The sequence below is a fragment of the Micromonospora sp. NPDC047465 genome (assembly GCF_040643125.1).
GTDB lineage: Bacteria > Actinomycetota > Actinomycetes > Mycobacteriales > Micromonosporaceae > Micromonospora.
In genome coordinates, this window is the sequence record NZ_JBEYTP010000041.1 from 1 (window position 1) to 57,671 (window position 57,671).

The 57,671-nt window shown below is 73.3% G+C and carries 41 protein-coding genes and 2 pseudogenes (1 of these 43 running past the window's edge); 17 read left to right on the plus strand and 26 right to left on the minus strand.

Annotated elements, in window-relative coordinates; all coding sequences use genetic code 11:
• Nucleotides 1–109: 109 nt before the first annotated feature.
• From ABZ793_RS27820 to ABZ793_RS27855, 8 genes are all read right to left on the minus strand, one after another.
• Nucleotides 110–1,747 carry a BCCT family transporter gene (locus ABZ793_RS27820; RefSeq protein ID WP_357462161.1) on the minus strand — a complete coding sequence of 546 codons (1,638 nt, stop codon included), beginning with the start codon at nucleotides 1,745–1,747 and terminating at the stop codon, nucleotides 110–112.
• Nucleotides 1,748–2,085: 338 nt separating this feature from the next.
• Complete coding sequence (locus ABZ793_RS27825) at nucleotides 2,086–3,696, minus strand: L-lactate permease (RefSeq protein ID WP_357462162.1); 1,611 nt, start codon at nucleotides 3,694–3,696, stop codon at nucleotides 2,086–2,088.
• A 173-nt stretch (nucleotides 3,697–3,869) separates the two neighbouring features.
• Complete coding sequence (locus tag ABZ793_RS27830; protein WP_357462163.1) at nucleotides 3,870–4,490, minus strand: L-threonylcarbamoyladenylate synthase; 621 nt, start codon at nucleotides 4,488–4,490, stop codon at nucleotides 3,870–3,872.
• Between the two features lie 214 nt (nucleotides 4,491–4,704).
• On the minus strand, nucleotides 4,705–5,181 hold the full coding sequence (locus ABZ793_RS27835) for a hypothetical protein (protein ID WP_357462164.1): 477 nt from the start codon (nucleotides 5,179–5,181) through the stop codon (nucleotides 4,705–4,707).
• A gap of 244 nt (nucleotides 5,182–5,425) precedes the next feature.
• On the minus strand, nucleotides 5,426–6,385 hold the full coding sequence (locus ABZ793_RS27840; RefSeq protein WP_357462165.1) for a hypothetical protein: 960 nt from the start codon (nucleotides 6,383–6,385) through the stop codon (nucleotides 5,426–5,428).
• Nucleotides 6,386–6,430: 45 nt separating this feature from the next.
• The gene (locus ABZ793_RS27845; RefSeq protein WP_357462166.1) at nucleotides 6,431–7,075 is read right to left on the minus strand and encodes a response regulator transcription factor; all 645 of its coding nucleotides are present in this window, start codon (nucleotides 7,073–7,075) and stop codon (nucleotides 6,431–6,433) included.
• Nucleotides 7,076–7,077: 2 nt separating this feature from the next.
• A complete protein-coding gene (locus ABZ793_RS27850; RefSeq protein WP_357462167.1) occupies nucleotides 7,078–8,355 on the minus strand; it encodes a sensor domain-containing protein in 1,278 nt (425 codons plus the stop codon).
• Nucleotides 8,352–8,909: a hypothetical protein gene (locus ABZ793_RS27855; RefSeq protein ID WP_357462168.1), complete on the minus strand. Its 558-nt coding sequence runs from the start codon at nucleotides 8,907–8,909 to the stop codon at nucleotides 8,352–8,354. The genes ABZ793_RS27850 and ABZ793_RS27855 overlap by 4 nt, the downstream gene beginning before the upstream one ends.
• A 749-nt stretch (nucleotides 8,910–9,658) precedes the next feature.
• On the opposite strand from ABZ793_RS27855, the gene ABZ793_RS27860 reads away from it, so the two are divergent.
• The 8 genes from ABZ793_RS27860 (at nucleotide 9,659) to ABZ793_RS27895 (ending at nucleotide 32,161) form a co-directional block, all read left to right on the plus strand.
• A complete protein-coding gene (locus ABZ793_RS27860) occupies nucleotides 9,659–14,026 on the plus strand; it encodes a peptidoglycan-binding protein (RefSeq protein ID WP_357462169.1) in 4,368 nt (1,455 codons plus the stop codon).
• Nucleotides 14,027–14,081: 55 nt separating this feature from the next.
• The gene (locus ABZ793_RS27865) at nucleotides 14,082–17,669 is read left to right on the plus strand and encodes a DUF6603 domain-containing protein (protein ID WP_357462170.1); all 3,588 of its coding nucleotides are present in this window, start codon (nucleotides 14,082–14,084) and stop codon (nucleotides 17,667–17,669) included.
• 1 nt (nucleotide 17,670) lies between these two features.
• A complete protein-coding gene (locus ABZ793_RS27870) occupies nucleotides 17,671–22,518 on the plus strand; it encodes a hypothetical protein (protein WP_357462171.1) in 4,848 nt (1,615 codons plus the stop codon).
• A complete protein-coding gene (locus tag ABZ793_RS27875) occupies nucleotides 22,515–27,032 on the plus strand; it encodes a hypothetical protein (protein ID WP_357462172.1) in 4,518 nt (1,505 codons plus the stop codon). The genes ABZ793_RS27870 and ABZ793_RS27875 overlap by 4 nt, the downstream gene beginning before the upstream one ends.
• Complete coding sequence (locus ABZ793_RS27880) at nucleotides 27,029–28,873, plus strand: hypothetical protein (RefSeq protein WP_357462173.1); 1,845 nt, start codon at nucleotides 27,029–27,031, stop codon at nucleotides 28,871–28,873. The genes ABZ793_RS27875 and ABZ793_RS27880 overlap by 4 nt, the downstream gene beginning before the upstream one ends.
• A 46-nt stretch (nucleotides 28,874–28,919) precedes the next feature.
• A complete protein-coding gene (locus tag ABZ793_RS27885; protein WP_357462174.1) occupies nucleotides 28,920–30,740 on the plus strand; it encodes a hypothetical protein in 1,821 nt (606 codons plus the stop codon).
• Nucleotides 30,741–30,918: 178 nt separating this feature from the next.
• The gene (locus ABZ793_RS27890; RefSeq protein WP_357462201.1) at nucleotides 30,919–31,080 is read left to right on the plus strand and encodes a helix-turn-helix domain-containing protein; all 162 of its coding nucleotides are present in this window, start codon (nucleotides 30,919–30,921) and stop codon (nucleotides 31,078–31,080) included.
• Entirely contained in the window at nucleotides 31,061–32,161 is a 1,101-nt protein-coding gene (locus ABZ793_RS27895; protein WP_357462175.1) for a transposase, read from the plus strand. The genes ABZ793_RS27890 and ABZ793_RS27895 overlap by 20 nt, the downstream gene beginning before the upstream one ends.
• 78 nt (nucleotides 32,162–32,239) lie before the next feature.
• Here ABZ793_RS27895 and ABZ793_RS27900 read toward each other — a convergent pair.
• The 3 genes and pseudogenes from ABZ793_RS27900 to ABZ793_RS27910 form a co-directional block, all read right to left on the minus strand.
• Nucleotides 32,240–32,461, minus strand: a pseudogene (locus ABZ793_RS27900) (hypothetical protein); the annotation flags it as partial.
• Nucleotides 32,386–32,703: pseudogene (locus tag ABZ793_RS27905) on the minus strand (DUF664 domain-containing protein); the annotation flags it as partial. The pseudogenes ABZ793_RS27905 and ABZ793_RS27900, both read right to left, overlap by 76 nt.
• Before the next feature lie 110 nt (nucleotides 32,704–32,813).
• A complete protein-coding gene (locus ABZ793_RS27910; RefSeq protein WP_357462176.1) occupies nucleotides 32,814–33,338 on the minus strand; it encodes an SMI1/KNR4 family protein in 525 nt (174 codons plus the stop codon).
• Between the two features lie 364 nt (nucleotides 33,339–33,702).
• Here ABZ793_RS27910 and ABZ793_RS27915 point away from each other — a divergent pair, with 364 nt between their 5' ends.
• The 6 genes from ABZ793_RS27915 to ABZ793_RS27940 all read left to right on the plus strand — a co-directional run bounded on the left by ABZ793_RS27915 (nucleotide 33,703) and on the right by ABZ793_RS27940 (nucleotide 38,922).
• Nucleotides 33,703–34,407 carry a tryptophan 2,3-dioxygenase family protein gene (locus ABZ793_RS27915; RefSeq protein WP_357462177.1) on the plus strand — a complete coding sequence of 235 codons (705 nt, stop codon included), beginning with the start codon at nucleotides 33,703–33,705 and terminating at the stop codon, nucleotides 34,405–34,407.
• A 72-nt stretch (nucleotides 34,408–34,479) separates the two neighbouring features.
• Nucleotides 34,480–35,742, plus strand: coding sequence for a tryptophan 2,3-dioxygenase family protein (locus ABZ793_RS27920; RefSeq protein WP_357462178.1), 1,263 nt, complete (start codon nucleotides 34,480–34,482; stop codon nucleotides 35,740–35,742).
• On the plus strand, nucleotides 35,739–36,917 hold the full coding sequence (locus tag ABZ793_RS27925) for an aminotransferase class V-fold PLP-dependent enzyme (RefSeq protein WP_357462179.1): 1,179 nt from the start codon (nucleotides 35,739–35,741) through the stop codon (nucleotides 36,915–36,917). The genes ABZ793_RS27920 and ABZ793_RS27925 overlap by 4 nt, the downstream gene beginning before the upstream one ends.
• On the plus strand, nucleotides 36,914–37,942 hold the full coding sequence (locus tag ABZ793_RS27930) for a methyltransferase (protein WP_357462180.1): 1,029 nt from the start codon (nucleotides 36,914–36,916) through the stop codon (nucleotides 37,940–37,942). Before ABZ793_RS27925 ends, ABZ793_RS27930 begins: the two co-directional genes overlap by 4 nt.
• Before the next feature lie 185 nt (nucleotides 37,943–38,127).
• The gene (rpsD, locus tag ABZ793_RS27935) at nucleotides 38,128–38,724 is read left to right on the plus strand and encodes a 30S ribosomal protein S4 (protein ID WP_357462181.1); all 597 of its coding nucleotides are present in this window, start codon (nucleotides 38,128–38,130) and stop codon (nucleotides 38,722–38,724) included.
• Between the two features lie 48 nt (nucleotides 38,725–38,772).
• Nucleotides 38,773–38,922 carry a hypothetical protein gene (locus ABZ793_RS27940; RefSeq protein ID WP_357462182.1) on the plus strand — a complete coding sequence of 50 codons (150 nt, stop codon included), beginning with the start codon at nucleotides 38,773–38,775 and terminating at the stop codon, nucleotides 38,920–38,922.
• Between the two features lie 8 nt (nucleotides 38,923–38,930).
• Here ABZ793_RS27940 and ABZ793_RS27945 read toward each other — a convergent pair whose 3' ends face one another.
• From ABZ793_RS27945 to ABZ793_RS27960, 4 genes are all read right to left on the minus strand, one after another.
• Nucleotides 38,931–39,326, minus strand: coding sequence for a hypothetical protein (locus ABZ793_RS27945; RefSeq protein ID WP_357462183.1), 396 nt, complete (start codon nucleotides 39,324–39,326; stop codon nucleotides 38,931–38,933).
• A gap of 76 nt (nucleotides 39,327–39,402) precedes the next feature.
• On the minus strand, nucleotides 39,403–39,792 hold the full coding sequence (locus tag ABZ793_RS27950) for a hypothetical protein (RefSeq protein ID WP_357462184.1): 390 nt from the start codon (nucleotides 39,790–39,792) through the stop codon (nucleotides 39,403–39,405).
• Between the two features lie 137 nt (nucleotides 39,793–39,929).
• A complete protein-coding gene (locus tag ABZ793_RS27955) occupies nucleotides 39,930–41,519 on the minus strand; it encodes a hypothetical protein (protein WP_357462185.1) in 1,590 nt (529 codons plus the stop codon).
• A 232-nt stretch (nucleotides 41,520–41,751) separates the two neighbouring features.
• Nucleotides 41,752–43,158 carry a PLP-dependent aminotransferase family protein gene (locus ABZ793_RS27960; protein WP_357462186.1) on the minus strand — a complete coding sequence of 469 codons (1,407 nt, stop codon included), beginning with the start codon at nucleotides 43,156–43,158 and terminating at the stop codon, nucleotides 41,752–41,754.
• A gap of 25 nt (nucleotides 43,159–43,183) precedes the next feature.
• Between ABZ793_RS27960 and ABZ793_RS27965 the strand changes: the two genes are divergently transcribed.
• The 3 genes from ABZ793_RS27965 to ABZ793_RS27975 all read left to right on the plus strand — a co-directional run bounded on the left by ABZ793_RS27965 (nucleotide 43,184) and on the right by ABZ793_RS27975 (nucleotide 46,376).
• Nucleotides 43,184–44,164: a DMT family transporter gene (locus tag ABZ793_RS27965; protein WP_357462187.1), complete on the plus strand. Its 981-nt coding sequence runs from the start codon at nucleotides 43,184–43,186 to the stop codon at nucleotides 44,162–44,164.
• A 192-nt stretch (nucleotides 44,165–44,356) separates the two neighbouring features.
• On the plus strand, nucleotides 44,357–45,751 hold the full coding sequence (locus ABZ793_RS27970; protein ID WP_357462188.1) for an N-acetylmuramoyl-L-alanine amidase: 1,395 nt from the start codon (nucleotides 44,357–44,359) through the stop codon (nucleotides 45,749–45,751).
• 94 nt (nucleotides 45,752–45,845) lie between these two features.
• Nucleotides 45,846–46,376: an SRPBCC family protein gene (locus ABZ793_RS27975; RefSeq protein WP_357462189.1), complete on the plus strand. Its 531-nt coding sequence runs from the start codon at nucleotides 45,846–45,848 to the stop codon at nucleotides 46,374–46,376.
• A gap of 113 nt (nucleotides 46,377–46,489) precedes the next feature.
• Here ABZ793_RS27975 and ABZ793_RS27980 read toward each other — a convergent pair whose 3' ends face one another.
• From ABZ793_RS27980 to ABZ793_RS28030, 11 genes are all read right to left on the minus strand, one after another.
• Nucleotides 46,490–47,890 (minus strand): hypothetical protein, encoded by a 1,401-nt coding sequence (locus tag ABZ793_RS27980; RefSeq protein WP_357462190.1) that lies wholly within the window; start codon nucleotides 47,888–47,890, stop codon nucleotides 46,490–46,492.
• A gap of 234 nt (nucleotides 47,891–48,124) precedes the next feature.
• Nucleotides 48,125–48,919, minus strand: a complete 795-nt coding sequence (locus tag ABZ793_RS27985) for an ABC transporter permease (RefSeq protein ID WP_357462191.1) — start codon at nucleotides 48,917–48,919, stop codon at nucleotides 48,125–48,127.
• Nucleotides 48,916–49,905: an ATP-binding cassette domain-containing protein gene (locus tag ABZ793_RS27990; RefSeq protein WP_357462192.1), complete on the minus strand. Its 990-nt coding sequence runs from the start codon at nucleotides 49,903–49,905 to the stop codon at nucleotides 48,916–48,918. Before ABZ793_RS27990 ends, ABZ793_RS27985 begins: the two co-directional genes overlap by 4 nt.
• Nucleotides 49,906–49,989: 84 nt before the next feature.
• Nucleotides 49,990–50,346, minus strand: coding sequence for a hypothetical protein (locus ABZ793_RS27995; RefSeq protein ID WP_350704599.1), 357 nt, complete (start codon nucleotides 50,344–50,346; stop codon nucleotides 49,990–49,992).
• A gap of 10 nt (nucleotides 50,347–50,356) precedes the next feature.
• Nucleotides 50,357–50,926, minus strand: a complete 570-nt coding sequence (locus ABZ793_RS28000; protein WP_357462193.1) for a TetR/AcrR family transcriptional regulator — start codon at nucleotides 50,924–50,926, stop codon at nucleotides 50,357–50,359.
• A gap of 303 nt (nucleotides 50,927–51,229) precedes the next feature.
• Entirely contained in the window at nucleotides 51,230–53,293 is a 2,064-nt protein-coding gene (locus ABZ793_RS28005; RefSeq protein ID WP_357462194.1) for a glycogen debranching N-terminal domain-containing protein, read from the minus strand.
• On the minus strand, nucleotides 53,290–53,667 hold the full coding sequence (locus ABZ793_RS28010) for an SCP2 sterol-binding domain-containing protein (RefSeq protein ID WP_357462195.1): 378 nt from the start codon (nucleotides 53,665–53,667) through the stop codon (nucleotides 53,290–53,292). The genes ABZ793_RS28005 and ABZ793_RS28010 overlap by 4 nt, the downstream gene beginning before the upstream one ends.
• A 169-nt stretch (nucleotides 53,668–53,836) precedes the next feature.
• On the minus strand, nucleotides 53,837–55,414 hold the full coding sequence (locus ABZ793_RS28015) for a hypothetical protein (RefSeq protein ID WP_357462196.1): 1,578 nt from the start codon (nucleotides 55,412–55,414) through the stop codon (nucleotides 53,837–53,839).
• Nucleotides 55,414–55,713, minus strand: a complete 300-nt coding sequence (locus ABZ793_RS28020) for a YciI family protein (protein WP_350704609.1) — start codon at nucleotides 55,711–55,713, stop codon at nucleotides 55,414–55,416. The genes ABZ793_RS28015 and ABZ793_RS28020 overlap by 1 nt, the downstream gene beginning before the upstream one ends.
• Nucleotides 55,710–57,032: a hypothetical protein gene (locus ABZ793_RS28025; protein WP_357462197.1), complete on the minus strand. Its 1,323-nt coding sequence runs from the start codon at nucleotides 57,030–57,032 to the stop codon at nucleotides 55,710–55,712. The genes ABZ793_RS28020 and ABZ793_RS28025 overlap by 4 nt, the downstream gene beginning before the upstream one ends.
• 40 nt (nucleotides 57,033–57,072) lie before the next feature.
• Nucleotides 57,073–57,671, minus strand: partial view of an SDR family oxidoreductase gene (locus ABZ793_RS28030; protein WP_357462198.1) — the 3' portion only. It continues 163 nt past the right edge of the window; 599 of the gene's 762 nt are visible here — the last part of the coding sequence; its start codon lies off the right edge, out of view — the gene reads right to left on this strand; its stop codon occupies nucleotides 57,073–57,075.

Sequence of the window (57,671 nt, forward strand, 5' to 3'; positions counted from 1 at the left end):
GTCGGCGGCTTCCTCGACGGGGCCGGCGACTTCGACCCGTCCCTGTTCGGCATCAGCCCCCGCGAGGCACTGGCGCCGCCCTGGGGACGGCCCGCGGCCGCGTGATGGGTCAGGAACGGTCGGGGTCCGCGTGCTCCGGCCGCGCGGCGGCGGCCACCAGGGCCCGGATCTCCGGGGCCATCGTCGCGCTGAGGGGTTCGCGACGCAGCTCGCGCAGTAGTCCGGCGACCATGCCGACCATCACGAACAGGAACGGCAGCGCGGCGAGGATGGTCAGCGACTGCAGGGCGGACAGGCCACCGGCGAGCAGCAGCACGGCGGCCACCAGGCCGGTCAGGATGCCCCACATGGAGACCAGCCATGCCCTCGGTTCGAGGTTGCCGCGCGAGGAGAGCGTGCCCATCACCACCGAGGCGGCGTCGGCCCCGCTGACGAAGAAGAGGGCCACCAGCACCATCACCAGGATCGCGGTGACGGTGAAGAGCGGGAACTCCCGCAGGACCGCGAAGAGCGCGGCCTCCGGGCTCTCCGCCACGGCGGCCGAGAGGTCGGTGCCGCCGAGTTGCAGGTCGATGGCGGTACCGCCGAACACCGAGAACCAGGCGAAGCTGACGAGGCTCGGGATGGCCACCACACCGAGGACGAACTGGCGGATGGTGCGGCCTCTGGAGATGCGGGCGATGAACGCGCCGACGAACGGGGTCCAGGAGATCCACCACGCCCAGTAGAAGATGGTCCAGCCCGCCATCCACTTCTCGCCCCCGAAGGCGCCGGTGCGGAAGCTCATCGGGATGAGGTCGTAGAGGTATCCGCCGGTCGAGGCGGTGAGGCTGTTGAGGATGAAGACCGTCGGGCCCACCACGAGCAGGAAGAACATCAGCGCCACCGCGAGCACCATGTTGGTGTTCGAGAGGAACTGGATGCCGCGCTTGACGCCGGTCACGGCGGACACCACGAACGCCACGGTGAGCACCGCGATGATCCCGATCGCCAGCGGGGTGGACTTCGGCACGTCCCAGAGGTTCGTCAGGCCGCTGTTGATCTGCAGGGCGCCCAGCCCGAGGGAGACCGCCGATCCGAACAGCGTCGCGAAGATCGCGAAGATGTCGATGGCCTTGCCGGGGCCCCGGTTGGCCCGTTCGCCGATGAGCGGGAAGAAGGCGCTGCTGATCAGGCCGCGCCGACCCTTGCGGAAGGTGAAGTAGGCCAGCGCCAGGCCCACCACCGCGTAGATCGCCCACGGGTGCAGCGCCCAGTGGAAGAACGAGTACTCCATGGCCACCCGGGCGGCCTGCTGGGAGTTCGGTTCGGTGAGACCGCGCGGCGGCGTCCCCAGGTGGGACAGCGGCTCGGCGGCGCCCCAGAACATCAGGCCGATGCCCATGCCGGCGCTGAACATCATCGCCACCCAGGAGACGGTGGAGAACTCCGGCTTCTCGTCGTCCCGGCCGAGCTTGATCCGCCCGTACCGGCTCAACGCCAACCAGACCGACAGCACGACGAAGGCGGCGCTGGCCAGCACGAAGACCCAGCCGAACGCCCTGACCACCCAGTCGAGCGCCGCGCCGGTGACCGACGCCAGGTTGTCGGTGGCCACGATGCCCCACACGACGAAGAGCACGGACACCGCGGCGGCGATCCCCAGCACCGTCCGGTCGACGTCTCCCGGGCGGCGGCCCGGCTGGACCGGCGCTTCTCCTAACGGGGTGTTGCTGTCAGTTGACGTACCTGTGGCGGGCACGGCCATGGTCTGTGGACCTCCGTGGGCTCGCGGGAACGCAGGCCGCGGTTCCGGCGCTGTTTCCCGCCGGTGGGCCCGCAATTCCGATTTGTCCCGACCTGGTCAGCGGTCTGGGAACTCGGGATGGTGTCTCCGGTTCATAGGCGATCTTGCGTGAATGACGAACGTACGTGCGGTTCGCCGGGGCTCGACCGCCACTGACGTCGGCGACGGGCCGCAATCACTCTGGGTGTCAATCTTGGAGGAGACCCTGCGATCTCATGACAGTCCCATGACAAGACCGGTGATCGAACGTCACGGACCGTGGACGAGCGCAGGGGCAGACCCCTCCGGACCGGCTCGCGTCAGGGCACCATCCAGGCCAGCACGGGCGTGGCCTGCAACCCGACCAGCAGGCACATCAGGGCGAGCAGCGCCACACTCCAGCCGAACATGCGCCGGAACAGGTCGCCCTCCCGGCCGCTGAGTCCGACAGCGGCGGCGGCGATCGTCAAGTTCTGCAGGCTGATCATCTTGCCGAGCGTGCCACCGGAGGCGTTGGCCGCGGCGAGCAGGACCGGGTCGAGGCCGGCCCGCTGTGCAGCCGCCACCTGCAGCGCGCCGAACAGCGAGTTGGACGAGGTGTCCGAGCCGGTCAGGGCGACCCCCAGCCAGCCGAGAACGGGTGCCAGGACGGCGAAGAAGCCACCCGCACCGGCCATCCAGACACCCAGGGTGGCGATCTGCCCGGCGGCGTTCATCGTGAACGACAGGGCCAGCAGCCCGACCACCGTCAGGACGGCCCAGCGCAGCTCGAACAGGGTGCGCCCGTACAGTCTCACGGCCTCGCGCGGCGACACCCGCAGCAGCGCCATCGTGACCAGACCGGCCACGACCAGCAACGAGCCGGGCGCGGCGAACCAGGCGAAGCGGAAGGTCGTCAGCGGCGACGGCGCGCCGGACGCCGTGACGACGTGCAGGCCGGGCCAGGAGAACGTCACTGTGCCGGCGTCGAGCAGGTGCTTGACGGCCGGCACCTGGGAGACGGCGAAGACCGCCACGATCGTCAGGTAGGGCGCGTACGCCCGCCACTGCGAGCCCCGCGGCGGCGGCGCCTCGCGCTCCTCGGGCAGGCCCCCGCCGGCCGTCACGGGAATTCGCTGCCGCACCGCCGGTCGGCGGGTGACGAGCAGCAGGACACCCATGCCCGCGAACGCGGCCGTGATGTCGGCGAGCGCGGCCGTCAGGAAGTTCGCGGTGACGAACTGGGCCACCGCGAAGGCGACGCCGCACGCCAGCGCCGGGCGCCACAGCTCCCGTACGCCCCGACGGCCGTCGACGACGACGAGCAGGACCAGCGGCACGACGACCGCGATCACCGGGACCTGCCGGCCGGCCATCATGCCCAGTTCCGGCACGGGCAGCCCGGTCACGCCGGCCAGCGTGGTGATCGGCAGGCCGAGCGGCCCGAATGCTGCCGGTACCGTGTTCGCCGCCAGCGCCACGGCGGCCGCCCGAACCGGGGTGAAACCGAGGGCCAGCAGCATGACCGTGGTGACGGCCACCGGCGTGCCCTGGCCGGCCAACGCCTCGAGCAGCGACCCGAAGCAGAACGCGATCACCATGGCCTGGATGCGGCGGTCGTCGCTGATCCGGGCGAAGCCCTGCCGCAGCGTGTCGAAGTGCCCCGTGTGCACGGTCAGGCGATAGATCCAGATCGCCGTGCCGAACGTCCAGACGAGCGGGAAGAGAGCGAAGGTGGCGCCCTGGCCGGCGGCCAGCAGCGTCTGCGACAACGGCATCCGCCACAGCCACCAGGCCAGGACGACCGCCACGGTCAGCGCACCGAACGCCGCGATCCAGGCCCGCGCACGCACGACGCCGAGCAGGACGAACAGGGTCAGCAGGGGCAGCGCGGCGCAGGCGGCGCTCAGCGCGAGCGACCCGGCGACAGGTTGCAGGGGCTGCTGGTACATCGAGACCGCCTCGGCTGCGGACGCCCCCGGTCCCGGCGGCGTGGCGTACGGCTCATCTCACCGGACGCAGCCAGCGGGACGCGCCTTCCACCTTGCGCAAGCCGTCGTGCCGGCCGCGCACGCCGCAGAGGAAACGGACGGGCAGGTGGACGCCGATCAGGGCGGCGGTGCACTCACGCGAAGCGGGACGGGTCCCCTGCCCCCTCGCGCAGGATCTCCGGCTCGGGTTGCGACAGGTCGACCACGGTCGTCGGCTCCTTTCCGCAGTCGCCGGCGTCGATCACCGCGTCGAGGACGTGGTCCAGCCGTTCCTTGATCTCCCACCCCTGGGTCATCGGCTCGTCCTCGTCGGGCAGGATCAGGGTGCTCGACACCAACGGCTCGCCGAGTTCGGCCAGCAATGCCTGGGCGACCGTGTGCCGGGGGACGCGTACGCCCACCGTGCGTTTCTTGGGATGCAGCAGCCGACGCGGCACCTCACGGGTGGCGGGCAGGATGAAGGTGTAGCTGCCCGGGGTGCATGCCTTCACCAGTCGGAAGACCGAGTTGCTGACCTGCACGAACTGGCCGAGCTGGGCGAAGTCCCGGCACACCAGCGTGAAGTGGTGCCGTTCGTCCAGCCGACGGACCTCCCGGATCCGGTCCAGCCCGGCCCGGTTGCCCAGCTGGCAACCGAACGCGAAGCACGAGTCCGTCGGGTAGGCGACCAGCCCGCCGCCCCGGATCAGGTCGGCGACCTGGCGGAGGACCCGGGGCTGGGGATTGTCCGGGTGCACGTCGTAGTACCTCGCCATACGCCGAGACTAGTACTCCGGCTGTAGCAGGCAAGTTCGACGTCTTCGCTGGTAGTGGGCCACTCTGGCCCCGTACAGGTGACGATGCCGCCATCGCGACCATCGATGCACGTCGTCGCTGGAGGGCCAGGACGAGCAGGCACCGAATCACCCTGCCCGTCCTGGTGGCGCATGTCATGCAGGCGCGCCGCCCACACCGCCTGCCAAACAAACCCTATACCGCGTGAACCTTAATCCACTTTTTCTCCTTCATGGAGAATCCGCGCAGCGTGTCGTGTTTCTGCAAGACACAGTCGAAGGGGTAGCCCTTTCCGCCCAGCTCCTCGAATCGATCAGCGAACCACGGGTAAAGGTAGTCTCTGGTAAATTTGCTTATCTGTTCGAGCAGGCTGGTCTTGCCCCAGTTCACATCGCAGTCTTCAAGGACATAGAAGCTGAAGCCGAAGTGGAGGAACCGGGTGCTGTCCAGATCCTCTCCATCCGCGTTGACGTCGATCATGTCCCAATGCTCGTTCGCTGCCAGCAGGTTCATACCGAACCCGCCTGAGTCACCTTCCACCCGAAAGATCAGGATTTTGGTGTCAGGGTGGTAGGGATAGTCCAGAACCTCGCGCAACTTCGATAGAGTTTTGTCTCGCTTTTTGTCAATATTTTTGATGATCTGCTGTTTGATGTGATCAGGTATCGTCATCGACTTGCTCGCTCTTCTTACGTGGTATCCCTGGCGCGGGGCGGCCGGGAGACACCTGGTGGCGCATCTTCCACGCCGCCTACTCGGAACTTCGTGCCGCTGGCTTCTCGCCGTCCGGGCGTACCCTAGTCGTCGCCCTCAGCAGCGACGTCACGCTGTGGGTACGCGGCTGTGCCGGGAGTCCCGCGCGACTCCTGGCACCCTTGCGGCCGTCATCGACCCGTCGACGAACCGGGCGCGTCCACTAGTCGTCGAGTGGGTCCCAGTTGGTGGCGTACCGGACCAGCGACGAGGACAGGTCGGGCTGGGCGGCGGACCAGAGGTCATCGAAGATGAAGAGCTGCCGGTAGCCGGCCCAGTCGCTCATGTGCAGCGCGGCCTGCGCCAGGTGGTCGGCGGTCTCGATGCGGCTGAGGTCGGGGCGCCGGGCATCGAACGGACCTTCGGTGGCACCCTCGGCGCTCACCGCCGCTGACGCCGTGCGCCACGCCGAGGCGTGGTCGTCGCGTAGACCGCTGGTGTCGAGCGCCTGGTGGTCGTACGACGCCCAGTGGTTGAGCCGTAACAGTGCGCTGGTGAGGCCGTCGTCCTCGCCGACGAGTGCCCGCAGTACGACCAGCTCGGCCGGCCAGGAGCCGTCGACGTCAGCCGCGCGCAGATATCGGCCGAAGTCGGGCACGCGTACGCCGTCGAAGTGAACGAGGTGGTGCTCGGTTTCCCAGTCGCTGTCCATGTCGACGGTGGACAGTACGACCGTGGTGCGGGGTGCGGTGCCGTGATCGGATGCGGCCGTGGGCAGCGGCCACTCGGCGTGGACGTGGTACGCGAGCCGGTCCGACCGGGCGCGGATCACCTCGTCGTCGAGGAAGTGGTAGGCCAAGGACAGCTCGTCGTCGTCCGTGAGCACCCGAACGCTGCCCTCGGCGACCCGCACCTCCCCCTCGACGTACAGGTGCTTCTCGAGCAGGGTGCGCAGCTCGCGCCACGTCGCCGGCTTCGCCAGGTCGTGTTTGGCCGCCCTTTCGAAAATCGAGCAGAGCCCGTAGACGCGGGTGCCCAGCTCACGCTCGACCCACCCCTCGGGATCTTCCCGTGCGTCGTCCCAGCCGCGCCGGAACCAGTCCAGGCCGGACGAGTCAGGCAGCCGACGGATGTGTTTGCTGAGCGGCCCCGCGTACGGGCTCCGGTAGACGAAGACGGTCACCGCGCGATCATGCCGACCGGCACCGACAAGAATCGGTCGGGCTGTTCAACTGCGCAGGTAGCGCAGTACCGCCAGGACCCGGCGGTGGTCGGCCTCGGACGGTGGCAGGGCGAACTTCATGAAGATGTTGGCGACGTGCTTCTCCACCGCCCGCTCGGTGACCGAGAGGGCGGCGGCGATCGCCGTGTTCGTCCGTCCCTGCGCCATCAAACCCAGCACCTCCCGCTCCCTCGGGGTGAGCGCGTCGAGTTGGTCCCGGCGCCGGCTCGCCCCGAACAGCTGCGTCACCACCTCCGGGTCGAGCGCGGTGCCGCCCGCGGCCACCCGGGTCAGCGCGTCGACGAATTCGTCGAGATGCACCACCCGCTCCTTGAGCAGGTACCCGACCCCGTCGGAGCCGCCCGCGAGCAGCTCGGCGGCGAAACTCGTCTCGACGTACTGCGAGAAGATCAGTACGCCGACGCCGGGCGCCTCCCGGCGAAGTCGGATCGCCGCACGCAGCCCCTCGTCGGTGTGGGTGGGCGGCAGCCGGATGTCGACGATCGCGACGTCGGGACGTTCGGTCGTCACGGCGGCGAGCAGAGCCGGCGCATCGACGACGGTGGCGGCCACCTCGTGTCCCCGGATGGTGAGAAGTTGCGCCAACCCTTCGCGCAGGATCGCAGAGTCCTCGGCGATGACGACACGCATGGCTACCGGGTGCTCCGTTCCGAGGCGGCGACGGGTATGTCGACGGTGGCCACGGTAGGACCACCGGGTGGACTGTCCACCGACAGTGTCCCGTCGACGACCTGGATGCGTTCGGCCAGCCCCGCCAGGCCGCCGCCGGGGCGCCGGTACGCGCCGCCCCGGCCGTCGTCGCGTACCCGCAGTCGCAGCACCCCGCCGCTGTCGGCGATCTCCACGACCGCGTACCGTGCACCGCTGTGCCGGTTGACGTTGGTGAGCAGCTCGCAGGCGCAGAAGTAGGCGATGTGCTCGACGGCGGGAGAGGGTCGCGACGGCAGGTCGACCTCTACCGACACCGACACGGTGCTGCCGGACGCCACCGTCGCCAGCGCCGCCGCCAGGCCGTTGTCGAGCACCGGCGGACGGATGCCCCGGACCAGGTCACGCAGCTCGGCCAGCGCGGTTGTCAGGTTCCCCTGCGCGGTGTCGACGGCGGCACGGATCTGCTCGACGGAGGCGCCCACGCCGAGCAGTTCCCGGACCAACGTCAACTGCATGCCGACCCCCACCAGCCGTGCCTGTGCACCGTCGTGCAGGTCCCGTTCGATGCGCCGCAGCGTCGCGTCGGCGTCGCTGACCGCCCGGTCGCGGGTCTCCCGTAGGTGACGCATCCGCTGCGCGGTTCGGCTCGGGCCGAGCAGTCCACGGATCAGCGCCCGATCCACCAGTAGCACGGACCGCACCAGCCACGGGGCGGCGAGCAGCAGTACCGCGCCGAGCGCCCAGCCGGCCACGGTGAGCCGCCACGGCGCGAACCCGTGCCGTTGCAGCGGATAGGTGAGGAACACGACCGCGTACACGTAGGCCCCGCCGCCGACGGCGAGGGACAGCAGCCCGAGCGGCAGTTTGATCAGCAGATAGCCCAGGGCCCGCCAGTTGGCCGGGTCGGTGAACACGGCGCGGCGGCGGGCGAACAGGCCGCGGGCCGGATCGGGGCGGGGCGGGGTGGGAACGTGCTCGTCGAGCAACCACCCGGCGGTGGCGCGGCGGGCCGCGCCCAGTCCGGCGGCGGCCGACAGCACCGACGCCAGCAGCCACGGGCCGAGCGGGGTCACCAGCAGTACGGTGCCGACCAGCCCGCCGGCGAGCAGCAGGATCGCCCCGGCCACGTCCAGCGGTGCCGTGATCAGCAGGTAGGCCAGGGCAGCCCAGGACCGGCGGGTGAGCAGGGCCCTGCCGGTCACCCCGAGCACCCGCAGCACCACGCCACCATTGTGCTGGGTGGTGGCCGGGCTGGTCATCCGCCGAGTACCCGCCGAGTGATCCGGTTCATGGCGGCGAGCAGACCACGCAGCAGCCCGGCGCAGCACACCTGGATCGCCAGCGCGAGCGCGGAGTGCACCAACCATGCACCGACCAGCGTCGGCCCGCCCCACGCGCCGTTCAGGAGCGGGTCGGCGGTGAACGGATGCCCGATCGCCCCGATGGCGTCCGGCCGGAGCGGGTACAGGTGCCCGGACCAGATCAGGACCATCTGGAGGACGACCAGGGCGAACGCCGCGCTGGCCGGTATCAGCACCAGGAAGCTGTGCGCGAGTACGCGTACCGGGCCGACCCGTGGGGCCTTTGGCTGCCGTTCGACGCCGGTGCCGCCGCTGTACCGGTCGGCCAGCCGCAGTTGCACCCGCCCGAGTGCGGTGGCGTTGAACAACGCCGACAGTGCTGCGGCGAGCGCGAGCGGCAGCTCGGTCATGCCACGAACCGTCGGGTCGACGACCCACCGCCGCAGCGGTCCGCTGCCGCCGCGGATCGTCCTGTCACGGGTAGTAGGCGTGGTCAGGTTGGACGTGCTCACCTCGGACATCGTGGCTCCCCCGGTCATGGACAGTGACAGTTCGATGCTCGTCGCGTCGAGCCGGGGCGGCGATCGTGGCACCACGCGGCCGTTGGTGGGGGTAGCACCACCTACCGGCCGGACGCGACTCAACCGCGCCTTTCCTGACCGGTCGGCTCGGAGGGCTCGGACCGGTGGCCATCCCGGATGGTTGGACAACTGTTGTCGTGCGGACGGTTGAAAGATCCGGAACCCGTGTCCCGGCCGCCCGGGACAGCGGACCCTGTCGCTGGTACCCCCCGGGCCGACAGGCTTGCGGGCGAGGTGGCCGGAAGACCCGCCGGAACCGTTGCGCGGCAACGGCTACGCCGGCACAGCCCGCTCGCACCACACGGGATGGACGGGCTGGCCACCACGACATCCGGACTCACGTTCCCGGGCCGACATCGGCCGTCGGAGCGGCGTCCGCACGGGGAGGGGAAAGGCATGCGACCACGTCGGCACCTGGCCCGGCGCTGCCGGTGTTACCGCGCCGCGATGCCCGGCGGCAAGCCGGCGTCGGGTCTCCGTCAGAGGAACGGACTGAGTGGACACCCGGCCCGCCCGGTCGGCTCGCCCCGCCCGTCGTGGATCCGGTGGTTGCCGAACGCCGGGACGGGTCTTCCGCACCGTTGCGCGGTAGGCGCGGCGGATCCCGGCGACTTCAATCGTGGTAGACACCGCGCGACTCCCACCGTCCCGTCGCTCGGCCACTGGCGAAGGGATGCGCGATGACGGCTCCGTCCAGTCTGCCTCTGGTGCTCAGCGGTCCCGTCGTGCGTCGGGTCGACCCGACCGGCGTCACGGTGTTCGTCGCGCTGCGCGCGGAGTGCACGGTGACCCTGAACGTGTTCGCGGTCGGCGCGGCTCCCGGGTTCGCCCGTGGCGCCACGGTCGGCACCGCCAGCCGTACGACGGTGCGGCTCGGGGAGCGGCTGCACGTCGTCGCGGTCACCGCGAGCGGGATCACCCTGCAACCCGGCACCCTCTACGGCTACGACCTGGGGTTCTCCGGCGGCTTGACCGCCGGGAGCCTGTTCGACGCCGGCGTGGTCGCCGCCGATGCGGCGGCGGCGCGGGCGGCCCTGACGTACGTCGGGCACCCGCAGGCGCCGGCCGCCGCGCCCGTGTTCCCGACCTTCGCCACCCCGCCGGGTGACCCGAACGGGCTGCGGATCTTTCACGGGTCGTGCCGCAAGCCGCACGGCGAGGGTTACGACGCGTTCCCCGCCCTGGACCCGATCATCGCGGCCTCGGCGGGCGACCCGGCCCGGCGCCCGCACCAGCTGGTGCTCGGCGGGGACCAGATCTACGCCGACGACGTGGCCGACCCGCTGCTCGCGCTGATCCACGGCCACGACGCGCTGGCGGCGAACGGCAGCGACCCGGCGGTGCCCGCGTACCTGGGGGTGGCCGCCCGGCTGGGCCTGGCCGCCGAGGTGCTGCCGGTCGGGACGACCGATCAGCCGACGGACGCGCGGTACGCGCCGGGCAAGCGCGCCGACGCGATGGCGAAGGACGCGAAGTTCACCTCCGGCGCGGCCGACAGCCACCTGATGTCGCTGCGCGAGTACCTGTGCATGTACCTGCTGGTCTGGTCGGACGTGCTGTGGCCGGAGAGCTGGCCGAGGTTCGAGCACGTGCTGCCGGCGGACACCCGGATCCTGAAGGACCCGCAGGACCGCCGCCCCGGCGAGACGGTGTACGACCTCATGCTGGCCGGGCGGGCGTACACGCCCAGCGCCCAGCAGAAGGAGATCATCGAGCGGTTCGAGCGGTGGCAGCGGCAGGCGCTCGCGCTGCGGATGTTCCGGCAGGGGCTGGGCGCCGTGCGCCGGCAGCTGGCGAACGTGGCGACGTACATGGTGGCCGACGACCACGAGGTCACCGACGACTGGAACATGACCAGCTCGTGGGTCACCGACGCGGTGGTGAACTCTCCGCTGGGACGGCGGGTGGTGCGCAACGCGATCGCCGCGTACGCGGTGTTCCAGGCGTGGGGGAACACCCCGGAGCGGTACGCCGAGGCCGGGGCCGCCGGGGAGCCGGGCCGGGCGGCGCTGGCCGCGCTGCGCGGCTGGGTCGCCGCCCCCAACGACGGCGACGACCTGGCGTTGCGGACCCGTCTCGGGTTGCCCACGGCGGTCACCAGCGAAGGCCGGCTGGCCCGGCCGGCTGGCGCGCTGACCTACCACTGGACCGTCACCTGGCCGCGCTACCAGCTGGTCGCGTTGGACACCCGCACCTGGCGGCAGTACCCGGCCGGCGCGGGCAAGCCGGGCGGCCTGCTCTACGACGACCAGCCGCTCAACGAGATGATCAGCGGCGGCGGTGTGCTCGGCGACGACGCGGTCACCGTCGTCGCCCAGCCGGTCGCCCTGTTCGGCGTGCCCGTCCTGGAGCAGCTCGCGCAGCCCCTCGCGAAGGTGTTCGCCGGCCGGTACGAGGCCGACGCGGAGGACGCGTGGGTGACCAGCGACGCCGCCGTACACAAGATCCTGGCCCGGCTGTTCGCGGCGGCGCCTCCCGGCACCGACGGTGTCCGGCGGCGACGGCTGGTCATGCTCGGCGGCGACATCCACTTCGGCTCCGCCGAGCGGATCCGCTACTCCGCCACCCTGCCGTACGGCTGCGGGCCGAACCCGGCGAAGCCGTTCGAGGGGGTCAACCGCACCGAGGGGGTGCTCGCCGGGTTCGTGTCCAGCGGGTTCCGCAACGAGGACGGCAAGACCCGGATCCTGCACGCGCTGGGGTACGTGCCGCTGCTGGACGGCACCGGCCGCATCGACCTGGTCGGCTGGGCCAACGAGCTGCCCGACAAGGAGGGCCAGCGCATGCAGGCCGGCGTGCAGGTGACGCTGGCCGCCGACGACGTGACCGGCTGGTGGGTGTCCGGGCGGCCCTCGGTCAGCGACATCGACGCGCTGAAGGTGCTGACCCGGCATCCGGAGTGGAACGTGCACGTGCAGTTCGTCCGCCACGACGAGGCCGACCCGGAGGTCCGCCGCGACGGCACGCCGGAGTCGGTGGTGGACCCGGCGGGCCTGCCGCGCGACCAGGCGCTCGGGCAGTACCTGGCGGCGGCCCGCAACCTGGACCACTACAAGGGGTCGTGGGGCAACGGCAAGGAGATCGTCGGCCGCAACAACCTCGGCGAGGTCACCTTCGACTGGCCGGACGGGGAGTGCAAGTCGGCGACGCAGCGGCTGTGGTGGCACCTGCCCGGCGAGAACCGGGCGGCCGCGCTGACCACGTTCACCGTGGACCTGTCCTTCGGCTGCTCGCTGGCCGTCACCCCGCCGTACGGGGGGTGGAACCTGCGCGCCGACGACCGGGACGCCACGGCGACGGCCAAGGCCCGCTACGACGGGCTGGAGCGGCCGGCGGATCTGGTCAAGGACCGCTGGGTGACCCGGTTGCAGCAGGACCTGGCCACGCTGGGCTTCCTGGCACCGGCCGAGGTCGACGGGGTGTACGGCCTGCTCACCTACTGGGCGGTGCTGGAGTTCCAGACGTACGCCCGCCGGGAGCGGGCCGCGGTCGAGCCGGCCGGCGCCACCGCGCCCCGCTACTCCGACCGGTTGCAGCCGGTGGACGTGCCGGAGGCCGAACGGTACCTCGGGCCGGTCAGCGGCATGGCCGACCTGGCGACCCAGGTGGCGATCAAGCACTGGCTGGACAAGCGGTGGCGCTCCCCCGTCGTGGTCGAGGCGTGGCAGGTGGCGGGGGACGTCCCGCAGCGGCTGGACCAGCCGAACGTGTGGAACTTCGACGAGGTGACCGCCGCCGACCGGCGGGTGTACTCGCGGGTGGTCACCGGGCGGCCGGCGGGGGCGGGCCGCGCCCCGGACGGGTACCCGGAGCTGATCCGGCTGGGCGCGTACCGGGCGCACCCCACCGGGGCCGAGTGGAGCGGCCCGGTGCTCGACGCCGAATCGGAGCTGCTGCCCGAGGCGGTGCTGCCGCGCCCGCAGGACCACGGCAGCGGGCCGTCGCTGGCCGCGCTGGTCGCGGCGATCGGCGCCGGCGGGGACGCGGGCACGCGGGCCGCCCGACAGCTGTCCACCTTCAAGGTGCTGCGGGCCGTCGCCGAGAACCGTGTGCCGGACGCCGCCGGCGGCTACCTCGACGCGGTCGCCGCGGACGACCCGGCCGTGATCCGGTTCGGACCGTTCGGTTGGCGAGCGCACGGCCCGCTGGTCACGCCGACGTCGGTGCCGACCTTCCTCGACCTGAACTCCGAGCCGGGCGAGATGTGGGCGTACCTGGCGTTCCTGCGCGCCACCGACCGGGACGCCTACGACGCGCTGGGCGGGCTGGCGGGTGTCACCGCCGTGCCCGGGTGGGGGCGCGACGGCGGCGGGCTGCTCTTCACCGACCTGCGGGTGCTGCGGGCCCGCCCGGCGCGGACCGACGCGACCGGCGCCGCCCGCGAGGGCATCAGCACGACGCTGGAGCTGCTGGGGCTGCGGTCGTGGCACTGGATGCACCGCTACGCGCTCGCGCTGCGCGGCCACGACGGCGTCCGCCGGGGGATCTGGGCGTTCGCCCGGCAGCGGCTGCACGACCTGCTGGCCACCGACTGGGACTCCCCCGACCCGGACGTCTCCCCCACGGTGGCGAACGTGCCCGGGGCGGACGGCAACCCGCGGCGGGCCCGCGTCGGCGACCTGTTCACCTCCGAGCGGGCGGTGGCGCTGCTGGCCTGCTGGCAGCAGCACCGGGCGCACCAGCTCGTCGCCGTCGGGCCGCCGTCGGCGAACGCGGAGAAGCCGGAGTTCCGCAGCCGGGCGCGTGCCGCCACCCCGCTGCACCTGGTGCTCACGAAGGCCAGGGCGCTGGGCGCGGACTTCAGCGGGGCGCCCACCGGCTGGACCGACGCGCACGAGACCGCGCTGATCACCGCCATCGGCCAGGTCGTCGCGGGCGACGCCGAGGTCGCCACCGCGCTGACCCGGCTCGCGGCCTGGCCGTCCTGGCCGACGGGGCGGCACTACACGCTGCCGCTGGACGCGCTGCCCGCCGCCGAGCGGGGTCTGTCGGCCGCCCGCGGGTCGCTGCGGCTGGACCTCGGCGACCTGTCGCGGGTGACCGCGTGAGCAGCACACGACCGGCGACGGACAGCGGCCGGCAGCACAAGGGACGGGGTGGACGATGAGCGACGCCAAGAACGCGCTGGCACTGCTGTGGAACGAGATCCGGCTGCTGGCCGAGCCGGTGCTGGCCGCGTACGACCCGTGGCAGCGGGCCCGGCTGATGCGCGCGTTGGGCTGGGACCTGGAGGCGGTCAGCGGGTTCGACGCCGCCCGCTTCGAGGACTGGGTGAAGACGATCGGCCCGGCCCTCGACGCGCTCGGCGCGGCGGCCGAGGCGGAGCTGGACAGCCTGGAGGCGGTGAAGAAGCTCGGTGCCGCCGCCGGCGACGCGTTCGGCAAGATCGGCGCGCTGCCGCCGACGCTGCAGGGTCAACTGCCCGACGTGGCCGGCCTACCCGAGGAGCTCGCCGACGACCTGCTCGACCTGCTGATCCTGACGTACCTGCTGCGCCGGGCGCCGTGGACGGTGCCCGTGCTGGACCTGCTGGGCCTGGTCACCCCCGCCACGGACGGCCTGCCCAGCGCGCCGATGCCGCCCGGCGACGCCCCGATCCGGCTGCCCCGCCGACGCGACGAGCTGCACCTCGAACGTGTCGTCGACCTCGTCGCCGACCCTGGCGCCTACTTCCGCGGCCTGTACGCCCCGGCCGGCTGGGACACCCCGGAGGGCGTGGCGGAGCTGTCCGCCCGGCTGCTGCCCCGGCTGGCCCGGGCGCTGCGGGCCCTGGGCCTCGACGCCGACCAGGGCGTACGCCCCGGCGTCGGCCCCGACCAGGGCGAGGTGGGGCGGCGGCTGGCGGACAGCCTGCTGCGGCTGCGGTTCACCGGGCTGCGCACCCCCGGCGGGGAACCCCCACCGACCGGCGCCGGGCTCGCGGCGTGGCAGCCCACCTTCGGCGTCGGCGTCACCCTCGGCCTGGCGAGCTGGGACGGCCGGTTCACCGTGATCCTCGCCCCGACCGGCGAGGCGCACCTGGAGGGGTCGATCGGCGCGTGGAACGTCGCCACCGACCTCAGCGGTGCCGGCCCCGCGATCGCCGTCAACAGCGACGGGGTCACGTTCAGCGGCGACGCGGCCGTCGTCAAGTGGGCCGCCGAGATCGCCCGGATCGCGCCGGCCGGCGAGCCCGGCTGGATCATCGGCGCACCGGAGGGCACCCACCTCGCCGTCGGGCAGCTCGTCGTCACCGGCCGGGCCAGCCTCGGCGCCGGCCGCGACGACGTCGAGCTGGGCGTGCAGGCCGGCCGCGCCGAGCTCGTCATCCGCGCCGGCGACGGCGACGGGCTGCTCGCCAAGCTGCTGCCCGCCGACGGGCTGCGCCTCGGCCTCGACCTCGGCGCCGCCTGGTCGATGCGCACCGGCCTGCACCTGGCCGGGGCCGCCGCCCTGGCCGCCGAGTACCCGGTGCACCTGTCCTGGCACGGCATCGGCATCGAGGGGCTGCGCATCGCGTTGCAGGCCTCCACGCAGACCCGCGCGGTCAGCCTGCTGATCACGACCACCGTGAAGGCCGCGCTGGGACCGCTGCACGTCACGGTGGAGAACATCGGCGTCCGCGCCGACCTCACCTTCCCGCCCGCGCTCCCGGCCGGCGGAGGGAACGACGCCCGCGGCGGCAACCTCGGCGTGGCCGACCTGGCGCCCGGGTTCAAGGCACCCGACGGCGTCGCGCTGCGGATGGACAACGGCTTCGTCTCCGGCGGCGGCTACCTGTTCGTCGACGAGCCCCGCGGCATGTACGCCGGCGCCCTGCAGCTCGGCATGACCTCCACCACGCCGCTCGCCCCGATGAAGGGGTTCCGGCTCCAGGCCACCGCGATCGTCAACACCCGCAACCCCGACGGCAGCCGGCTGACCGAGGCCGACGGCGGGCACAGCTTCTCCCTGCTCCTCGCCGGCACGTACGAGTGGTTCCCCGGGCTGATGCTGTTCTGGGGCATCTCCATCACCGGCCTGGGCCTGGTCGTCGGGCACAACCGGCGCAGCAACCCCGAGGAGTTCCGCAACGCCGCCCGCTCCGGCACCCTCGACGCGCTGTTGTTCCCGCAGGACCCCGTCGCCAACGCCCCGGCCGTCATCGCCACCCTCAGCCGGCTGTTCCCGGTCGACACCACCGGCACCGTCCTCGGGGCGATGGTGCGGCTGAACTTCCTCGGTGGGCAGGTCGTCGCCGACCTGGGGGTGCTCGTCGAGTTCCCCGACCCGGTACGCATCCTGCTGCTGGGCAAGCTGGTGATCGACTTCTCCGACGCCGGCAGGTTCCGGCTGGACTCCTTCGGCATGGTCGACTTCGCCCGCCGCGAGATCAGCCTCGATGCCGCACTCATCGACTCGAAGCTGTTCGGCCGGCCGGTCTCCGGGGAGATGGCGCTGCGGGCCCGCTGGGGTGCCGGGCGTACCTTCGCCATGTCGATCGGCGGCTTCCACCCCCGCTACACACCCCCGCCCGGCTTCCCGCCGGTCAAACGCTTCAGCATCGCCCTGCAGAAGTCCGGCAAGGGCATCGACCTGCTGGCCTACCTGGCCGTCACCAGCAACACCGCCCAGTTCGGCGCCGAACTGAAGCTGCACTTCGAGGGCGGCGGCTTCGTCATCGACGGCCGCGCCTGGCTCGACGTGATGTTCCAGTTCAAGCCGTTCTGGTTCACCGCCGACATCGGCGCCACCGTGTCGCTGAAGTACGGCGACAAGGAACTGCTGGCGATCAACCTGCTCATCGGCGTCTCCGGCCCCGGCCCGTGGAAGGCCTGGGGCGAGGCCCGGATCAAGTTCCTGTTCTGGGAGGTGTCGGCGAAGTTCTCGTGGACCGACGGGGACACCGCCGCGGCCGACGAACCCACCCACGTCGACGCCGCCGAGACGCTGCGCGCGGCGCTGTCCGCACCCGAGGCGTGGGAGATCCGTCCCGCCATCGGCGCCGGCGAGCCGGTGACGCTGCGCGACCTGACCGGCTGGACCGGGCCGATGCTGCTGCAACCCGGCGCGCAACTGTCGGTGCGGGAGAACGTGCTGCCGCTCGACACCGACCTGCAACGCGTCGGCACGTCCCGGATCAGCGGACCGAACCGGTTCACGCTGACCGGGGTGAGTGTCGGCACCGGCGACGACGCGCTGTCCGGCACCCTCGGCGACACCGTCGAGGACGACTTCGCGCCGGGGCAGTTCCGCGACCTGTCCCCCGTCGAGCAGCTCACCACCCCCGGGTTCGTGCGGCTGGCCGCCGGGCGGACCGTCGCGCTGCCGGAGGGCACCACCCTGCCGCCGGCCGACCTGACCACGTTCGCCGAGCTGGCCGACGACTCCGCGTACGACCGGATCATCATCGACGACCCGGACGCCGCCGGCCGGCCCCTGCCCGCCCAGCCGGCGACGGCGCGGCTCGCCGCCCGCGGCGGTGACCTGCTGGCCCGGTTCGCGGCCACCGCGCCGGCCGCCTACGCGGGCAGCCGCCACGGCGGCGCCGCCCGCTTCACCGGCCCCACCCTGGACCTGGCCGCCACCGCGCCGGCCGCCAGCGCGCCGCGCGCCGCCGCCGCGACCGTGCCGGCGCAGCGGCGCGCGACCGCCGCCCCGGCGGCGCCGCGCCGCCCCCGCGTCCGGGTTCCCCATCCGAGGATCACGCCCGTCGAGCTGGAGGTCTGCTGACATGGGTGGCCTGCGTTTCCTGCCCTGGGTCCGCGACGGCGTCGCCCGCGTGGTCTCCCACACCGACACCCTCACCGGCGCGCTGCCCCGCCCCCGCGCCGAGGTGACCCTCACCGTCGCCGCGCTCGGCACCGACACCGCCACCGGCGACACCGAGCAGATCACCGGCACCTCGACGGCGCTGCTGCACGGGCCGGGCGACGTCGTCGGCGTCGACCCGCAGGAGATCATCCGCAGCTACCCGGCGCCCGGCGCGGAGAACGTCGAGGTGTCCCTGCTGGCCGCGGTCGAGTTCGACAACCCCGACCTGCCGTGGCGGTACACCCCGGCGCGGCCCGACGACAACGGCGCGCTGCGCCCGTGGCTGGTCCTCGTCGTGGTGCCGGTCGGCGAGGACGGCGCGCAGCTGCGCACGCAGCCGGGCCAGGCCCTGGCCCGGCTCGCCACCACGGTGCGGCACCTGCCGGTGCTGGCCGAGTCGTGGGCGTGGGCACACGCCCAGGTGCTGGTCACCGACGACGAGGACCTGTCCGAGGTGATCGCCTCCGCCCCGGAGCGCACCCTGTCGCGGCTGGTGTGCCCGCGCCGGCTCGCCGCCGGCACCGACTACCTGGCCGCCGTGGTGCCCGCCTTCGCCGCCGGCGTCCGGGCCGGGCTCGGCGAGACCGTCGACGACACCGGCCCGCTCGCCCCCGCCTGGGGTCCCGACTCGGCCCACCCCGGCCCCGACGATCCGGTGCTGCTGCCCGTCTACCACCACTGGACGTTCCGCACCGGGCCCGACGGGGACTTCGAGTCCCTGGCCCGCCGGCTGCGGGCCCGGGTCCTGCCCGACGACGTCGGCCGGCAGCCGGTCGACATCGCCGCGCCCGGCGGCGGCCTGCCCGCCGGCGACGACGAGGGTGTCGAGGGCCGGTCCGTGCTCGGCTTCGAAGGCGCCCTCGCCGCGCCCGGCATGACCCCGACCGGCTGGGCCGACGACGTCCGCCAGGCCTGGCAGGGCGCGCTCACCGACCTGCTGCGCCACGCCGACGACCGGCTGACCCCGCCGCTGTACGGCAACATCCACACCCAGCAGGGGCAGGTCCCCACCGGCGGCGCGGAACCGCGCTGGCTGGCCGGGCTCAACCTGGACCCCCGATACCGGGCCGCCGCCGCCCTCGGCACCCAGGTGGTGCAACGCCACCAGGAGGACCTGGCCGCCGCCGCGTGGGAACGGGCCGCCGAGCTGCGCGAGGCCAACGAGCAGCTCCGCCGCGGCCAGGCCGCCCGGGACGCCGCCACCGCCCTGTTCGCCCGCCGGGTCGACCCGGACTCCCCCGGCACGCCGGTCGGCGACGACCAGCTCGTGGCCATGACCCAGCCGGTGCACGACCTCGTCGACCCGGGCGCCGGCGCCCGCCTCGCCGCCGCCGGCGACCCGCTCGACCGGCAGCTCGACGGCAACCCGGGCGCGCGGGCCGCCACCAGCGCGCCGCTGCGCCGGCTGCTGCGCCCCCGCGGGCCCCTCGCCCGCCGGGTCGACGCCGACGGCGGCCCGGCGGCGCTGGCCCGGCTGGCCGGCGGCGCCAGCGCGGTGCCCGCCGCGAAGGTGCCCGCCGGCGGCAAGGTGCTGGACACGCTGGTCACCGACGGCCGTGGGCTCGGCTCGCTGACCCGCGCCGTCATCGAGCAGGCCGCCCAGAACCCGTGGTGGCACACCACCGGCACGGCCGGCCTCACGGCGGGCGTCCAGGTGCTGGCCGCCGACAGCCCGGTCACCGCGACGGCGGGCGTGGGGGCGCTGGCCGCCGACGACCCGGTCACCACCGTGGCCACCAACGCCGGCGACCTGCTCGGCGCCGACCGGTTCTTCCTCGGCGCCGCCGACGGTCGGCTGTTCGAACGCCGCCGCGTCGGCGAGCAGTGGGTGTGGCGCGACCACGGCCTCCCGCCGGGCACCGCCGTGGCCACCTCCGGCGCCACCGTGGCACCTGACCGGGTGTTCGTCCGCACCCGCGACAGCCGCCTGTTCGAGCGGCGGTGGGACGGCGACAGGTGGGTGTGGCGCGACTGCGGCGCGCCGCCGCTCGGGGTACGCAGCCGCCCGACGGCCGGCGGCAACCTGGTCCACGTGCTCGGCGGGGACGGCAACCTGTACCGCTACGACCCGGCGGCCGGGTCGTGGGCGTCGCTGGGTAAGCCGGCGATGTGGTCCACCGAACGGCTCTGGGGCACCCCCCGCCCGATCGGGACGACGGTCCTGGTCGCCACCAGCCACAACCGGCTGTTCGTCCACAGCGGGCAGTGGAGCCAGGTCGGCAACGACGCCATCCCGCCGGTGTGGGGTTCACCGGCCAGCCAGCACCCGTCCGCGTACGGGTCCCGCTTCTCCTACCTCACCACGGACGGCTGGCTGGTCTCCCAGCTCTCCGACGGCTCCCTCTACCGGCACGACGCGGCCCCCGAGGGGCGGCGGCTGGTCTCGCTCGGGCAGCAGGCGGCCCAGATCGGCGAGGACGACGGCATGTCGATCATCGCCCTCGGCGCGCCCGACGCCAACCCGGCCGACGTGCGCCTGATGCGCCGCTACCGCTACTACCACGACGGGCACGAACGGGAGTACTGGGGCTGGGAAGTGATCGGGTCCGCGCCGGCCGGCGGTCTCGGCCGGCACCGCCCCGGACCCGTGCTCGGCGAGTTCCGCAGCGGCGAGATCTTCGCCGTGACCGGCGACGGCCGGCTCACCTCGTGGCGCTGGGGCTACGCCCCGACCGGCTGGATCGACCACGGCACCCCCGCCGACCCGCGCGGCGCCGGCCCGGACACCGCGCCCGCCCCGGCGCACCTGCGGTTCGCCCCCCGGGTGGGGCTGCTCGCGTCGCTGCTGTTCACCCACACCGTCCCGGTGGGCACGGGCAGCCGAGCCCGGATGCAGATCGGGCACAACGTTGGCGACGACGGCGCGGTGCGGGAGAACGTCCTCACCGCCGCCGTGGACGGACCGACCATCCCCGTGACCGCCCGCGCCACCGCCACCACGATCGGCCCCCTCGCGCCGAACGGCCGCCCGGCCCTGGTCACCGCCGCCCTGCTGCCCGGCCCGGACGGCACCTGCCGGATCAGCTACTGGATCGGCCGGGACGCCACCGCCACCGGCACGGCCGCCGCCGGGTGGACCGGCCCGTACGAGCTGCCCGACCCGGTCAGCGCCCACGCCGCCGGCCTCGACGTCGCCCTCGCCGACCTCGACGGCGACGAGCAGCCCGAACTCGTCGTCGCGTACGGGGTGAGCCGCCCCGGCGGCACCGAGAACCGGGTGTACTACCGCGTCGGGTGGGGCCTGGACGCGGCCGGCACGGTGACCCGCGGGTGGGGTGACTCGCAGCCCACCCCGCAGCAGCTCGACACCATCACCGCCGTCGGCGTCGACGTGGTCGACATGACCGGCGACCAGGTCCCCGACCTGCTGGTCTTCGCCGCCGGCGCGGTCGGCGCCACCCCGGTGGCCCGCTACTCCACCGGGCTCGGGCTCAACCGGCGCGGCCGGATCGTCAACGGCTGGACGGCCGCCCGCGCGGTGCCCGACGAGGCGGCCGTCGCCGGCGCCGCCGGGGCGGGCATCGCCGTGGCCGACGTGACCGGCACCCGCCGCCCCGACCTCGTCGTCGCCCGCCGCAGCGGCACCACCATCACCTACCGCACCGCCTTCGACCTCGACCCCGCCGGCGTACCCGTCAGCTGGAGCCCCGCGGTCACCGTCACCGGGGCCGCCGACGCCGGCACCGCCCGCGGCTGCGCGGTCGCGATCGCCGACCTGCGGGCCGACCTCGTCGCCGACCGGGCCCGGATGGGCGACGACTTCATGACCGCGGCCGCGGCCCACCAGGGCCGGCTCGCCCCGGCGCAGTCGCTGGCCCGCAACCACCGGCCCGCACCGGTCGACCTCGCCACCGCCGCGGCGGCCGTCCGCGAGACGGTCCGCCCCGAGACCGCCGTGGCCGGGGAGGTGCTCGCCGGACTCAGCCTCGGCGACGGCGACCTGGTCGACGCCCTGCCCGACAGCGGCGACCCGCTGCGCCGGCTGCTCGCCGGGGTCAGCTTCACCGTCCCCGCCTACGAACTGCTGCGCGGCCTGTCCCAGGAGCACGTCGTGCCGAACCTGCCCGCGGTGGCGCCGGAGACGATGACCGCGCTGGCCGCCAACCCCCGATTCATCGAGGCGTTCCTCGTCGGGCTCAACCACGAGATGAGCCGGGAGATGCTGTGGCGGGAGTTCCCCGCCGACCCGCGGCAGACCTGGTTCCGGCAGTTCTGGGACGTCCGCGGCGCCGTCTCGGCCGGCGCGCCGCTCACCGACATCCCGCCGCTGACCGACGACGCCTGGCGCAACGGGCCGCTGGGCAGCCACCTCACCGCCGTCGGCGCCCCCGGCGAGCAGTCCCTCGTGCTGGTCATCCGCGGTGAGCTGCTGCGCCGCTACCCCTCCACCATCGTCACCATGCGCCAGGCCACGTGGACCGGCCCCGAGCAGCGGGAACCGACCGGGCCGGACATCCTGCCCATCTTCCACGCGTGGCTGTCGCCCGACCTGCTGCTGTTCGGGTTCCCGTTCACCGCCGACGTCGCCCGCGGCGCCACCCGACAGGCCGACGGCCCCGCCGGCTACTTCTTCCTGCTGCGCGAGCAGCCGGCCGCGCCCCGCTTCGGCGTCGACCTCACCGGCGACCCGCTGCCGCCGGACGCGGTCGTCTTCGCCGCCCGGCACGGCCGCAACGCCGCCGACACCGCCCTCGCCGTGCTGCAACGCCCCGTCCTGCTCGCCCGCCACGCCAGCGACCTGCTACCGACGCCGGAGAACCAGTCATGACCACCTCGTCGTACGCCGCGAACCGGCCGCCGCTGGCCACCGTGCTCACGCAGACCCCGTGGACGTCGTCCGCGCTCGCCCCCGCGGTCATGCTGCCGGTGCGCCTGGAGACCCGGTTCGCCGGCGCGACCCTGAAGATCCGCGTCTACCCCGACCAGATCCACGTCGACGACCACGAGCCGGACCTCACCGCCGAGGAGATCGCCGCCGGCCGGGCGTACTGGGGCGAGGGCCGGCCCGGCGGCGTCACCGGCACACCCGACGAGGCGGCCTGGAACGACCTGGCCCGCCGCTTCGGCGCGCCCCGCGCCGCCTGGATCGCCCGGGTGATGGAACCCGTCGCCGGCGACTTCCCCGAGCCGCAGCCCCGCCCCGGCCCCTGGTGCGAACCGGCCCGGGCCCGGCTGCTGCCCACCCGCTGGTACGCCGTCGGCCGCACCGCCAGCGGCCGGCTGTTCACCGGCACCTCCGGCACCGTCACACCGGACCTGCCCGTCGGGCCCACCCCTGTACCGGCCGGCGGCACCGGCACCATCGACCAGGTGCCGGCCGAGGCGCCGCCCGTGGACGCCGGGATGCGCTGGACCGTCGACTTCGCCACCGCCGAGGCCGCCGGCATGGCGCTGACCGTCACCGTCCCCACCGGCACCGACGGGAAACCCGAGACGGTGGAACGGCTGCTGGTGTTCGGGCTCGACACCGCCGCCGCGCCCGACGCCTCCGCGAAGGCCCTCGGGCGCCTGCTGGAGGCGCACGCCGCGACCGACGGGCTGGCGTTCCTCGCCCCCGACACCCCCACCAACAACACCGCCACCGCCGCGCCGGCGGCGGCCCCCACCACCGCCGCGCCGAGCGCCGCCGACACCGCCACCGAGGCCGGGGCGCCCGACGCCGCCGCCGCGCTGGTCGCCGCGGCCCTGGGCGTGTCGCTGACCGCCGAACCCGACGACGCGCTGACCGCCGTCCGCGGCACGCCGACCCGCGCGGGCGCGCCGACCGCACTCGCCCGCGGCACCGGCGCCGCCGTCGCCGACCGACCCACCGGCCGGCTGGTGCGGCGGCTGCTCTGGCCGGCCAGCTTCGGCGCCCTGCTGCGGGACCTGCTGCCCGTCGCCACCCCCGCCGAGCAGGCCGCGCTGTGCGCGCACTTCGTCGCCCACGTGCACGCCGACGGGCCGCTGCCCACGCTGCGCGTCGGCCGCCAGCCGTACGGGCTGCTGCCGGTGGCCAGCCTGCGGGACTGGCGCCCGGCCGGCGGCGGCGAGGCCCGAGCCGTCGGGCTGCTCACCAAGCTGTGGCAGCAGGTGTGGCTGCCCTCCCCCGTGTCCCGGATCGTCCCCGGCCTCGCCGACCCCGAGCGCACCCTGCTGGACATCCTGGCCACCGACGCGCGGGTGCTGGAGGTACGCGCCCGCAGCATGCTCGGCAACGAGTACGTCAGCTGGCTGTGGCGCTTCGCCCGCCTCGGCCTCGGCCCGGACTGGCGCGAGCAGGTGGTCGAACCGGCCCGGGACCTGCTCGCCGCCCTCGGGCTGGGCAGCCCCACCGACCCGCGGCTGTCCCTGGCCGTGTTCGCCAAGGAGGCGTACGCCCTCGGCACGCCCCTGCTCGACGGGCCCGGACAGCCGCGCGCCGACCGGATCCGCGCGTACCTCGACGCGCTCGCCGCCGTCGGCCTGGAAGGCCACGAGGTGCCGGCGAGCCCCGGCGACGGGCCGGTGCCGCTGTTCCACCGGCTGCTGCGCGCCGCCCTGATCGCCGAGCACTCCGCCGCCGCGCACGCGTTCGCCGCCGAGGCGTCCCTGCCCGACGCGGCGGAGATCCCGGAGCCGGAACTGGTCGACATCCGTCCGCACGACCGCACGCGCGTGCTGCGCCGCCGCCTCGCCGTGCCCGTGCCCGGCGCCCCCGGTGAGACCGTCGGCAGCTACCTCGCCGGCCCCGCCCTCGACCCCCGCCACATCCGGGCCACCGCCGACCTGCGAGCCTTCCGCACGGCCCTGAGCGACCTGGGCGACGCGCTCGACGACGGGCTGTCCCCCGCCGACCTGCACCGGCACGTCGCCGGCACCCTCGGCCTGGCCACGCACCGCCTGGACGCCTGGATCACCTCCCTGGCCACCCGCCGGCTGGCCCAGCTCACCGCCGGGCCGCCGACCGGCGTCCACGTCGGCGGGTACGGCTGGCTGGTCGACCTGCGGCCGGCCGGGCCACCCCGGATGGTGCCCCGCCCCGCCGGCGTGCCCGACACCGTGGCGCCACCCACACTGCCCGTCGCCCGCGACGGCGCGGGTCACGTGCACGCCCCCTCGCCGGCGCAGGCCGTCACCACCGCCGTCCTGCGCAGCGCGTGGCGCTCGCACGACGGCGGCGACCATCCGATGGCCGTCGACCTGTCCTCCCGCCGGGTCCGCCTCGCCGAGCAACTGCTCGACGGCGTCCGCGCCGGACAGAGCCTCGGCGCGCTGCTCGGCTACCGCTTCGAACGCGGCCTGCACGACCACCCCGACGGCCCGCTGGACCAGTTCCTGCCGTTGTTCCGCCGGCTCGCGCCGGTGCGCGCCCACCGCGTCGACGCCGACGACGACACCACCACGGTCACCGCGACCGTCGAGTCGGCGGCAACCGTCGACGGACTGGAACTGCACCGGCTGCACCAGGCCAAGGCCATCGAGTCACAGCTCGCCGCGCTGCCCGGTGCGGCCCGCACCGCCGTGCGGCAGGTTCTCGCCGACCTCGCCGACGCCACCGACGCCGTGGCCGACACGCTGCTCGCCGAGAGCGTCCACCAGCTCGCCCTGGGCGACATGAACCGGGCCGCGGCCGCCGTCGACGCCGCCTCCGGCGCCGCCGCCAGCCCACCCCAGCTACACGTCACCCGTACGCCGGCCACCGGCGCGACCCTCACCCACCGGGTGCTGCTGCTGATCAACGTCGACGACCGGATGGACCCGCTGCGGCAGGACTGGCCGGCCGCCCGCGCCCAGCACCCGCGCATCATCGGCAGCCCCGCCGACGCGCTCACCTCCGTGCTGCTGCCGCCCTCGCCGCGGGTTTTCTGGCGCTACCGCTGGCACGCCCCTGACGGGGTCACCGCCACGCTGTGGCGCGACGCGAGTCTGGACCGGCTGCAGACCCCGGCGATCGACCTGCTCGCCGCCCCGCCACACCCCGGCCGCCCCGACGACGCCGAACTGGACCGCCGCATCGCCCTCGTCACCTGGGCGAAGCTGCAGCCCGCCGAGGTACGACCGGACTGGACGCTGGAGCTGGACTACGACCGCGACCCGGCCTGGGCCACCGACAAGATCGGCCTCGCCGAGTTCCTGCACGCCGTGAACGTGCTGCGGGACCTGTTCGGCCGCTCCCGGCCGGTCCTCGCCGCCGACCTCGGCCTGGACCCCGACGCGCCCCCGCAGGTCGATCCGGTGATGAAGGCGCAGACCGACGAGCTGTGGCAGTCGGCGCGGAGCGCCGCCGCCGCGCTGCGGGCCACCCCGGCCGCCGACGCGCCCGGCTGGGACGAGACGGCGGTCCGCCTGCTGCTGGACACCGCCGCCGGGTTCGGCGTCACCGGCGCGGTGCCCCCGCCACCGGCCGCCGGCACCGCCGCCGCGGTCGCCGACGCCGCCCTCGTCGCCGGCCACGAGCTGGACCGCCGGCTGGCCGCCCACTGCCGGGTCGTCGCCGACCTGCACGACCGGGCGCCCTGCCCACCGTCGGCCTGCACCTGCGACCCGGCCACCGACTTCGACCGGCCGACCGCACCCCCCGCGCGGCGGCGGGACGCCCAGATCGCCCGCGTCCGGGCGCTGCTCGGCCCCGACATGCCCGTCCTGACCGCCGCCGGCGCGCCCCAGCCGCAGCAACTGGCCGCCGCGCTGACCGCCAGCGACGCGCTACAGGGCGGCTCCCCCCACCCGGTGCGCCGGTGGCTGTCCCGCTACGGCCGGGTCCGCCCCGCCGTCGGCCGCCTCCAGGAGGTGCTGACCACCGCGCAGGCCCTGGACGCCGGCGGCGTGGTGAAGCTGCCCGCCACCGTCCGGGTGGCGCAGTTGCCGTACGCCCCCGGCGACCGCTGGGTGGGCGAGGCCCCGCCGCGCGCGAACACCGAACCGGTGTCCCTGGTCGTCGTCGCCCCCGGCGGCATCGACGCGACCCGGCCGGTGCACGGCCTGCTGGTCGACGAGTGGACGGAGGTCGTGCCCACCGGGCGGGTGCAGACCGGCCTCACCTTCGAGTACGACGCCCCCGGCGCCGCCGCGCCGCAGGCCGTGCTGCTGGGCCTCGCGCCCGACGGCGCCGCGACGTGGCAGCCGGCCACCCTCGCCAACGTCCTGGAGGAGGCCCTCGACCTGGCCGTCGCCCGCGCCGTCGACGTCGACTCCCTCGGCGCGGCCGGCCAGTTCCTGCCCGCCCTCTACTTCCCCACCAACATCGCCGAGACCACGACCACCACCGACTTCGTCCCCGACGCGACGCTCACGCCGCAGGGCGGGCAGGAGGGCCAATGACCACCGTCGAACCAGCCCTGGCCGACACGCACACCCCGTCGGTCACCACCTGGACCCGCCTCGAACCGCGTACCCGCCGCGCCGACCTGGCCCCCGCCGTGGAGGCCCGCACCGCCGACCCGTTGTGGCTGCTCGCCCGGCAGTGGCAGCTCGGCGAGTTCACCGGCGAGGACACCGGCTCGCCGGTCAGCGCCCGGGTGCACGCCGAGGCCGCCCGCTTCACCCGCTACCGGCCCGGCACGGCCTCCGGCAGCACGGTCGGCCTGCCCGCCGCCACACCGTTGGAGGCGGTGGTGGAACGGGAGTCCGCCGCCACCGCCGGCGACCTGCGCTTCGCCGTCGAGAGCGGCCAGCAACTGCTGCGGTCGCTCGCCGCCGCCGGCGCCGGCGAGCTGGCACCCCGGCTGTGCACCAGGTATCCCGTCCCCGCCGTGCCGCCCGACGCCGCGTCGGCCGCGGACACCGAGACCCTCGGCTACCTGCGCATCGCCGCCGGCCGCGTACCGCACGGCGACCTGGCGCTACGCGCCTGCGCCGAGGGCCGCTTCGTCGCCGAGAACGAGGTGCCCTCCGCCCTGGTCGGCGCGGTCACCGCCGCGATCGCCGAGTGGATGACCTGGCTGGGCGTGCCGCCCCGCCCCGCCGGCCCGCCGGACGGCTACCTGCTGCAACTGCCCGCCGTGCTGGCGCCGGGCGCGTCCCGGCCCGCCGCGCCGCCCTGGCCGCCCGAGGACTTCACGCCCCTGTTCAGCGCCCCCGGCCAGGAGGGCTCCGCGTGGCGGCGCGAGCGGCTGGAGTACGACTTCGCCGTCGGCGCGCACGGCTCCGCCGGCGAAGTTGTCCTCACCGCCCACGAGTACGACGGCGACCGGCTGGACTGGTACCACTTCGACCACGAGCCCGGGGCGACCCTCGACGCCGTCCCGGCGGTCGAGGACGTCGTCAAGGTGCTGCTGCCGACCCCGGTCGCGTACGCCGGCATGCCCTCGACCCGCTTCTGGGAGTTGGAGGACGCCCGGGTCAACCTGGCCGGCATCGGCGCCGGCGCCGGCGACCTGGCCCGAATGTTCCTGGTCGAGTACGGCCTCGTCTACGGCAACGACCACTTCCTGGTGCCGCTGGAGCTGCCCGTCGGGTCCGCCACCCGGATCCGGTCGCTGATCGTCACCGACACCTTCGGCATCCAGACGCTCGTGCCGGCCGCGCCCGACGACACGGCGCTGTTCCGCCCGTCCGGGGCGACCGCCGGCGGGCCGGCCGACGTGCTGGTCCTGCCCGCGACGGCCGCCGCCACCCTCGACTCCGAGCCGGTGGAGGAGGTACGCCTCGGCCGCGACGAGATGGCGAACCTGGCGTGGGCCGTCGAACGGACCGTCACCGGCGCCACCGGCCGGCCGATCGACCGCGGTGCCCAGGTCGGCAGGGCGGCGCCGCCGCCGCGACCACCGGTCGCCGACGCCGAGGCGGTGCCCAGCCTGTCGTACGCCTTCGCCACGACCGTGCCGGACAACTGGGTGCCGCTGATCCCGGGGCCGACGCAGGACCGGCCCGACGTGGTCCGGCTGCGCCGGGTCCCGCTGCAACAGCCGTCCCGCGAGGGTCCGCCGGTCGCGGTCACCGGCCACAGTCGTCTGCTCGACTGGCGCTGGCGCGGCGACGACCTGGTCGATCTGGCCATCCCCGAGGAGGAGGTGCCGCGCGCCGGCACCCGGCTGCTGCGCCAGTGGCAGCTCGCCCGGTGGACCGACGGGTCGGTGCACCTGTGGCTGGGCCGCGCCCGCCACACCGGCACGGGCGAGCTGTCCAGCGGCCTGCGCTACGACACCGTCCAACCGCGCTGAACGACCCCACCCGCGCACCGACCGAACCAGATCAGCGGAGACGACCATGACGATCACCTGGAAGAACGACCTGCCGCTGCCGATGGCCCGGCCCCGGTACTACGACCACCAGTACCTGCGCGCCGGCGACCTCACCCAGGCGCTGGACTACCTGCTGGCCCGGCAGAACCTCGCCGCCCGTCTGCTGCAGCCCCGGGGCGTGGTCACCGGCCTCGACCTGACCGCCACCGGCGGCGACGTGACGATCGGCCAGGGCGTGGCGATCGACGGCGCCGGCCGGGTGATCGTGCTGGCGGAGAACACCCGCAAGGCCCTGCCCGCCGAGGGCAGCAGCTGGCACGTGGTGATCCGCTACCACGAGTACCTCAGCGAGCGGCGCGACGAGGGCGGGGTCGCCGGCGAGACCCGGTGGACCGAGGAGGGCCGCATCGAGTTCTCCGCCGCCGCCCCCGCCGACCCGACGAACGCCATCGTGCTCGGCACGGTCACCCGCGCCGGCGGCACGATCACGGTGCAGGGCACCGGGCGGGTGGCGGCGGGCCTCCGGGTTCCGGTCGGGGCCATCGTGCCGGCCGTCGGCGCCGGCGCCCAGTCCGGCATCACCTTCCCCGGCGACCCGGGCGGCGGCGCGGGCGACGAGGCGTACATCCGGTACTGGCCGTACAGCGGCGAGAACACCATCCTGCGCATCGCCAACAACAACGACCCCGACGACATCATCGCCTTCACCCAGCACAACGCGGACCGGCTGCGCATCGCCGGCGGCATGCTGCACCTGGGCAGCCTGGAGGGGGCCACCGTCTCCCCCGGCCAGGTGGTCACCGGGCTCGGCTTCTGGGGCCCCGGCGTGCAGCACGCGCAGCTGTCGTTCCGGGCCGGCAAGGGCTTCGAGCTGGTCGACCGCAGCAACGACGGGCCGGGGCTCGGCTACGGCGAGGGCAGCAAGCCGTACGCCGACCTGGCGGTCAAGGAGCTGCGGGCGGCGAGCCTGCGCGGGCGCGGCGGGCTGTCGCTGACGGCCGAGGGCGGCCTCGCCGTGCGGGCCACCGGCGGGGTCACCGTCGTCAAGGACGCCAACGGCAACGGCAACCTGACCGTGCAGGGCGGACTGTCGGCGCAGGGCATGTCGGTGGCCGGCGACCTGTACATGCCCAACTGGACCTCGATCAACGGTGGCACGCGGCTGCACATCAACGGCCCTGAGCGGCTGCACCTGCTCAACGCCTCCGGAGTGTGGGTCGGCTACGGCGGCGGCACCGGAGCGGACACCGGCTGCCTGTGGGTGGAGAAGCGAGGCCACTTCGGCGGCGACGTGCGGATCAACGGCACGGTCGTGGCGGGTCCCTCGACCCCGCCGATCGCCTCCTGGAGCGGCGGCGGCATCAGCACGTTCGACCTGTTCGCCTCCGCCGCCATCTATCTCGGCAACGAGTCGACCGGCTACAACATCAGCCTGATGGCCGGCACCGGCGTGATCAAGGGCAAGTCGAAGCAGTTCGCCATCGACCACCCGCTGGACGCCCCTGATGCCACCGAACGCCGCCAGCTCATCCACGCCGCCATCGAGGGACCGGAGAACGGCGTCTACTACCGGGGTGAGGCGCGGCTCGACGGCGGCACCGCCACCGTGGAACTGCCCGCGTACTTCGAGGCGCTGACCCGGCCGGAGGGCCGGACCGTGCACCTGACGCCGGTCTTCGACGACGACGAGCCGGTCTCCGCGCTGGCCGCGAGCCGGGTGAAGGACGGGGCCTTCCGCGTCCGCACCGTCGACGGGTCGCCGGCCTCGCACGCCTTCTACTGGGAGGTCAAGGCCGTCCGCGACGATCTGGAGCCGCTCGAGGTGGAGGTGCCGGCGACGCACTGACGTGTGCTCGGGGCCGGGCCACCCGCAGACGGGCCCGGCCCCGAGGGCAGTGCCGTCCACTCGTCGGGCGGTCAGCCGTTCCCGCGCGGGCGCCAGCCGGCCGGCGGGTCCTCACCGGATCACCGCCAGGATGCCCCGTCCTTCAGGGCGGGGAGGAATGGCGGATGCGTTGTCAGCCATGACTGTCCGTTGTGGTGTGACTGGTTCTGTGCGGACGGCGTACAGGTGTCGGGCGTATCCGACGCCGGAGCAGGTGGCGGTGTTGAACCGCACGTTCGGGTGTGTACGTGTCGTCTGGAACCGCACTCTCGCCGCCCGTCGTGCTCGTTTACCGCGCTGAGGGCAGATCGACCTCGTACGCCCAGACGGATCGGGCGTTGACGGAGATGAAGAAGCAGCCCGACCTGGCGTTTCTGGGTGAGGTGTCGTCGGTGCCGTTGCAGCAGACCCTGCGGCATCAGCACACCGCCATGACCGCGTTCTTCGCCAAGCGGGCCCGGTACCCGCGCTACAAGTCCCGGCACGGCCGCCAGTCGGCCTCCTACACCAGGTCGGCGTTCCGCCTGCGGGGCGGGAACCTGACGTTGGGGAAGACACCCGGTGTGCTGCGGTTCGTGTGGTCGTGGCCGGACATCGACCCGGCGGGATTGGATCCGACGATGGTGACGGTGTCCCGCGACCCGGACGGCCGCTGGTTCGTGACCTTCGCCGTCGACATCGAGACACCCGCCGCACCACCCGAACCGACGGACGGGGTGGTGGGTGTGGACCTCGGCCTGACCGATCTTGCGGTGTTGTCCACCGGCGAGCGCATCCCCCACCCGAAACGTATGGAACGGCGGGAACGTCGACTCAAGCGGTATCAGCGGATGATGGCCCGCCGGCAGAAGGGCTCCGCCAACCGCGCCAAAGCCAAGCAGCGGGTGGCGCGGGCGCATTCGCGGGTGCGCGACGCGCGCCGGGACTTCCTCCACCAGCAGTCCACCGCCCTGGTCCGCCGGTTCGCCGCCATCGCCGTGGAGAACCTGGCGGTGGCGAACATGGTCCGCAACCGCTGCCTGGCCAAAGCGATCGCTCGTACCGGCTGGGCCGAGTTCCGCACTTTGCTGACCTACAAGGCGCACCGCGACGGCCGTACCCTCGCCGTGGTGGATCGCTGGTACCCGTCGTCGAAGACGTGTTCGGCGTGCGGGCACCTGCTCGCCACACTTTCCCTCGACACACGGCACTGGGTGTGTCCGGGTTGCGGCACCCGGCATGACCGGGACGTCAACGCCGCCCAGAACATCGCTGTCGCGGCCGGGCTGGTCGAGACGCAAAACGCCTGCGGAGCGGACGTCAGACACGAAGGACCTCCTTCCGTGCGGTCTGCGATGAACCAGGAACCCCAACCCGCGAGGGTCGGAATCCCCCGCATTTAGGCCGGGGAGGATGTCAACGACCAGTCCGTCCACCGCCTCGCGCAGCAGGTCGGCGTGGCCGGTGTGCCGGCCGTACTCCTCGACGAGGTCGCAGACGAGCCGGCGCAGGCTGGCGTGGCGGCCGTCGGCGTGGCGGCGTGGACGAGTTGGTCGAGCCCGCCGTCGGCCAGGGCCGCGTCGAGCCTCGCGCGGGACCGTTCGACGGCACCGTCCCACAGCGCGTAGAGCTGTTCGGGGGTGTCGGCGGCGGAGGAGGTGAACGGCCAGTCGTTGCCGCCGTCCCAGGCCGTGCCCTCCCACGGCGCGCCGATCGGCTGCCCGGTCAGCTTGGTCGTGAAGGTGCTGTCCTCCACGGCGGCGAGGTGCTTGAGCAGGCCGCCGAGGGTCAGCGAGGAGGCCCCGACGCGGGTCCGCAGCGCGGCGGCGTCGAGACCGTCGGCCTTCCAGCGGAAGGTCGCGCGCAGCCGGTCGAGCGCACCGACGAGATGCTCGACCTCCGTGCCGGCGAGGGGCGGCTCCCAGGGGGACTCGCTGTTGGTCACGGAGCCACCGTAGCCCTCACCCCCGACAACCCGTGTCCCGCCAGGCCCCAGGTCGTGTGCGAACTCGACTGCGCACGGCGGCCGACGGGCACGACCCGCCGACGAACCCGTCAGCGACAGAGGGACTCCACGAACGACTCGAAGTCGGGAAACTCCGCCCGCGCCGCCTCGATCACCTCGGGCACGGTCCGGCGTGCCTGCGGCGCGTGGCGCTCGGCGATCGCGGTGCGGCGGGCGTCCGGACGGGGGCGGCGCTCGTGGCGCGGCCACATGGTCGCCTCCAGCGGGCCGAACCCACCGGCCAGCAGCCACAGGTAGGCCCCCAGATCGCCGGCCACGACGGACGTCTCGCCTTCGGAGCCGAGGAACACCACCGGCTGACGGTCGACCGGCTCGCCCGGCCGGACCAGCCAGAAGGCGGCCATTCCGCCGGTGCCGTCCTGGCCGAAGATCCGCAGGTCCACGCCGTCCGTCGAGCTGTTGCCGCTCCACGCGTGCCACCACTCGGCGGTCTCGCCGGGGGTGAGGAAGCTGTCGTACGGCTCGAAGTCGACGCCGTCGCCGTCGGCGTAGTCGAAGCCGCCGTCCTGGGCCTCCCGCAGCGCGGCGGGAAGCATGAGTTCTTCTCCGGTCACCGGCGCACCATAGCGGAAGACCACGACAGGAACGGCACGACCAGCCGGCCCGGCCATCTCGACCGGCCGCCCCGCTCGACGGGGGCGCCGTGGCGGCCGACGCGGCACCACGGACATTCGTCGGGTCGACGTTCCAGGGAGTGGCCACCTCCGCCGCCGGCGGCAATGACCCACGTCACACATATTGACCTGAATCGTCGGACGTGATGCTTTAGCCGCTCCTCCCAAGTGGACGCGCAGCCCTTTCTACGTCGGACGGAAACGGATCGCAATCAAGGGGTAGCGCATCGCTTCCCGTCGTTGCATACTTGCCGCCGACGCACGGCTGATCCCGGCGTGCCGATGCCGACCGAAAGGTTATTCCGTGAAGCGTGACCAGTCGCCTGTGCTGCCGGGCAGCGGCGCCACCGACTACGCACGCTATATGCGCACGGACGCGCTGCTCGACCTGCAACGGTCCCCCGCCGAGATGATCCACCGCGACGAACTGCTCTTCCAGGTGGTGCACCAGTCGACCGAGCTGTGGCTCAAGCTGGCGGCGGCCGAGTTGACCGAGGCGACCGCCCGGGTGGGCGCCGGGGAGCCGGCGACGGCCGAGGCTCTGCTGGCGCGGGCGACGCTCGCCCTGCGGCTGGTCACCGACCAACTGGAGATGTTCCGGCACCTGTCCCCCGTGGACTTCCAGGCGATGCAGCCCGCCCTAGGCAACGGCTCCGGCGCCGAGTCGCCGGGCTGGCGGCAGGTCCAGGCCGCCAGCCGGCAACTCGGGCGCGCGTTCGCCGACTGCCTCGCCGACCGGGGGATCCCGGTGGCGGCGTTGTGCACGGCAGACCCGGCGGACCCGGTCCACCGGCTGGCCGAGGCGATGGTGGAGTGGGACGAGCGGGTGTCGCTGTGGCGGGCTCGGCACTACCAGGTGGCCCTGCGGGTCGGCGGTCACGCTCCGGCCGGCACCCCGGGCAGCCCGGCCACCATGCTCGCCAAACTCGTCGGGCACCGGTTCTTCCCCGAATTGTGGCAGGCCCGGCTCCAGCCTGCGAGCGACAATTCCGGTGCCGCCCGGCCCTGACGTCCGCACTCGCCGGCGGCGACCGGCATCCTTCCATTGTGGTGCCGATTCGGAAATGTCGAGGGGCGGTTCGTGCACGAATTGACGAGCTGGTTGTCCGATACGGCCGACCCGCGCACTTTTCCCTACCCGGCGGTGCTGCGCGAATTCCATCGGGTCGGCAAACACTTCGTCGAAAAGGAACTCCTCGCCCTGCTCGACGAGACGCGGGCGAAAGTGGCCGGCGCGACGGCCGTCGGCGACGACGAGGCACGGCGGTTGACCAACTTCCTCGACGTGGCGCTGGACAAGTGGGACGGCCGCTACGACTACCGCAGCTATCTGGCCCTACGCCTGCTCCGGCTGCCCTGCGGCGGGGACGACCCGCCCCCGGCCGAGGACGACGCCGCCTCGCGGCGTGCCCGTGACCGGCTGTTCGTCCGCCTGGTCGCCGACGCGTTGGCCTTCGAGTTGGCCGCCTCCGCTGACACCACCGGCCTGCTCCCGCAGCAGCGTCCGGGGCCGCCGGTGGTGACCAAGCGCTGCCGGCTCGGCGTCCGGACTGCCCAGCCCCCGCTGGCCCGCCTCGGCCTGGCGGGGGCGGTCGGCGACGGCGATCCGGCGACCACCGCCGCCGCGCTGCACGCCGTCGCCGCCGGCCTCGACGCCGGCGGGGATCAAACGCTGCGGCTGAGCATGCTGCCGGTCCACGTGACCCACGACGAATACCTGTTCATCCGGGTGCTCCAGGCGTACGAGTGCCTCTTCGCCGGGGTCGCGGACGAACTGCGCGCCGCCGTCGCCGCGCTGACCGGGGGCACCACCCGTACGGCGGCCGACCGGCTGGGGTACGCCGCGGGGCTGCTCGGCGCCGCCGGCCCGCTGTTCTCGCTGCTGGCCACCATGCAGGCGGAGTCGTTCCGGACCTTCCGGCAGTACACCGAGGGGGCCAGCGCCATCCAGTCCCGCTCCTACAAGCTCGTCGAGTCGCTCTGCCGTACGCCGGAAGGAGACCGGCTGGACTCGGTGGCCTACCGGTCGGTGCCGGAGGTGCGGTCCCTGGTGCGGGCCGGCCAGCCGACGATCGACGAGGCGTACCGGTCGGCCGTGCGTGCGGGCCGGCTCGACGGCGCGGACCGCGCGCTGATGGCGCGGCGGATGGAGAGGTTCGCCGGGGCCCTGTTGCAGTGGCGACGCACGCACCACCGGATCGCCACCCGGATGCTCGGTCCCCGCTCCGGGACCGGCTACACGGAGGGCACCCCATATCTGGCGGCGGTCCGCGACGTGCCAGTCTTCACGGCCGGCACCGCCGATTCCCGCCCGGTCGACCCGACTGGAGGCCACACCGCGTGAATCGATCCCACCCCGCGCCCGGGCCTGACGCGCCCCGGTGCCTCGACGCCGCCACGCAGGCCGCGCTGCGCGCCGAGTTTCCCCTGCTGGAGACCTGCGTCTACCTGAACAACAACTCCACCGGCGCGGTGCCGAGGGGCGCGGAGCGGGTGCTGCACGACTACTGGGAGACGCTGCGCACCTGGCGGGACGACGTGTGGCAGGGCTGGCACGTCGGCCTCGACCGGTACGCCGACTCGGTGGCCGCCCTGATCGGCGCACCGCCGGGCAGCGTGGTCACCGACGCGAACCTGAGCACCCTGCTCGCCCGGGTCGCGTCCTGTTTCGACTACCGCCCGCCGCGCGACCGGGTCGTCACCACCGACCTGGAGTACCCGACGGTGCCGTTCGTCTTCCGGGCGTTCGGCCGCTACGGCGCCCGCCTCGACGTGGTCGGCACCGGCGGTCCCCACCTCGACCAGGAGGCCCTGGAGGCGCGCCTCGACGAGCGGACGCTGCTGGTGTGCGTGTCGCACGCCAGCTTCACCTCCGGCGCCACCGTCGACCTGCCCCGCCTCGTCGCCCGCGCCCACGACGTCGGCGCGCTGGTGGTGGTGGACGTCTTCCAGACCGTGGGGGTGGTGCCGATGGACGTCACCGCCCTCGGTGTCGACGTCGTCCTCGGCGGCGCGCACAAGTGGCTCTGCGGCGTCGGCACCGCCTTCCTCTACGTCCGCCCCGACCTGGTGCCGGAGCTGGCACCGGCCGCCACCGGCTGGCAGGCCGGCGACCGGGCGCTCACGTTCCAACCGTCCACCGGCTGGGCGCCCGACGCCCGGCGGTTCGCCGGCGGCACGCCGTACCCGGTCACCTCCCTGGTCTCCCAGGTCGGCCTGGACCTGCTGGCCGGGATCGGCACCGAGGCCATCCGGCGACACTCGCTGGCCCTCACCCAGCGGGTCCTGGACCGGGCCGGCGCGGCCGGCATCGCGGTGGTCAGCCCCACCGCGCCGCACCGCCGCGGCGGCGTGGTGTGCCTGGACGTCCCCGACGGCGAGGCGGTGAAGCGGCGACTGGCCGCCCGTGACCTGATCTGCAGTTGGCGCGGCTACCTGCGCGTCGGCCCGCACGTCTACAACACCCTCGACGAGGTCGACGCGTTCATGGACGCGCTGGAGAAGGAGCTGCACCGGTGACCGTCACCCTCTCACCGCGGGCGCTGATGAGCCTGCTCGCCAACGGGCCGAAGGCCATGGACGTGCTGGAGACGGCACTCGGCATGGGCCTGCTCGACGCGCTGGAGCCCGGGCCCGTCCGTCTCGACGCGCTGGCCACCCGGTTCGGGGTACGCCCGCTACGGCTCTACAAGTTCCTCGACTGCCTGGAGAGCCTGGGCTTCCTGACGCGCGACGAGCCCGACGACGACATCGGCACGACCAGCTACCGGGCCGTGCCGGGGCTGCGCGACGCGGTGGCCGCGGTGGTCGGCCCCGGCGCGGTCGAGCGTGACCGGGACCGCTATCCCTGGCGGCGGCTGCACGGCCGGCTGCCCGAGAGCCTGCGCGGCCAGGTCAGTATCGGCGACGACGACTTCGCCTGGCCGCCGAAGACCGACGCGCAAACCGCCGAGTTCGAGCGCAGCATGGCCGTCGGGCTGGGGCCGGTGATCGAGGCGGTACGGCGGCACGCCGATCTGCTGTGGCCGGACCGGCGTCGCCTGCTGGAGGTGGGCGGCGGCGACGGGACGCTCGCCGCGCACGTCCTCGACACCGCGCCGGGCCTGCGGGCCGACGTGTACAACCTGCCGGCGGTGGCGCCGCTGGTGACGGCCACCCGGGTCGCGCGGGGGCACGCCGAGCGGCTGGGGTTCGTCGGCGGCGACTTCCTCGCCGAGCCGCTGCCCCAGGGGTACGACGCGATGTCATTCGTGCGGGTGCTGCACGACTGGCCGAACGAGGTGGCCCGCCGCCTGGTGGAGCAGGCGTACGCGGCACTGGAGCCGGGTGGGCTGCTGCTGATCTGCGAGGAGTTCCGCACCCCGGACCGGCTGGCGATGCAGTTCTTCTGGAGCTACTTCCTGATCGGCGTGGACAGCTGCGTCAGCCGGCTGCGCGAAACGGAGTTCTACACCAAGCTGCTCGCGGAGGCCGGCTTCGAACGGGTGGCGGTGCTGCCCGGCACCTGGGAGCTGGTCGTCGCGTACAAGCCCGCGGCCGACTGACCGGCGCCTCCAGCTCCCTCCGCTCGTGGCGTGATCGAACGGCAAGGTCACCTTCGTCGCGCCCGACAGCAGGGCCGCCCCAGGTGTCGACGCGCCCCGCGCGGGGCGGATCACCCGGAACGGGTGGGGCGGGCTCACCCCGGTGCGGGGCAGCGTGGTGACCCACGACAGCCAGGGAGGGCACCATGACGCTCCGCTCCAAGGTCAACATCGCGCCGACCGACGACGTGCCGCTGAAGCCGGCGCATGGCTACCGACTGCGCCGGCAGCGGCATCCGATCGGTGTCCGGGGCGGGCCGCGCCGAGCCCCGCGCGGCTACCGACTGCCCGACGCGGAGCGGCGGCAGATCCGGGCCGCGTACGACCTGCGGGAGCGGCAACTGGTCCGGGCCCTGGTGACGGCCGCCGGGCAGCCCGGCGACGCGGCGGAGAACCTGGCCGGGCAGTTGGAGCAGCGGCTGGACGCGCTGGTGCACCGCGCCGGCTTCGCCCGCAGCGTCGGCGAGGCCCGCAGCCTGGTCGAGCGCAACACGTTCACCCTGGACGGCGGCAAGGTCAACCGCCCCTCGTACCTGGTCCAGCCGGGGCAGATCATCCAGGTACGCCCGGAGCGGCAGTGCCCCACACCGGCCGTGGTCGCCGCAGGCGGGTTCCGCGACGTCGAGGCCCCGCCGTACCTGGAGGTTCGGCCGGAGGAGTTCACCGCGACACTGACCCGGGAGCCGCGCCGGCAGGAGGTGCCCGACCTGCGCGACGTCCCGCTCACCGTCCGGTCCGACTAGGGCACGTATCGGGGTTGTGATCAACGGGTTGTCCGGGTGGTGGGCGGGGTGACGGTGCTCGCGGGGGTCGGCTTCGAGCGGGTGGCGGTGCTGCCCGGCGCATGGGAGCTAATGGTCGCGTACAAGCCGAACCGGCCGGCTGACCGGGTGCCCCGCTCCCTGTACCGGGGAGCGGGGGCAGTTCCCGGTCGGTGGTGACACCGCGCCTAACAGTGCCCGACGGAGGTCTGGTTGTAGACGTAGGACGAGTGGACCAGCCACCTGCCCGCCAGTGGGACACTCCGCACGAGGAACCAGCGGGTGCTCGGGTAGTTGCCGTCGAAGTTGGCGGCGTCGAACCAGCACGACATGGAGACCTGGTAGCCGTTGTTCAGCCACACGTTGGTTCCCGGGGTGCAGGCGCCGTCCCAGCACCTCACGAGGACCTGGCTGCCCTTGGTGTTGTGGACGCAGGAGACCGGGCTGCACGGAGCTGCGCTGGCCGGTGCACCCGGAATCAGGATCGACGCGACCAGGACGGCGACGACGCCGACGATCCGGTGGATCGTCCTCGGGGCGCCCGGCTTCCGCCGCTCGGCTCGGGTCGGTGTCGGCATGACCATGAGAAGTCCCTTCTATCCCAGGCAGTTGGTGGAGGAAGCGGCGCACGTGCCGCTGTCGTCGTACGGGTGCCGGGAGTCAGTTCCAGCTCGAGCACCAGGGGACGAACGCCTGGATCGGTACCTGTGCGGCGTTGACCCAGCCGGTCTTCCAGCCGGCGGTGGTGTTCGCGGTGACCTTGAACCAACGGTTCGTGGCCGGCTCGCCGGCCCACTCGCCGTCGCGCCAGCACCAGGTCCGGTCCCACTGGTCGCCCACCACCGACCCCATGACGCCGTTGGGGCCGGCGCCGTCGGGGCACTGGATCTGCCGGACCGACCCGCAGACGCGGACGTTCGTGTGGTTCAGGACGTAGCTGAGGTCGCCGGCGGCGGCCTGTGCCGGCTGGGGCACGGCAAGACCGGCGGCCGCGACCGCGGTGAGCGCGGCGGCGAGCCGGCGAGGTCGGATGATCAGGTTTGCGCGCATCGCTCCACCGTCCTGTCCGGTGTCGGGGTACCGGCCTCCTGGCCGGTGCCTGCTTGACGGTAGAAGTCGACGCGGGCCCGCGACGGCGGTCTTGCAGCCGCCACCGCCGGCTGCAAGAGGGCTGGCCCTGGTGGGATTCAGCGCGACGCGCTGCGGCGGACGTACGCCGGCCGGTCCAGCCACCAGGACGCCGAGCGGCGGGCCGTCGCCGGGAGCCGCGGGTCGGTGGCCAGCTGCCGGAGCAGGTCGTCACGGCCGTTGACGCCCAGCGAGTAGATGATCGCCTCCAGCACCGGCCGGTCTCCTCCGGTGCCTTCCGGCGGGCCCGCCACCCGACCGGCGGCGTGTTCGACCACCGTACGGGCGACCCCGTCGCCGAGGTGCCCGACGGCGTGGGCAGCGGAGACCCGCACCGCCGTCGGGACGCCGTCGGCGATCGCCAGCCGTTCGACCAGCGGCTGTTGGCGCCGGTCGCCGAGGATCCGCAACGAATCCAGGATCGCCTCGGCGAGGGCGGGGTCGTGACGGAGCCGGCCGCCGCCGAGTTCGTTGGCGAGGGCGGTCGCGAGCGCGGCGCGATAGGGGGTGGCGGCGACCAGGAAGCGGGTGTAGAGGCGGACGTCGGGCGACGGGTGGAACAACGTGTCCTCGACCAGGACGGGAAGAATCGGATCGGCTCGGAGCACCTGGTCGTGGGTCGCCTCCGCGCTGGCCGCGTACGCGATCCGGGCGGCGAGGGTCTGCTGCCGCGACAGGGTGTCGGGCGGGGTCGTGACCGGGGTGCCGTGACGGGTCAGGAACTGGCGGTACCGGCGGTCGCGGTCGAGCGGAAGTCCTGCGGCGAGTTGGGCGGCCAGGTGCGCGGTGTCGCGGTCCGCAAGCAGGTCGACGACCAGGGGGACGAGGTCGGCGACCTGCTCCTCGGTGAAGTGCCCGACGGTGAGCTTGCGCATCGCGGCGAGGAGAGCGCCTACTCTGGCCCGCTGGTGGGTCGGGTCCCGCAGTTGCGCGAAGACGTGGCGGGCGGCGTCCGGGTGTCCGGTCGCCTCGAGGGCGCACACCGTCTCGATGAACACCTGGTTCTCGCGGTCTCGGGCGAGGCTGGCACAACTGTCGATGGCGGCTTGGCAGCCGACGGGGTGGGCCAGCAGGCGATTGAGCGCCTCGTGCCGTTGCAGCCAGTCGACGCCGTCGGACAGGACCATCTCCGCGACCAGCCGGTCGGTGATCGTCGACCAGCTCGCCGACGGCACGAGCCGGATGCGGGGGTCGGCGACGAGGGCGGCGGTGAGGTCGTCCCACTGCCCACCGGTGAGCGGCGCCGCGGTGACAGCCAGGTCGAGCAGGTTGTCGAGACCCTCGGACGGGTCGTCGGGGAGGGTGTCCCGGCAGAGGGTGAGCCGCAGCGGCTCGGCGGCCGCGACATACCGGTAGAGGTTGTCCAGCGGGGCGACGAGGGTGTTCGGCGGCAGGAGCAGCAGTTCCTCGTAGCGGCGGACGGCGGCATGGGGCACCGGGGTGAAGCCCGACTCCCAGCGGGACACCCGGCTCTCGCTGACCGGGCCGTGCGGCCACGATCCGCCGCCGAAGGCTGGAGCGAAGCGGGACGCCCGGCGCAGATCGGTGATCGGCGAGAGCACCCGGTTGGTGCGGAGGAGCCATCCGACCGTGGGCGCGAGGCCGGTACGGCGGACCAGTCCGCCCGACACGAGCGGTGGTCGCCGCATTCACCCACTGTAGTTTCCGCAATGCGGCGACGGCTGTCGGCCAGACGACTGGCGCGGTCGGCCCTCGCCCGCCGCTGCGGTCCAGACCGGACACGCGGCTCGTTCCCCGGCCGGACGGCGTCGCCGTGTTCGCGGTGCACGACGCTGGACCGGCCGTGAGGATGCTCGAGGAGTCCTGCCGAGCTGGACCGACCGCGGTGGGCCTGGGAACGGGATCGTCGGCCGGGACGCGTCAAACAGATGCCGTTCGGCTCGCCAGCGCACGGGAGAGCCTGCGGACGGCCTCGTCCATGAGGTCGGGTGGCGCGGCCGCGTAGGTGAGGCGCAGGTGCGGGGCCGGGGGTTCGGCGGCGTACCACGGCCGCCCGGGGAAGACCACGACGCCCTCGTGGGCCGCGGCGGCGGCCAGCGCGACGTCGTCGGTACCGTCGGGCAGGCGGGCCCACAGGTGCAGGCCGCCCCGCGGAACCACCTGCGGGGCGAGTGGGGGCAGGTGCCGCCGCAGCGCGGCCAGCAGTGCCGCGCGCCGCGCCTGCAACGCGGCGCGCACGGTACGGCGGTGACGCGCCCAGGCCGGGGAGGTGACGAACTCGATCGTGGCCTGCTGCAGGGGGCCGGCGACGAAGAAGTCGTCGAGCAGCCGGCCTGCCCGCAGGCGGGCGCCGGCCGGGCCACGGGCGCCGATCGCCGCGACGCGGAGCCCGGGCGCGGCGGACTTGGTCAGGGAGCGCAGGTAGACGACGTGTCCGTCGGGGTCGTCGGCGGCCAGTGGAGGTGTGGCCTCGCCGTCGATGGCGAGGTCCCGGGCGTAGTCGTCCTCGATCAGGAACGCCCCGCCGTCGCGTACGGCGGCGGAGACCTCGGCGCGGCGGTGGGCCGCCAGGGTCGCGCCGGTGGGGTTGGCGTACAGCGGCTGGCAGTAGAACAACCGCGCGCCGGTGCGGGTGAACGCGGCGGCCAGTTGGTCGGGCCGTACGCCGTCGGCGTCGGCGGGGACGGGCACCACCCGCAGCCCGGCGGCGCGGGCCGTGGCCAGCGCGCCCAGGTAGGTCGGCGACTCGACGAGCAGGGTGTCACCGGGGGTGGCGAGCGCGCGGAGCGCGGAGGACAGTGCGGCCTGCCCGCCCGGGCAGATCACCATGTCGCCGGCGCTCAGCCCGCCTCCGGCCTCGCGGGCGAACCAGGCGCGCAGGTCCTCGCGGCCCTCGGCCGGGCCGCGTTGCCACGACGCGGGCTGCCGGGCGGCTCGGGCCAGCGCGGCACCGAGCGCGGCGGCCGGTTGGAGATCCGGGTCCAGATAGCCGCCGGACAGCGGTATCGCGTCCGATGGTGGTAGCGCCAGTAACGCCTGCATGTCCTCCTCGCCGGGTGGGCGGGGGCCGAGCGCCACGGTCTGCCAGGACAGGTCCGACCGGGGCTGCCGCGTGGGCGCGGCGGCCACGAACGTGCCCCGCCCTGATCGCGCCTCGACCAGTCCCTGCGCGGTGAGCTGCCGGATCGCCTCGGTGACCGTCACCGGGGAGGCCTGGTGGCGCGCGGTGAGCTCGCGTACGGACGGCAGCCGGTCCCCCGGGTCGGCCCTGGCGACGAGCGCGCGCAGATCTTGGATGACGCGCTCGGCTGCGTTACCGTTGCCCATGAAGGGTAAGAGTAGCGCTACTGCCGTGAGCGCGGTAACAGCGGATCGCACCGTCGGGCTCGCCCTCGGAGCGCTGGGCGTGCTGGCCTTCAGCATGTCGCTGCCCATGACCCGCGTCGCCGTGCAGGAGCTGGACCCCTGGTTCGTCGCCTTCGGCCGGGCCGTCGGCGCGGCGCTGCTGGCCTGGGCGTACCTGAGATCCACCGGCGCGCCGCGGCCCAGCCGAGGTCAGTGGCGGCGCCTGTCGATCGTCGCGCTCGGTGTCGTCGTCGGCTTTCCGTTGTTCACCTCGCTGGCCCTGACGACGCAGACCTCCGCGCACGGCGCGGTCGTCGTCGCCGTGCTGCCGGCCATGACCGCGATGTTCGCGGTGCTGCGCGCCGGAGAGCGTCCGCCGCCGCTGTTCTGGGTCGCGAGCATCGGCGGGCTGCTGGCGGTCCTGGCGTTCCTCATCGTCAGCGGCGCGGTCAGCGGCGCCCTGTCCCTCGCGGATCTGTACCTGCTCGCGGCGGTCGTGCTGTGCGGCCTGGGATACGCCGAGGGCGGTGCGCTCGCCCGCGAACTGGGCGGTGCCCGCACGATCTGCTGGGCACTGCTGCTGTCGCTGCCCGCCACCCTGCCCGTCACGGCCATGACCGCCACGGTCCACCGGCCGCACGCCGGCGCCGTCGCCTGGGCAGCGTTCGGTTACCTCACCGCGGTCTCCATGTTCCTGGGCTTCTTCGCCTGGTACGCGGGCCTCGCCCGCGGAGGCATCGCGCAGGTCGGACAGATCCAGCTCGCCCAGCCCGTCCTCACCCTGACCTGGTCGGCGCTGCTGGTCGGCGAGGCCGTCGCCCCTGCCTCGGTCGCCGCGGCGTTCGTGGTGCTCGCCTGCGTCGTCCTGACCCAGCGCTCCCGCACCGGAGCACGAACCGCTGCTCCTGCGCCGACGGGCGAGCCGGGCGGTTCCGGCGCGAGACCCGTCGTGGCGTCGGCAGCCCACCCGTCGCCGGATCCGTCCTGATGCGCACCGGCGCCACCTGGCGCGCCCGGCGGGGCGGCGCGCGCGGGCCGGCCGGGCGTGCCGCCGATGAAGGATTCCGCCGCTCCGAAAGCCCGACACCGCAAACCGTTTACACCGCCGCCGGCCGCGAGGTATGTTACGGCCCATCCATCGAGCTCCATCTATCGCAAATCGATGCACTGGGGGTGGAAGGTGACTGGTCGACGCGCCTCACGGCGTACGCACGGGCTACTCGGCGCCATGCTCGCCGCGGCTCTGGTCCTGTCCGGTGAGTCAGTCCTGGCGGCTTCGCCGGCATCAGCCGCCCCGGACCGGGGCTCGGCCGCATCAAGTCGGTGGGCCACCGCGTTCGACACCGCCGCACGACGGTACGACGTTCCCCGCGATCTGCTCCTCGCCCTCGGCCACGCCGAGACGCGACTCAACGGGCATGGCGGCAGACCGAGCGCGGCGGGCGGTTACGGCCTCATGCACCTGGTCAGCAACCCGAACCTGCACACCTTGGACGAGGCGGCCCGGCTGACCGGGCTCGACCGGGACACGCTGCGCGCCGACCCGACCGCGAACGTCGCCGGGGCCGCCGCCGTCCTGCGCTCCTACGCCGACCAGGCCGGCCTGACCGCCGTCGAGCGCCAGGACGTCAACACGTGGTACGGCTCGGTCGCGCGCTACGGCGGGGCAAGCACCCCGGCGCTCGCCCGGCTCTACGCCGACGCCGTCTACGACCTGCTCCGAACCGGCTTCGAGACGGCACAGCCCGAAGCGTTGGCCGTTCCCGGCCGTCCGGTCGCGCCGCAGCGGGGCGCGCTCGCCCAGGCGGCGGGCGGGGTCGGAACCCTCAGCACCGACTACGGACCGGCCGCGTGGGCGCCGGCCAGCCCCAGCAACTACACCGTGGCCAGCCGGCCCGGCAGCCACCCCGTCAGGTACGTCGTCATCCACATCACGCAGGGCAGCTACGCCGGATCGATCAGCTGGTTCCAGAACCCGGCCGCCAAGGTTAGCGCGCACTACACGTTCCGCTCGTCCGACGGGGCGGTCACCCAGTCCGTGCGCGAGAAGGACATCGCCTGGCACGCCGGCAACTGGACCTACAACACCCAGTCCATCGGCATCGAACACGAAGGCTACGTCGACAACCCCGCATGGTTCACCGACGCGATGTACCGGGCGTCCGCGGCCCTGACCCGCAACCTGGCCAACAAGTACGGCATCCCCAAGGACCGGGCACACATCATCGGCCACAACGAGGTGCCGGGGGCCACCCACACCGACCCGGGCCCACACTGGAACTGGACCTACTACATGGAGTTGGTGAACGGGAAGACCGGCATCGGCTCCGGCACCGTGAACACCGGAGGGGCCGGCCTCAACGTCCGCTCGGGACCCGGCTCCGGCTACGCCATCGTCGGATCCGTCGCCGACGGCGCGACGGTCAGCATCTACTGCCAGGCCGTCGGCACCACCGTCACCGGCACCTACGGCACCACCAACGTCTGGAACCGGATCGGCACCAACAGGTACGTCTCGGACGCCTACGTCCTGACCGGCCACGACGGCTTCATCCCCAACGTGCCACGGTGCTGACCGCCCCTGCACCGAACCTGGCCGGAGCGGCCCCCCGCCGACGGTCAACACGGTGAGAGGATCTGGTAAGCCGAAGGACACAAGGGAGGATGCCGTGCGCTACGTCGATGGCCCGACGGTGGAGTGTGACCTGCACCTGGCGGCCGATCCGGCCCGGGTGTGGGAGCTGGTCACCGACATCGAGCTGCCCACGCGGTTCAGTACGGAGCTGCGCCGGGTCCGATGGCTCGACGGCAGCCGGGGGCCGACGCTCGGCGCCCGGTTCGAGGGGCACAACCACCATCCCGCGCTGGGCGAGTGGCGGACCATCTCGCACGTCGTGCGGTTCGACGAGCCGCAGGTCTTCGGCTGGGTGGTGGTCGACCCGGACAACCGCTTCGGTGGCGGCCCCGCCGACCTACGGCACCCCGCCGCCACCTGGCAGTTCCGGCTCACGCCCGAGGATGACGGCTGCCGGCTGGTCCAGTCCGTGCGGATCGGCCCGGGCCGCAGCGGGGTGAGCCTGGTCATCGACCGGGCACCCGAGAACGAGGAGCAGATCATCGAGAACCGGCGGGCCGCCCTGCGGGACGCCATGACCGCCACGTTGCAGGGCATCCGGGGCCTCGCCGAGCAGCCGCGCTGACCATTCCGACGGCGCGGCCCGGCCACCACCGGGTTCGCGCCTTCGGTCACGTCGAGCAACACCGCCGGTTTGGTGGGCGGGCCGCACCGGTGGTGCGGCGGGTACGGCCCGCCCTACGGCACCGGGAAGTCCAGGTGCGAATTCCGGTCGGGATGAGCACGGATCACGTCCATGACCTGTGCCGCCACAGCGGAGGGGCGGCGGTCCCGGAGATCCAGGACGTTGCCGGAGACACTCACCCGGTTGGCCACGAGCAGCCGCATGATCGCCAGCAGGGCGTCGAACCGGCCGGTCAGGTCGAACCGGCGACCGTCGGGTCCGATCACGACGGCCGGGCTCGCCCCCACGGCGAGGGTGGTGCGCGCCCAGTCGATCTCGTACGACCGGCGGTCGGGGCCGACCCGCACGACGAGCTGCTTCGTGCGGTGCAGCAGCGCGAGGTAGGTCATCGGCACCGTCAGTTTCTTCCCGAGGTCGATCGGGGCGGTGCCGTCGGCGGGGAAGACGCGCAGGACGGTCTCCAGCACCGGGCCGGCGTACTGGAAGGTCGTCGTGCCCCGCAGTTCCAGGAACCGGCCACGGACGAGGTGCCCGCCGAGGCGGGCCCACCGGCGGTCCACCTCGCCGAACGCCCCTTCCTGCGCGGGCAAACGGTCGACTACCCACCTGGCCTGCCCGTCCGGCACCGGCTCGGGCGCCGGCCACCCGCCGGCGGCCCGCTCGACCAGGCTCTGGAGCTGCGTCGCCACGGCGGGCTCGACGCGGCGCAGGTCGATCGTGTCGCCGTCCATGGTGATCCGGCCCGCGGTCCCGGTCCCGGTGATCCGCCACAGCTCCAGGAGGAGATCCGGGCGACCGGTCAGCTCGACGTGCCGGCCGTCGAAACCGAGGAGCCTGCACGTCCTGGCGCCCGACAGCAGGGCGCTGCGCGGCCAGTCGATGCCGAACTCCTCGGGGATGTCGGGGTGGACGACGGCGACGAGTCGCCCCGCGGTGACGGCCGCCAGGCACAGGGACGGCACCCGCCACGTGTGCGTCGACTCGAACGGCTCGCCGCCGTCAGGGTGGACCCGCAGCCTGAGCCGGATGCGCGGCATCGGCTCGTCGGGGTCGAGGTCGCCGCCGTAGGACTGGTACGTCGCCTCCCAGTCGTCGCCGTACGACACGAGTGTCGCCTCGCGCACCTCGGCCGTGGCCAGCCGGCCGCCCTGGATGGGAATCCGGGCGCGGGGGGTCCACATGGCGAGGGTGTCGTCGTCCCACTGGTACGCCGTGGACACGCGGTCGCGGTCGGTGATGACCGGGTGGTGCTTGCGGGTGAAGAGAAAGGCGCTGACGGCTATCGCGAGGGTGAACCCCAGTCCGGCGAGGAGGAAGGCCAGCGGGACGCCCCGTTCGCCCTCGCCGGCATCGGTGACGCCCAGGGCGCCGCAGACGAGCAGGATCGGCCCCGCCACCCCTAGGACGGTGAAGAGCACGAGGTTGCCGACGAACGTACGGGTGAAACTCCGCACTGCCCCTCCTTGGCTGACGTCGGTCCTTGATACCACCGTTCCCGACGCGACTGCGGCGGACCAGTTCAAGACGGTACAAGGCCGGCGCCTGCCGACGGCAGACCGAGAGCGGCGCGGGGTTTCGACGTCGACGGCTGGCTGGACCAGCGGGGCGTGCGCCGGCCCACCTGACCGGGAAAGCCCGGGGGTGCCGACCCGGCGCACGCCTTGTGCTCGTCCGGTCGTCCGCCCCGGTCAGACGACGTCCCTGCGTAGGGGCAGGACGATAGCCAGTAGTGCGGCGGCGAGCGCGTAGGCGATCAGCAGACCGGCGCCGGCCTGCGGGGAGAGGAGTTGCGGTGCGGCTCCGGTCGTGTCGTTCGCCACCTGGGTGAGCGCGGTGAAGTTGGTCAGCGCGGCGGTGGCACCGCCGGGCAGGAACGGGTATGCCGTGTTCACCCCGGGAATGAAGAGCAGCAGGTTCTCGCCCATGTAGAGGTACGCGCCCAAGCCGGCCAAGGCGAGCACCTGGTTGCGGACCAGTGCGCCGATGCCCACGCCCAGTACGGTGTAGGCCGCCATCGCCACGACCAGGCGCAGCAGCAGACTGACGACGACATCGAGTGGTGCGCCGGTGGGGATGTCCCGGACAGCCGTCCCGGCGTAGAGCGCGATGCCGGCCGCGATCGTGGTGATCAGCCCATAGGCCACCCCGGCGACGAGGTAGACGAGGAGTTTCGCGGCCAGCACGCTCCAGCGTCGAGGTGCGAACAGAAACGTGGCCGATATGGTCCGGTGCCGGTACTCGGAGGTGACCGCTGTCGCGCCGAACAGCGCAGGGACGATCACTCCGAGCCCGGCGAGGCCGAGTACCGCCCGGATGCCGGCCTCGGTGTCCAGTCCGGGCAGTGGCGGATTGACGTTCTCGGGGCCGATGATGGTGAGCAGCCCGACGAGGCCGCCGCCGAAGACGACCGCGGCGGCCACCGCCCAGATCCAGAGGCGGGTGGCGAACAGCCGGCGGAACTCGGCTCGGACGAGGTGGCTCATCGGGTGGTCCTCTTTTCCCCGGTCAACTGCAGAAATGCCTGCTCCAGGTCGGTGCGGCACGGAGTTAGTCCGTACACCCGCAGGCCCGCGCCCGCTGCGGTGTCTGCGACCCTTTCGGCGCTGAGGCCATGGACTCGGAGGGTGCCCGGACCGGTGTTCTCGATCCGGGGCGGGCGACCATCGGTCGTCCCGGCATCGGCCAGTCGCGCGGCGAGGAGGTCGGCGTCAGGAGACTGGACCACGACGGCGGGAACGGTCACCGCAGCGAGTTCGTCGAGGGTGCCTTCGGCCATCAGGCGCCCGCCGCTGATCACGACCACGCCGTCCACCATCTGTTCCACCTCGCTGAGCACGTGGCTGGAGACCAGGACGGTGCGCCCCTCGTCGGCGAGTTGGCGTAGGAACCGGCGTAGCCAGGCGATCCCCCCGGGGTCGAGCCCGTTGGTCGGCTCGTCCAGAAGCAGCACGGGAGCGTTGCCGAGTAGGGCCGTGGCGAGGGCGAGCCGCTGGCGCATGCCGGTGGAGAATTCGCCGGTCTTCCGGCCCGCGAACCCGGACATGTCCAGGGCCTCGATGACCTCGTCCGCGCGTCGTACCGGCAGCCCGGCCATGTCGCAGTAGATCCGCAGGTGGTCCCGGGCGCTGGTTCCGGGATGACAGCTTGACGCGTCCAGGGCCGCGCCGACGGTACGAGCCGGCTGCGGCAGTTCGACGTACCGTCGGCCACCGATGAGCGCGTCGCCGGAGGTGGGCCGAATCAATCCCAGGACCATTCGCAGGGTGGTCGACTTCCCGGCGCCGTTCGGGCCGAGGAAACCGGTGACCCGCCCGGGCTCCACGGTGAAGCTCAGGTCGGTGACCGCCGGGACGGCACCGAACCGCTTGGTGAGGTTGCGCACCTGCACCCGCACGCCGTCGGACGTCTTCGTGATGCTGGTGAGCGGTTTGTCGTGGTCACTGGGAACCAGCTTTTGGATCTTGGGCATGAGGCATCGCCGTTCGAGGTGGGGTGAAAAAGGGACCGGTGGCCGCCGGAGCGGCCACCGGCCGGGAAGCGACGGACGGACTGGTCAGGGCGTCCGCGTGGCCTCTTCGATGAGCCGAACCGTGGCGTGGGGGTCGCTGACCTGGACGACGAGGCGGCTGTAGCGTTCGTCGGTCAGTTCGATGACGACGGCCTTCGCTGGATCGCGGACGTCCCAGAACACCCGCTCGCCGTCGTGGTGGAAGGTGCCCGCGACGATGACCCCGGGGAGGTGGGCTCCCGGCGCTCGCAGGCCCTTCGGCTCCTTGACGATCCCCGGGTCGGCGGTCGCGCCCCTGACGTTGACCAGCGGGATGGTGAGCCGGCTCTTCAGTGCCCAGAGCTTGTCCATGCCTTCGATCTCCACGACGAGGGCCTCGCCGTCGACGTAAACACGTGCCATATCTGTCTCCTCAGATCTCGTGGTGGCTGAGCTGGTGGGCCACTGCCCTGCCGGCTTCGGTGGTTTGCGTATCGGAGGTGCCGGCCCTGGCCCGCAGGCGCAGACCCAGCACGGTGGCGGTCAGCGCGGTGGTCAGTGCCTCGACGCGAGCGGTTCCGTCGGCGCCCGGATGTTCGGCGATCAGGACGCGACCGAGGGCCTCGTCCATCTCCCGCAGGCACTGGGCGACCACTTCGGCGACTTCGGAATCGACCGGGGCGCGCTCGACCGCGGCCCTCAGGAGCAGGTCGAAGCCGGGTTTCGCCGCGTCGGTGGCGAGTACGCGATGCATCGCCTCGGTGATGTCGCCAGCCGCCGCGACGGCCGTGACGAGTGGTCGCACCTGGTGCTCCACGTGCCAGCGCAGCGCCCTGGTGTAGAGCCCGCCCTTGCTGCCGAAGGTCTTGTACAGGCTGTTGCGATGGACGCCGAGGCTGGCCACCAGGTCGTCGACGGACGTGCCGTCGTATCCCCGCTCGGCGAATACTCCTATCGCCGCCTGGACAGCTTGATCCTCGTCGAACCCACGTGGTCTCCCCATGTCAGCCACAGTAGCGGGTTTAGGAACGGCCAGTCAAGAACGATCGTTCCTAAATCTTGCCGAGCTCGGCTAGGCGGCGATTAGCGGCATTGGCATAGATCTGAGGTATGTGGTGCACTACGTCCCACTCGCGTCGGCTGTGCCGGGTAGGCGGGCCGGCCGGGCCCGCGCCAGCGAGGACCCGACGGGCCACCTCCGGTTCCAGCGCCTCCGCGCCGGCGGCCAACCGGTCGAGGGCGTCGATCGCAGTAGGCACCCAGGAGGAAAGAACGAGAGCAGCCCGAGGAGGGACCTGTTCCGTTCCTACCGTCGAGCCCTGGCGCGGCGCCGGCTGTCGACCCCGCTGCGGCCGAACGCGTCGGCGTGCCCCCAACGCCCCGGGATGTCGAGCAGTTCGATCCGGCCGATCGCGGCCGGCAGGGCGGGGTCGACCGCAAGGTGGTCCTCGTGCGGATTGAGGCCGAGCATCGTACGGAGGAACAGCAGGGTCGCTCCGGCCGACCAGCCCTGCGGGCTGCAGGCGGTGGGGTATTCGACGGGGTACTTGGTCAGGAGCCGCTCGTAGCCGGCGAACGCTTCGGGCAGCCGCCCGCCGAAGTACTGCGACGCGTCGATGACCGCCTCGGCGATCTGGCCGGCCTCGGTGCGGAAGCCGTAGCGCCACAGGCCCCAGGCGATGATCGAATTGTCGAACGGCCAGACCGTGCCGACGTGGTAGCCGACCGGGTTGTACCGCGCCGCGGTGTCGGCCAGGGTGCGGACGCCCCACCCGGAGAACATGCTCGGCCCGAGGAGGTGCTGGGCAATCTTCTGGGCCCGGTCCGGTTCGACGATGCCGCTCCACAGCAGGTGGCCCATGTTGGACGACATGGCGTCGACCGGCTTGCCGTCGGTGTCGAGGGCGAGCGCGTAGTACTCCCCCTCTTCGATCCAGAAGTCGCGGTTGAAACGCCGTTTGAGGTCGGCCGCCTCGGCTTCCAGCCGGTCGGCGTAGGCGGGGTCGTTCCAGAACTGCCGGGCCAGACGGGCGCCGCGCAGCTTCGCGTCGTAGGCGTACCCCTGCAGCTCACAGGTTGCGCGTGGCAGTCCGGGCAGCCGGCCGTCCCGGTAGGAGACGGCATCCCAGGAGTCCTTCCAGCACTGGTTCTCCAGGCCGTTCACGGTGTTCCGCCGCTGGTACGACACGTAGCCGTTGCCCAGGATGTCGCCGTACTCGTCGATCCAGTTCAGCGCCGCGCGGGCCTCGAGCTCCAACTGTTGCACCAGGCTGGCGTCCCCGCTCCACCGCTCGTACTCGTCGAGCAGGATCACGTACAGGGGGGTGGAGTCCGCCGATCCGTAGTAGGGGCTGTGCGGCTGCTCCTCGAACGCCGCCGATTCGCCGTAGCGGAACTCGTGCGCGATCTTCCCGGGTTCCTCGTCGCGGTAGTCGTCCAGCTTGCTGCCCTGCTGGAAGGCGAGGTCACGGAGGACCGTCGAGGCGAGTTCCGGCACGAACGGCAGCGTCTGCAGGCTGATGAAGATGCTGTCGCGGCCGAAGATGGTCATGAACCAGGGCAGCCCCGCGGCCGGCAACCGCCGGGGGAAGGCGAGCGGCGAGTACCGCATCGCGGCCAGGTCGGTGAGGCTGCGCTCGTACGCCGTCTGCAGGGACCGGTGGTCGCACACCAGCTGTGGTGTCTGGAAGAGGAAGTCGTCGAGGTCCTGCCGCAGCTGCGGCTTCACCCGCCCCTGGTGGGCGTCCAGGCTGGCCCGGATGTCGAGGCCCCGCGCGCCGCGCACGATCGGGTAGACGTGCAGCTCCGTGCTCCACCTGCCGCGCGGTGCGATCCGGAGGTCGAAGGTCATCCCCGTTTCGTCGACGCGCGCCGGCGAAGTGCTCGAAATGATCGTCTCACGGTGGAAGGTGCCTCGTTCGTAACGGAACCGCAGATGACCGTCCTCGACGCTCGTCAGAGTCTTCCCGGTCTTCTGCCGTACGTCCTTGATCTCGAACAGGTCGGCGAAGTCGGTGGCCATCTCCACCCGCAACGTGAGGTGCCGTTCCTCGGTGTCGTGGTTGAGTACCGTCAACTGTTCGCTGAACTCCCGGCAGATCTGCTGCTGCCGGATGACCGAGACCTTCGCGTCGACGTAGTGGGTCGGCTCGCCGGGTACGAGGAAGTAGCGGGTCTCGAAGTACTGCAGGTCGTCCCGGGACAGGGCGTTGAGCGGTTCGCCGTCGACGGTCAGCACCCAGGTCGACAGGAACCGGGTGTCGAACGAGAAGAGCCCGGTGGGAAAGGTCGGCGACGGGTGCAGGTCGCCGCGTTCGTCGCTGACGACGAACGTGTTGCCGTCCAGGATGCTGACGCCTCGTTCGCTCATGAGCCCTGTCCTCCTGCCCGGGCGAAGTCGCGCGGGTGGTGGGCGCCCTCGGGGCCGGGCAGCAGCCGCTCGAACGACGACAGGAGCGCCAGGTCGCCCTCGACGTTGATCTCGTTGCGCATCAGCGCCGCGTAGAGCTGCGCCCGCCCCTGGACCAGCCGGTCGAAGAGCGTCTGGTGGCCCCGGATCACCAGGTCCGGCCGCTGGTCCTGGCGCGACACCTGGGTCGCGCCGTCGCACAACGTAACGAACCAGACATCTGCTCCCGTATCGCGTTCGACTTCCAGCCGGATCGTGCCCCGGGCCTTCATCGTGATCGGCGTGGCCGGGCGCCGGCCCAGCCGGCCGAGATAGTCGGCGGTCGGGTCCCCCATCAGAAACCTCCTTCCGACACCCCCGCGAGCCGCACTGTTCGTACAGCCTGGAACGCCCGGTGGTGAGCGGCCGTCACCCGAAACGGGTGAAATTCGCCGGCGGTGTACCCGCCGCGCAGCGGGGGCCGGTCGTCCGGCCGCACCGCTGCCTCCGGGCGGGTCTGGCAGGTCAGCCGGCGGAGTGGGCGTGACGGGCCGCGCGCTCGGCCAGCCACAGCCACCGGCGCTGCACGTCGCCGCTGGTGGCGGCGACCATCGCCAGGGCGTCGCCGCGGACCGCGCCGAGGGCGTCCGCCGTCGCCGTGGGGTCGTCCAGCGCGGCCGCGCCGGCGCGGAACGCCTCGGCCTCGGCCGCGCCGCCGAACCGCGGTGCCACCTCCGCGCGCCAGAAGTCCGCCCAGGCCAGGTCCGGGTTCCAGGTGAAGCGCGCGTACGCCAGGTAGCTGATCTCGTTGGTCGGGTGGTACGCCGACGCCTCGGCGAAGATCGTCAGGCCGCGCATGCCCGCCCCGGCGGCCCGGGTCGCCATGTCGGCGTACAGGTCGGGCACCCAGGAGTGCCGCTGCCGGTTCCACTGGGAGCCGGCGTGGGTGCGCAGCACGTTGGTGGTGTGCGGAAGCCCGTCGACGTGGTCGGCGGTGAGCCGGTCCCGGTTGTCGTGCCAGAAACCCCGGTTGACGCAGTACTGGTAGGCCACGTCGTCGGGCAGGTCGGCCAGCGGCTTCTGGGCCTCCAGGTCGAAGATGTTGTCCCAGTAGACCTCGACGAGGTGCCGCAGCGGCACCCCCGCCGGCCCGGTGCGGCGGGCGGTCTCGAGCAGGGTCGGGTAGACCGACCGCATGGCCTCGTACGACCAGGAGGTGCGCTCGCCGCCGGTGCGGGCCGCGCACCTGGCGCAGGCGCAGCTGCCGTAGTCGCCGGTCTCGAAGTTGACGCCGCCGACGGGGAGGGTGTCCAGCAGCCAGTCGACCGCCTCCCGGTGCCACGCCAGGTTGTCCGGCTGGGACGGGCAGGCGGCCATCATGTACTCGCTGGCCGGGAAGTGCAGGTCGCCGAAGTCGTCGATGTCGAACCCGACCTTCTTCGGCAGCTCGGCGGCCAGGTCGGGGCGCTGCCGCAGCCAGGTGGCGAGGTTGTAGCGGTGCCGGCCGTCGAAGTAGATGCCGCCGTAGGCGTTGACGCCGATCCCGGCGATGATCCGTACGCCTCGGGCGTTGGCGTACTCGCACAGCTCGCGGGCCGCCTCGACGCCGCCGTGGGCGTCGCGCAGCAGCCCGTACACCACGATGCCGCCGATCCGCTCCCGGCTGCAGAAGTCGACCAGCCGCCGGTAGTCGGCGCCGAACGCGTCGGCGGGCTTGGCGTACGGGTTCAGCGCGCCGATCTCCTGCTGGCCGAGCTGCCGAAGGTCCCAGTTGGTGGAGTGGTCCCAGGTCCACAGGTTGCGCAGCGGCAGCCGAGGCGCGCCCTCCCGGACGCCCACGGGCACGCCGGCCGGGGTGGCCAGGGCGAGCAGCTCCCGCGCGGCGTAGACCAGGCCGGCGAAGGGGTCGCCGCTGAGCCAGATCTCGCCCTGCTCGGGCACCTCGATCCGGTAGCCGCCCTCGGGCCGCGCCGGGTCGGCCTCGAAGCGGACCGGCACCCCCTCGGGTGTCTCTCCCCACGCCTCGCCCAACAGCCGGGCCGCGTAGGGCGCGGATGCGGCGCCCTGCACCCGGACTCCGGCGATCTGGCGGTACTGCGACATCATGACCTCCCGAGGGATTGCGGGGTGGCGGCGAGGTAGTCGACCACCTCGATGCCGGTCCACACCCGGTGCTGCCAGTACGGATCCTGTTCGACACGGTTGCGGGCGGCGGTGGCGTCGGCGGCCCGCAGGACGAGGACGGAAGCGCCGAGGTCGGCCCGGGCCCCGGCGAGCAGGGCGGTGCCGTCGGCGAGCAGGGCCTCGACGTGGGCGAGGTGGGCCTGCCGGTGCGGTTCCCGGCGGGTGGCGGCGTCCGCGGCGAAGGTGGCCGTGACCAGGAAGGTCGGTTCGAACCTCACGCCTCACCGCCGATGGCCTCGAGCAGCCGCCGCATCGCCACCCGGTAGACCGTCTGCGGCCGGCCCGCGCCGGTGCTGACGTGCACGCCGACCTCCTCGGCGAAGCCGGCGGCCCGCAGCGACTTGAGCAGTCGGCGCGCCGAGCGCGCCTCCACCCCGTAGGCGTCGGCCAGGCCCCGCGCGGTCACCTGGTTCGGGTCCATCTGGTGCAGCGCGTCCAGCAACCGGCGGGTCGACAGCGGCCCGAGGCGGAGCTGTTCGGAGATCCGCAGGACCTCGGGGGCGGTCTCGCGGAGCCGTTGTTTCACCGGGCTCTCCCGGCTGGAGTAGATCTGCCCGTCGGGGAAGACGACGTGGGTGTCGCCGCTGCCGCGGCCGAGTGCCAGCGCCTTGCGGGCGTTGTCCTCGGCGGCGGCGATGGTGGTGCCGGCACCGAAGCCGACCGTGTGCTCGACGTCGACACCGCGGAGGGTCAGCAGGGAGGCGTGGCCGGCCCGGTGCCGGGCGATGGCGCTCTCGACGGTGCCGCGGGTCGTCGTGATGAGCAGCGTCCGGTCGTCGATCGTGCCCAGCCTGCCCCGCATCCGCTCGGCGTGTTCGAGCAACGCCTCGCGCAGCCGTAGCCGCTCCCGTTCCATCTGGTACGGGTCCTGCTGGCGGCTGGCGGGCTCGGTCAGCTCGATCATCATCACCGCGATCTGGGTGGCGCGGGACTGTCGTACCTCCGCGGCGAGCCACGCCCGGCGCAGGGCGTCCCGCACGGAGGCGCGGGTGTGTTCCACCCGCCAGACCGGCACCCCGCTGTCGGCCAGGTCGCGGTGCACCGCGCCGAGGCAGGTCAGGCACGCCTCGACCGCGCCGGAGGCGTACCGCTCGCGGTGGAAGGCGGTGATCTCGTCGAGGCCGGAGAAGAGCAGGCCGGACGAGTCCGCGATGGGCAGGATCTCGGTCGGCGGGATCAGGTCGATGTCGTGGTACGTCTCGCGGACGATGTCGGCCTCGATGGTGTCCACGCTCACCGTGGGCAGCCGTCCGCCGCTCGCCAGCAGCATCCGTGACAGTGTCCGGTAGAGGTCGATGCCGGCGTGCGGCATGTAGTCGATCTCGGCGCGCAGGTCGCCGGCGGCGGCGGCGAACGCGTACGGGATGCGCCCGGTGAAGAGCAGCACCTGGCACAGCTCGTCGAGTTCGCGGGCCAGCTCGAGGGCCTGTTCCGGCCGGGTGTACGTGCGGGCCGTCAGGTCCGTGGCGCGGCCCTCGCCCGCGGCGACCTCCTGCACGAGCCGGATCGAGTCCTCCGGACCGATGATGCCGATCACCTTGCCACCTCCACGTCGTCGCCGGTCTCGGGCGGGCTGCTCAGCGGGTGTGGACGGTGCCGACCACACCGTCGCTGACCGGCGACGCCAACAGGACCAGCGCGGACGCCACGTCCTCCGGACGGCCCAGGGCCGCCTCGATCTCCGCGACCCGGCCGGCGTCGGTCCCGTTGGTCCGCGCCTCGTCCAGCGACCGTCGCATCAGCGGCGTGTCGATGTCGCCGGGGCACAGCGTGTGCACGCGGATCCCCTGTGGACGGAGCTGTCGGTCCAATGTGAGCGCCAGGCCGTGCAGTCCACCCTTGCTCGCGCCGTAGGGTACCGAGCCGGAGCCGTTCTGCACGCCCGCCCTGGAGCCCACCAGCACGAGGACACCGGTGCCCGGGGTGAGGTGCCGCACCGCGTGCTTGGCGACGAGGAACGGCCCGGTCAGGTTGACCGCGATCACCTGCGCCCACAGCTCGGCGGTGACCTCCCGGACGTCGAGGCCCTGGCCGCGCATGACGCCCGCCACGTGCAGCACGGCGTCGATCCCGCCCCACTCGGCGGCGACGTCGTCGAGCGCGGCGGCGACCTCGGCCTCGACGGTCACGTCGACCCGGCGGGCGCTGGCGCTCGCCCCGGTGCGCCGGGCCGCGG

What these genes read in the sequence shown, in the direction of transcription:
- ABZ793_RS27945 (WP_357462183.1), bottom strand. Translation starts at nt 39,326, where the DNA reads ATGGTCATGCCGACACCGACCCGAGCCGAGCGGCGGAAGCCGGGCGCC.
- ABZ793_RS27835 (WP_357462164.1), bottom strand. Translation starts at nt 5,181, where the DNA reads ATGACGATACCTGATCACATCAAACAGCAGATCATCAAAAATATTGAC.
- ABZ793_RS27995 (WP_350704599.1), bottom strand. Translation starts at nt 50,346, where the DNA reads ATGGCACGTGTTTACGTCGACGGCGAGGCCCTCGTCGTGGAGATCGAA.
- ABZ793_RS27820 (WP_357462161.1), bottom strand. Translation starts at nt 1,747, where the DNA reads ATGGCCGTGCCCGCCACAGGTACGTCAACTGACAGCAACACCCCGTTA.
- ABZ793_RS27880 (WP_357462173.1), top strand. Translation starts at nt 27,029, where the DNA reads ATGACCACCGTCGAACCAGCCCTGGCCGACACGCACACCCCGTCGGTC.
- ABZ793_RS27860 (WP_357462169.1), top strand. Translation starts at nt 9,659, where the DNA reads ATGACGGCTCCGTCCAGTCTGCCTCTGGTGCTCAGCGGTCCCGTCGTG.
- ABZ793_RS27950 (WP_357462184.1), bottom strand. Translation starts at nt 39,792, where the DNA reads ATGCGCGCAAACCTGATCATCCGACCTCGCCGGCTCGCCGCCGCGCTC.
- ABZ793_RS28010 (WP_357462195.1), bottom strand. Translation starts at nt 53,667, where the DNA reads ATGGGGGACCCGACCGCCGACTATCTCGGCCGGCTGGGCCGGCGCCCG.
- ABZ793_RS27885 (WP_357462174.1), top strand. Translation starts at nt 28,920, where the DNA reads ATGACGATCACCTGGAAGAACGACCTGCCGCTGCCGATGGCCCGGCCC.
- ABZ793_RS27890 (WP_357462201.1), top strand. Translation starts at nt 30,919, where the DNA reads ATGACTGTCCGTTGTGGTGTGACTGGTTCTGTGCGGACGGCGTACAGG.
- rpsD (WP_357462181.1), top strand. Translation starts at nt 38,128, where the DNA reads ATGACGCTCCGCTCCAAGGTCAACATCGCGCCGACCGACGACGTGCCG.
- ABZ793_RS28015 (WP_357462196.1), bottom strand. Translation starts at nt 55,414, where the DNA reads ATGTCGCAGTACCGCCAGATCGCCGGAGTCCGGGTGCAGGGCGCCGCA.
- ABZ793_RS27870 (WP_357462171.1), top strand. Translation starts at nt 17,671, where the DNA reads ATGGGTGGCCTGCGTTTCCTGCCCTGGGTCCGCGACGGCGTCGCCCGC.
- ABZ793_RS27845 (WP_357462166.1), bottom strand. Translation starts at nt 7,075, where the DNA reads ATGCGTGTCGTCATCGCCGAGGACTCTGCGATCCTGCGCGAAGGGTTG.
- ABZ793_RS27825 (WP_357462162.1), bottom strand. Translation starts at nt 3,696, where the DNA reads ATGTACCAGCAGCCCCTGCAACCTGTCGCCGGGTCGCTCGCGCTGAGC.
- ABZ793_RS27865 (WP_357462170.1), top strand. Translation starts at nt 14,082, where the DNA reads ATGAGCGACGCCAAGAACGCGCTGGCACTGCTGTGGAACGAGATCCGG.
- ABZ793_RS27960 (WP_357462186.1), bottom strand. Translation starts at nt 43,158, where the DNA reads ATGGGCAACGGTAACGCAGCCGAGCGCGTCATCCAAGATCTGCGCGCG.
- ABZ793_RS28005 (WP_357462194.1), bottom strand. Translation starts at nt 53,293, where the DNA reads ATGAGCGAACGAGGCGTCAGCATCCTGGACGGCAACACGTTCGTCGTC.
- ABZ793_RS27985 (WP_357462191.1), bottom strand. Translation starts at nt 48,919, where the DNA reads ATGAGCCACCTCGTCCGAGCCGAGTTCCGCCGGCTGTTCGCCACCCGC.
- ABZ793_RS27830 (WP_357462163.1), bottom strand. Translation starts at nt 4,490, where the DNA reads ATGGCGAGGTACTACGACGTGCACCCGGACAATCCCCAGCCCCGGGTC.
- ABZ793_RS28000 (WP_357462193.1), bottom strand. Translation starts at nt 50,926, where the DNA reads ATGGGGAGACCACGTGGGTTCGACGAGGATCAAGCTGTCCAGGCGGCG.
- ABZ793_RS27990 (WP_357462192.1), bottom strand. Translation starts at nt 49,905, where the DNA reads ATGCCCAAGATCCAAAAGCTGGTTCCCAGTGACCACGACAAACCGCTC.
- ABZ793_RS27875 (WP_357462172.1), top strand. Translation starts at nt 22,515, where the DNA reads ATGACCACCTCGTCGTACGCCGCGAACCGGCCGCCGCTGGCCACCGTG.
- ABZ793_RS27955 (WP_357462185.1), bottom strand. Translation starts at nt 41,519, where the DNA reads ATGCGGCGACCACCGCTCGTGTCGGGCGGACTGGTCCGCCGTACCGGC.
- ABZ793_RS27850 (WP_357462167.1), bottom strand. Translation starts at nt 8,355, where the DNA reads ATGACCAGCCCGGCCACCACCCAGCACAATGGTGGCGTGGTGCTGCGG.